The sequence below is a fragment of the Curtobacterium sp. Csp2 genome (assembly GCF_013347165.1).
On record NZ_CP054593.1, the window covers coordinates 2,952,440 to 3,008,255 of the forward strand.

The window sequence follows — 55,816 nt, forward strand, 5'->3', positions numbered from 1 at the left end:
CTCGATCGCCCGCGCGCGGGCCTCCTGCTTCGATCCGCCGCGGTGCACGAGCACGGTCTCCGCGATCTGGTCGCCGATCGTGTACACCGGCGTGAAGGCCGACAGCGGGTCCTGGAAGACCATCGCGACCTTCGCACCGCGGAGCTTGCTCATCTGCCGGTCGCTCCGGCCGACGAGCTCCTGCCCCTCGAACTCGATCGAGCCGGAGACCTTCGTCGTGTCGGGGAGCAACCCGAGGATCGCCATGCTCGTCACCGACTTGCCGGACCCCGACTCGCCGACGATCCCGAGCACCTCGCCCCGGCGGAGTTCCAGGTCCACACCGCGGACGGCGTGCACCTCGCCCCGCGGGGTGGGGAACCGGACGTCGAGGTCGCGGACGCGGAGCACGAGGTCGTCGACCGTGGCGGTGCCGGCGGTCCGGTCGGTCGTGGTGTGTCGTCTCGTGGTCATGCGCCGGCCCCTGCCTGCGTGGTGATCGTGGCCGCGTCGACGGCCGCCTGTCCCTGGTCACGCTTCCGGCCCGGGCGCTTCTGGCGCTTGCCGGTGGCGGACGTCGGGTCGAGTGCGTCGCGCAGGCCGTCGCCGAGCAGGTTCGCCGCGATCGCGAACACCACGAGGGCGCCCGCCGCGAAGTAGAACAGCCACGGGTAGGTCAGCGCGGCGTCCTGGTTCTGCGCGATGAGGGTGCCGAGCGACACGTCGGGCGGCTGCACGCCGAAGCCGAAGTAGCTGAGGCTCGTCTCGGACAACACCGCGGCGCCGACCTGGATCGTGCCGTCGATGACCAGGAACGAGGCCACGTTCGGCAGGATGTGCCGAACGATGATCCGGAACGGACCGATGCCCATGTAGCGCGCGGCCCGGACGAACTCGCGCTCCTTGACGGAGAGGGTCATCGAGCGGACAACGCGCGCGGTCACCATCCACCCGAAGGCGGCGATGAGCACCACGAGCAGGATCCACCCCGCGTCGTGGATGCGCGGGCTGATGATCGCGATCACCAGGAACGACGGCAGGACGAGCAGCACGTCGACGAAGAACATCACGATCCGGTCGACCCAACCGCCGAAGTACCCGGCGGCCGCGCCGGCGAGTGCGGCCAGCGCGGTCGAGAAGACCGCGACGAGCAGGCCGATGAGCAGGCTCTTCTGCATCGCGCGGGCGGTCTGTGCGAAGACGTCCTGCCCGATGCCGTTCGTGCCGAACCAGTGGGCGGCGCTCGGCGGCGTCGTGAACGCGGTGTAGTCGATCTGCGAGTACTGCCACGGGCTGACGAGCGGACCGATGAACGCGAACGCGAACAGCACGAGGATCACGACGAGCCCGACGCCGGCGCCGCGGTTCATGAAGACGCGGACGACGGTCTGGATGAACCGGTTGCGCTGACGTCGACCGGGGGCCGGCGTCCCCGGCAGCGGTGTGTCGGCCCGCGCGATCGTGTCGCCGTCGACGGGTTCGATGCGGGTGTCGGTCATGTCAGGCCCTCCTGACGCGCGGGTCGAGGACCGCCGTCATGGTGTCGGCGAGGAAGCCCGCCAGCAGCACGACGACGGCCGCGAACAGGGTGTAGGCGGTCACGGCGTTGACGTCGTTGTTCTGCACGGCGTCGATGAACCACGCGCCGAGGCCGTTCCAGCCGAAGATCTTCTCGGTGAAGGTCGCACCCGTCAGGATGCCGAGGAACCCGTACGCGAACAGGGTCGTCATCGGAATGAGCGCGGTCCGGAGCCCGTGCTTGAACGTCGCCCGCCCCCGCGTCAGGCCCTTCGCTCTAGCCGTCCGCAGGAAGTCCGACCCCAGCACGTCGAGCATCGTCGCTCGCTGGTACCGGCTGTAGATCGCGATCAGGCCGAGGGCGATCGAGATGGTCGGCAGCAGGAGGTGCACCCCGCGGTCGACGAACATGTCCCACGGCGTCCCGGTCAGGCCGGGCGTCGCCTCACCGGTGAAGTTGATGAGCTGGCTCCCGGTGTCCTGGTTGAGCTTCGTCGCTCCGATCTTCAGGAACACCGCGGTCAGGAACACCGGCGTCGAGATGAGGAAGATCGAGACGATCGCGCTCACTCGGTCCGACAACCGGTACTGCCGGATGGCGTTCCACACCCCGAGCAGGACGCCGAGCACGATGCCGATCACGGACCCGACCAGCAGCAGCCGCAGGCTCACACCGAGCCGCGGCCAGAACGCATCGTTGACGCTCTTGTCCTGGATGGTCCGACCGAGGTTGCCCTGCACGGCGTCGCCGAGCCAGTGCGTGTACCGGATGACGATCGGTGTCTTGTCGTTCACGCCGATGTGGTCGAGCTTCGCATCGATCACGGCGGTTGGCGGGGCGGGGTTCCGGGCTGCGTAGACGGATCGTGGGCTGAAGGACGCTGACGCGAGGAAGTACGTCAGCGACGTGGCGAGGAACACGAGCACGACGTAGTACACGAGTCGACGCGCCAAGAAGCGGATCATGCGGAACACCATACGTCCGCTTTTGTTTCCGGCAGATGACACGCTCGGTCGCGCCGCGTAACGAATTGGCGTTTGCAACAGACTTGCTCGTCTGCCCCTGCCGGGGGGACATAGGGTGTTCCCAACTTCACGGAGGGAACAACATGAAGCACAGGAAAGTCCTGGCGTTGACGGCGGCCCTCGCCGGCTTCGCCCTGGTCGCCACCGGCTGCTCCAGCGGCGGGTCCGGCGGATCAGGTGGCTCCGGTGACTCGGGTAAGCAGACACTGCCGTCCAGCGCCCAGATCAACGAGAAGCCCGTCTCCGACCTCCAGCAGGGCGGCACGCTGCGGTTGCCGATCTCGCAGTGGATCTCGCAGTGGAACTACTTCGAGCTCGACGGCACCCTGCAGGACGCGGCGGACATCGAGGCGGCGACGATGCCGGCCACGTTCGTCATCGACGCCGACGGCAAGCCCCAGCTCGACAAGGACACGTTGCAGTCCGCCGAGGTGACGAGCGAAGATCCGCTCACGATTACCTACACGCTCAACCCGAAGGCCCAGTGGAACGACGGTTCGCCGATCACCTGGAAGGACTTCGAGGCGCTCTGGAAGGCCAACAACGGCACGGACCCGAGCTACCAGATCGGTGACAGCACCGGCTGGAAGGACATCGAGTCCGTGACCCAGGGCACCGACGAGCGCCAGGCGGTCGTCAAGTACTCGACCCCGTTCTCAGACTGGAAGTCGCTGTTCAGCCCGCTCTACCCGGCGAGCGTCATCGGGACGCCGGACGGCTTCAACAACGGGTACAAGGACAAGGTCCCGGTGTCGGCCGGCCCATACAAGGTCTCGGGGCTCGACGAGACCGCCGGCACGGTCACCCTCGTCCCGGACGAGAAGTGGTGGGGCGACAAGCCGAAGCTCGACAAGGTGATCTTCCGGAACCTGGACGGCAACGCCGACATCGACGCGTACCTCAACAAGGAGCTCGACTCGGTGGCCGCGGGTACCTCGGACCGCTACGCGCGGGTCAAGGACGCGAAGGACACGAAGATCTACGCGTCCCAGTCGGCGTCGTACACGCACATCGACTTCTCGTCGCAGGGCACCCTGAAGGACAAGCAGCTCCGACTGGCGCTGCAGCACGCCATCAACCGTGACTCCCTCGCATCGGTCATCGGCGGCACGCTGCCGTACAAGCTCCCAGTGCTGAACAACCACGTGTTCCTGGCGACCGACAACGGGTACCAGGACAACTCGAGCCCGAACGGCACCTTCGACGTCGAGAAGGCGAAGAAGCTGCTGGACGACGACGGGTGGAAGACCGACGGCACGTACCGCAAGAAGGACGGCAAGACCCTCTCGATCTCGATCACGATCCCGTCCGGGGCGACGAGCTCGCAGAAGATCGCCGAGGTCGTGCAGGCCCAGCTCAAGGACGTCGGCGTGAAGCTGTCGATCAAGACGGTGTCGAGCGACGACTTCTTCCCGCAGTACGTCACGCCGGGCAACTACGACATGACGCTGTTCCTCTGGGGTGGCACCGGGTACCACGCCAGCGGCGCGAGCATCTTCATCACCGGTGACACGGGCCAGAACTACGGCCGCGTCGGTGACTCCGCCATCGACAAGCTGGTGAATCAGGCGATCTCGGAGACCGACGCCACCAAGGCGAACAAGCTGTGGAACCAGGTGGACGAGGACGTCTGGGGCATCGGGCACTCGCTGCCGATCGTCCAGTCGCCGCGGGTCATTGCGCAGAACCCGAAGCTCGCCAACTACGGCGCGCGCTCCGGTGCGATGGTCTACGACTGGACCAAGGTCGGCTTCACCAAGTAGCAGACCGACACGGACGGCCCCGGGCGCACACGCGTCCGGGGCCGTCCGCGCGTGCGAGGCCGTCGATGTCCGGTGGATGACGGTTGCCTGAGCGTTCGACCGTCGGGTGTTGACACCCGATCGGGGGGCCGAGGACCATGGTCCCTACGAGAGGTCCACCTGGATCTGCCTCCTCGGGGAATCGGGTCGTCCGGAGATACGCGCCGGTGTGTCACACCCGCTCCCCGGACGTCCCCGAGGAGGCGCTCTCGGTACCCTGTCACCGTGACCACCATCGTCGCGCCCGGGATGCGCACCCTCGCCGTCGTGCTCTGGGTGGTCTCGGTCGCCCTGGTCCCCCTCGCACTCCTGACCGCGGACCGACCCTGGCTCGCTCCGGTCCCGAGCATCTTCATCGCGTTCGTCGCGTGGGCCGTCCTCTGGCGTCCGCGGTACGAGCTGACGGCTGAGCACCTCGTGGTGGTCGACGTCCGCCGGCGGAGCACCTACGCCTGGCCGCGCATCGTCGAGGTTCGGACGAAGTACGGGATCGAGATCGTCACGAGCGAAGGCGTCCGGCGGACGTGGCTGGCGACCCGCCCGACGGCGCCCCTCGGCGTCCTGGACGCCGACCGACCGACGGTCACGGAGCGCCTCGACGTGCCGGCCGCGGCCGAGGTGATGCGGGCGCACCTCCCCGCGCCGGTCACCCCCGTCGGGCCGCCGCCCGCGACCGTGGTCCCGCAGATCGTCGCCCACCGCACGCACGGGTGGACGGTCACTGCCCTGATCGTCCTCGGGATCGCCGCCTCGATGGCGGCAGCTCAGCTCTGAGCCGGGTCCCCGCCGCTGCCTGAGCGGCGCCCGGCCCGGGCCACCAGCTGGTCCCCCACCGGACCCGTCCCGACGGCCGGAGGTGATCCGTGCCTCCCGTCCGCCCTGCCGCGCCCCGACCGCGAGCGGGCGGTATCCGCGCGTCCGCGCCGCGTGCGTGTCCGCGTCCGCGCCCGCGAGCGCGAGCGGGCGGAACCCGCACGCTTCACCCGCGCACCCGCGCAGCATCCGTCCACTCGCGCACGCGCCCACTCGCGCACACGTCCGGCCCCGCGCCCGCGAGCGGGCGGAATCCGCACGCCCCACCCGCGCACCCGCGCAGCATCCGCCCACTCGCGCACGCGTCCGGCCCCGCGCCCGCGAGCGGGCGGAATCCGCACGCCCCACCCGGGCACCCGCGCAGCATCCGCCCACTCGCGCACGCGCCCGTTTCGCGAGCGGGCGGATCCTGCGGCTACGAGGCGCGCCGTCCCACGGATTCCGCCCGCTCGCGGGAGCACGGCGGGCAGGCGGACAGGCGGGAGCCGCACACGCGGTGCGGACGTGCCGGACGGAAGGCGCGGTGCGGACGGGTGCACCGCCTCCAGGGCGGCGGGCTGGCCGAGCACGGCCGCCCGGCCGGCAGCCGCCGCTCAGCGCAGGACGGCGCTCGACAGCGAGACCGCGAGCAGCAGCGCGGCGACCGCACCGGTGACCAGCGCGGGCCGGTCCCAGCCACGCTGCACGGCGCCGCCGCCGGCGGTCGCGGCGGCACGACGCTCGGCCCACCGATCGAGCAGCACCGACATCTGCGCCGGCTGCTGCTGCGTCCCGCGCCGCGTCGTCGCCGGACGCGGCGCGGACGGGCCGCCCCAACAGGGGATCCTGCGGCCCTCGGTGGTCTCGACCACGATCTGCCAGCGGAGGCGGACGTCGGCCACCGCGCCCCAGGGCACGCGGGTCTCGCGGAGGGGGTTCACGACCGTCAGCGCGTCGTCGTCGAGGCGGATCGACGGACGGTAGGTGAGCACCCAGAGCGCCCAGACGAGCACGGCGAGTGGGCCGAGGGCGGTGAGCACGACGTCCCAGCTCCCCCGGACCGCAGCGTCGCCGAGCAGGAAGAGGCCCAGCAACGCGACGAGGCCGGACGCCACCGCTCCCCCGCGCCCAGCGCGGAGGACGACGGTGCGTCCGGCCTCGGTACCGCTCAGGATCAGCGCCCGAACTCGAACCCGGCGCCCGGGATCGCGGCGAGCAGGTCCTTGGTGTACTGCTCCTTCGGCGCGGCGAAGACCTCGTCGGTCGTCGCCTTCTCGACGATCTGCCCCTTGCGCATGACGCAGACGTTGTCCGCGACGAGGCGGACGACCGCGAGGTCGTGCGTGATGAAGAGGTAGGTCAGGCCGAGCTCGGTCTGCAGCTCGGTGAGCAGGTCCAGGATCTGGCCCTGGACGAGCACGTCGAGCGCGGAGACCGCCTCGTCGAGCACGATGACCTCGGGCTTGAGCGCGAGGGCACGGGCCACGGCGATGCGCTGGCGCTGACCACCGGAGAGCTCGTTCGGGTAGCGGTTCACCATCGACTTCGGCAGGGCGACCTGGTCGAGCAGCTCGAGCACGCGGGCCCGGCGGCTGGCCTTGTCGCCGACCTTGTGCGTGGCGAGCGGCTCCGCGATCGTGTTCCCGACGTTGTACATCGGGTCCAGCGAGCCGTACGGGTCCTGGAACACCGGCTGCACGCGACGGCGGAAGTCGAAGAGCTCCTTGCCCTTCAGCGCACCGATGTCGATGCCGTCGAACTGCACCGTGCCGCTCGTGATCGACTCGAGCTGCAGGACGAGCTTCGCCACGGTGGACTTACCCGAACCGGACTCGCCGACGAGCGCCGTGGTGGTGCCCTTCGGGATCGCGAAGGACACGTCGTCGACGGCCTTCAGCTCCCGGGTCTGCAGGTTCTTGCCGCGCAGCTTGTAGACCTTCTCGAGGTTCTTCACCACGATGAGGTCCTTCGCCGGCTGGTGCTCGCGCTCCTGGGCGCGGGCGATCAGCTCGTCGTCCTCACTGCCGGCGTCCGCGATGTCGACGTGCTGGTGCTGCACCTTCGACTGGATGCGGCGGCTCGCGAGCGACGGCGCCGCGGCGACGAGGCGCTGCGTGTACGGGTGCTGCGGGTCGGCGAGGATCTCCTTCGAGGGCCCCGACTCGACGACCTGGCCCTTGTACATCACGACGAGCTTCTCGGCGCGCTCCGCGGCGAGCCCGAGGTCGTGGGTGATGAACAGGACGGAGGTGCCGAAGTCACGCGTCAGCGTCTCGAGGTGGTCGAGGATGACGCGCTGCACGGTCACGTCGAGGGCCGAGGTCGGCTCGTCGGCGATGAGCAGCTTCGGGCGGCTCGACAGGCCGATGCCGATGAGCACGCGCTGGCGCATGCCGCCGGAGAACTCGTGCGGGTACTGCTTCAGGCGGGTCGCGGCATCACCGAGACCGGCCTCCTGCAGCACCTCGACCGCGCGGGCACGGATGGCGTGCTTGCCGGTCGCCATGCCGTTGGCCTTGATCGCCTCTTCGACCTGGAAGCCGATCGACCACAGCGGGTTGAGGTTCGACATCGGGTCCTGGGGGACGTAGCCGATCTCCTTCCCGCGGATCTCCGACATCTCCTTGTCGGACAGCCCGACGAGCTCACGCCCGTTGAACTTGATCGAGCCACCCGTGACCTCGCCGGTGCCGGCGAGGAGCTTGATGACCGCCTGCGCGCTGGTCGACTTGCCCGAACCGGACTCGCCGACGATCGCCAGGCGCTCGCCCTGCTCGAGGGTGAAGTTGACACCGCGGACGGCCTGGACGAACCCGCTCTGCGTCTTGAACCCGACCTGCAGGTCCGTGATCTCGAGGAGCGGCGTCCCCGGGTTCGTCGGACGGCTGGTCGTGGGGTCGGTGAGCGTCTCGGTCATCGGCGGGCCCTCGCCTTCGGGTCGAGCGCGTCGCGGACCACGTCACCGAGGAGGAGGAACGCGAGCACGGTGATGGACAGGGCGGCGGACGGCCAGAAGATCGTCGACGGGTTGGTGCGGATCGACGTCTGGGCGGTGCCGATGTCGAGACCCCAGCTGAGCGCCGACGGCGGCAGACCGATGCCGAGGAACGACAGGGTCGCCTCGGCCACGATGAACGAACCGAGGGACACCGTCGCGACGACGATGACCGGAGCGAGCGCGTTCGGGATGACGTGACGGACCAGCGTCGTGAAGCGGCTGACGCCGAGGGCGGCCGAGGCCATCACGTAGTCGGACTGCTTCGCGCTGAGGACCGCACCGCGCATGATGCGGGCGATCTGGGGCCACGCGAAGGCCGCGAGCACGAGGGCCACGGTCAGGGCGTTGCGCGCCGGGATGACGGACATGATCACGATCGCGCCGAGGATGGTCGGGATCGAGAAGAAGATGTCACCGATGCGGGACACGATCGTGTCGAGCCAGCCGCCGTAGAAGCCGGCGAGGGCGCCGATCACGATGCCGACGACGGACACGAGGATCGTGGCGACGAGGCCGACGATGACGGAGTTCCGGGCACCCCAGATCACACGCGCGTAGACGTCGTAGCCCTGGCGGGTGTACCCGAGCGGGTGGCCCGGGCGCGGGCCCTCGTCACTGAAGTCGAGGTTCGCCGCGCGGGGGTCGACGTGGGTGAACAGGCCGGGGAAGATCGCGACGACGAGCACGAGCAGGATGAGGACGGACGAGATCCAGAACGTCGGGCGGGTGCGCATGGAGTCCCACGCGTCCGTCCAGATGGAACGGGTCTTCTCGTCCTCGTTGACCTGGTCGACCGCCTGCAGCGGCGTCTCCTCGATCGGCGCGACGTAGTGCGTCGCGGAACGGGACTCGGCGTTACTTGGCATAGCGGATCCTCGGGTCCAGGACGGCGTAGAGCAGGTCGACCAGGAGGTTGGCGAGCATGAAGATGATGACCATCACGGCGACGAAGGACACGACCGTGGGGCCTTCGCCGAGCTTGACGGCGCGGAACACCGTGCCACCGACACCGTTGATGTTGAAGATGCCCTCGGTGACGACCGCTCCGACCATCAGGTTGCCGATGTCGACACCGAGGTAGGTCACCACGGGGATGAGCGAGTTGCGGAAGATGTGCACGCCGACGACCCGGCGACGGGGCAGGCCCTTCGCGGTGGCGGTGCGCACGAAGTCGGCGCTCATGTTCTCCGCCACGCTCGCGCGGGTCAGGCGGACGATGTACGCGAACGACACGGAGGCGAGCACGATCGCCGGCAGCACGAGCTCCGACCACGGCGCCTGACCGGACACCGTCACGCGGAAGAGTCCGAGCTGGATCCCGAAGACGTACTGCAGCAGGAAGCCCACGACGAAGGTCGGCACCGAGATGAGCAGCAGCGACACGACGAGCGCGGTGGCGTCGAACCACTTGCCCTTCTTCAGACCCGCGATGACGCCGACGACGATGCCGGCGACGGCCTCGAACACGAGCGCGAGGATCGCGAGGCGAGCGGTGATCGGGAACGCCGATGCGAGCTGCTGCGCGACCGGGAGGCCCGAGTAGGTGACACCGAGGTCACCCTTGAACACGCCGCCGATCCAGAGCAGGTACTGGACGATGAACGGCTTGTCGAGGTTGTACTGCTGCCGGAGCTGCTCGATCACCTGCGGCGACGGCTGGCGGTCGCCGAACAGCGCGGCGATCGGGTCGCCGGGCAGCGAGAAGACCATGAAGTAGATGAGGAACGTGGCCCCGAAGAAGACGGGGATGAGTTGCAGGAGGCGCTTGCCGAGGTACCAGAGCATCAGATCGCCCGGTCCTGCGCGGCGCGCATGTCGTTCAGGTTCATGTCGTGAGGGGTGGACGGTCCGCGGGTCGGCACGGGAGTCCGGTGCGGGCGGCGGCGCCCGCTGTGGTGGGGGAAGGTGTTGCCGCCGTGGTACGGGGGCCCAGGGACCGTTCGGTCCCCGGACCCCCGTCCGGTGGTCGCGGAGCAGGATACCTGCTCGCGGTGTGTCTCCGAGGAGACGGGTGCTACTTCTTCTTGACCTCGATGTCGTAGTACAGCGGCACCGAGTCCCAGCCGAACTTGACGTTGGTCACGTTGTCGTTCGACCACACGCCGGTCACGTTGGCGTACCAGAGCGGGATCTCCGGCAGGTCCTGGAACAGCAGCTCCTGGGCCTGGTCGAAGTACTTGTTGCCCTCTTCGACGGACGAGGCCGAGCGGCCCTTCGCGAGGAGGTCGTTGTACTCGGTGGAGTCGTAGCGCGAGTAGTTGCTGGACGAGCCCTTGCCCATGGTCGGGCCGAGGAAGTTGTACAGCGACGGGTAGTCGGCCTGCCAACCGGTGCGGCTGCCGCCCGTGAGCTTGTCGTTCTTCTGGGTGTCCAGGGCTTCCTGGAACGTCGGGATCGCGTTGCCCTGCGCCTTGATGCCCAGCGTGCTGGAGATCGAGTTGGTGACCGCGGTCACCCATGCCTCGTGGCCGCCGTCGGCGTTGTACGAGATGGTGAGCGTCTCGTTGTAGGGCGAGATCTTGTCGGCCTCGGCCCACAGCTCCTTGGCCTTCGACTTGTTGTAGTCGAGGACGTCCGAGCCCTTGAGGTCGCCGTTCCAGCCGGAGATCACCGGGGAGGTGAAGTCCTTGGCCGGGGTTCGGGTGCCGTCGAAGATCTTCTCGGTGATCTGCTTGCGGTTGATCGCCATCGAGATCGCCTCGCGACGGAGCTTGCCCTCTTCACCCTTCCAGTGGTCGAGGTAGTAGGGCAGGTAGATCGCCTGGAAGATGGCGGCGGCCTGGTTGACGTTCGAGTCGGGGAAGTCCGACTTGTAGGTCTGGAAGGCGCTGTCCGGGATCGCGTCGAGGACGTCGAGGTTGCCGCCCTGCACATCCGCGTACGCGGTGTCCGGGGTCGTGTAGAACGTGATCGTCAGACCGCCGTTCTTCGGCTTGCGCTTGCCCTCGTAGTCCTTGTTGGTGACGAGCTTGATGGACTGGTTGTGCGTCCAGGCCTTGTCACCGTCGAGCTTGTACGGGCCGTTGCCGATCGGGTTCTCACCGAAGGCCTTGGTGTCCTTGTAGAACTCCGAGGGCAGCGGCATGAAGGCCGAGTAGCCGAGCGACAGCGGGAAGTCCGACTGCGCGGAGTTGAGCGTGACGGTGAACTCGTCGTCGCTCTTGACCTTGAGGCCGGTGAGCTCCGAGTCCTTCTCGGCGTCGTAGCCCTGGATGTTCTCGAAGAAGTAGCTCGCGCCCTGCGCGTTCGAGAACTGGGCAGCCCAGTTCCACGCCTTCGTGAACGACTCAGCCGTGACCTTCTCGCCGTTGGTGAAGGTGTAGTTGGTGTTCAGCTTGATGTCGTAGGTCTTGGAGTCATCGGTGGTGATGCTCTTCGCGACCTCGTTGACCGGCTTGCCCTTCGCGTCGTACGAGACGAGGCCCTCGAAGATCGACGAGACGATCTTGCCGCCACCGGTCTCGGTGGAGTTCGAGGGGATGAGCGGGTTCTGCGGTTCGCTGCCGTTCGTCGTGACGATGCCGGACGCGTTCGTCGAGCCCGAGTCACCACCGTTGCTGCTGCTGCCGTTGGACGAGCAGGCGGTCAGGGCGAGTGCTGTGGCCCCGAGCACGGCGAGGGCGGAGAGCCCAGCGCGCTTCTTGATCAAGGTTCCTCCTGGTGCATGGGACGCGCCAGGCACAGAGGTGCTGCCGGGCGCGCGTGTCATTGCACTGTAGGCAGTGCTGAGACCACCGACCAAACCCTGCGGAGATCGGTTACAAATCGGAAACCAAGTCGCAGGATCGTTGCGAGAGGATGCAAGTTTCGCGCGCTCGTGCGGGGTCGGTGCCGGATTGTTGCTTCTGCAACGAAGTTGTTGCACGAGCGCACAACGGTGTGCAAACGAACACGCGCTCGGTCGAACGTGGAGCGCTCCGACCTTTCCGCCCGCCGGGGCAGACCCGGACGCACGTGTACCCCGCCCGGCCGGACCGGACGGGGCACACGCTACCCGCTCTGCTGGATCGGGGGAACGGTCAGGCGAACGCCTCGATCGGCGGGCACGCGCACACCAGGTTGCGGTCCCCGTACGCCTGGTCGATGCGACGCACCGGCGGCCAGTACTTCCGCGCGCTGATGCCGGGCAGCGGGTAGACCGCCTGCTCCCGGGTGTAGGCGTGCGCCCACTCCCCCGAGATCACCGACGAGGCCGTGTGCGGAGCGTGCACGAGCGGGTTGTCGTCCGCCGGCCACTCCCCCCGCTCGACGGCCGCCGCCTCGGCCCGGATCGCGAGCATGGCGTCCACGAACCGGTCGAGCTCGGCGAGGTCTTCGCTCTCGGTCGGCTCGACCATGAGCGTCCCGGCGACCGGGAACGACATCGTCGGCGCGTGGAACCCGTAGTCGACGAGCCGCTTCGCGACGTCGTCCACCGTGATGCCCGTGGCCTCGCGCAGCGGCCGCAGGTCGAGGATGCACTCGTGCGCCACGAGCCCGTCGGCGCCCGTGTAGAGCACCGGGAACGCGTCCCGCAGCCGTGCCGCGACGTAGTTCGCGCCGAGCACGGCCGCCTCGGTCGCGCGGGTCAGCCCCTCGAGCCCCATCATCCGGACGTAGGTCCACGTGATGGGCAGGATGCTCGGGCTGCCGTACGGCGCCGACGACACCGGACCGCCGGCGTGCGCGAGGCGCCCGTCGGCCGCCTCCGTCGTCGTGCCGGTGCGACGGTCGTTCTGCTGGGCCATCGGGTGGCCGGGCAGGAACGGTGCGAGATGCGCCTTCGCCGCGACCGGGCCGACACCGGGGCCGCCGCCGCCGTGCGGGATGCAGAAGGTCTTGTGCAGGTTCAGGTGCGACACGTCGCCGCCGAAGTCGCCGAACCGCGCGTGCCCGAGCAGGGCGTTGAGGTTCGCGCCGTCGACGTAGACCTGGCCGCCGGCGTCGTGCACGGCGTCGCAGACCTCGCGGATGTCGTGCTCGTAGACGCCGTGGGTGGACGGGTAGGTGATCATCAGCGCCGCGAGCGTGTCGGCGTGCTGCGCCGTCTTGGCGCGGAGGTCGTCGAGGTCGACGTTGCCGTCGTCGTCGCACGCCACCACGACCACGCGCATCCCGGCGAGCACCGCGGACGCCGCGTTGGTGCCGTGGGCACTCGACGGGATCAGGCAGACGGTCCGCTCGGTGTCACCGTTCGACCGGTGGTACCCGCGGATGGCCAGCAGGCCCGCGAGTTCGCCCTGGCTGCCCGCGTTGGGCTGCAGCGAGACGGTGTCGTAGCCGGTGACCTCGGCGAGCCAGGTCTCGAGGTCACCGATCATCTCGAGGTACCCCGCGACGTCCTCGCGCGGGGCGAACGGGTGCACGTTCGCGAACTCCGGCCAGGTCACCGCCGCCATCTCGGTCGCCGCGTTGAGCTTCATCGTGCAGCTGCCGAGCGGGATCATGCCGCGGTCGAGCGCGTAGTCCTTGTCGGACAGGTGCTTCAGGTACCGCATCATCCGGGTCTCGCTGCGGTGCGCGCTGAAGACGGGGTGCGTCAGGTACTCGCTGCTGCGCAGCAGGGCGGACGGGAGGCCCGTGGCTGCGTCCCGGACGGCGGTCTCCGTCCCGGGGACGGTCGCGTCCGCGGCACCGAACACGACGGCGAGGGCCGTCACGTCGTCCGGGGTGGTCGTCTCGTCGACGGACACCTGGAGGGTGTCGGCGTCGACGCGGTGCAGCAGGTACGAGGCGCTGCGGGCGGCGTCGACGATCGCACCGGCCCGACCCGGCGCGCGGAGGGTGAGGGTGTCGAAGAACGCCTCGTGCACCACCTGGAGTCCGGCACCGCGTGCCGCGTCGGCGAGCGCCGTCGTCGTCCGGGCGACCCGGTCGGCGATGAAGCGCAGCCCCTCGGGCCCGTGGTAGACGGCGTACATCGAGGCCATCACGGCGAGCAGCACCTGCGCGGTGCAGATGTTGCTCGTCGCCTTCTCGCGGCGGATGTGCTGCTCGCGGGTCTGCAGGCTGAGGCGGTAGGCCATCTGTCCGTCGGCGTCGAAGGACACCCCGACGAGTCGGCCCGGCAGCTGGCGCTCGAGCCCGGCACGGACGGCGAGGTAGCCGGCGTGCGGGCCGCCGAAGCCGAGCGGGACGCCGAAGCGCTGGCTCGTGCCCACGGCGACGTCGGCGCCGAGGTCCCCCGGGCTGGCGAGCAGCGTCATGGCGAGCAGGTCCGCGGCGACGACCGCGATGCCGCCGCCCGCGCGGACGCGCCCGATGGTGGTGGTCGGGTCGACGATGCGCCCGGAGGCACCGGGGTACTGCAGGACGACGCCGAACGCGCCGTCGAGCTGCTCGTCGGTGGGGCCGTCGACCGCGTCGAAGGTGCGCAGGGCGATCCCCACGGCGTCTGCACGGTGGTCGAGGAGCGCACGGGTCTGCGGCAGCAGGTCGGCGTCCACGAGGAACGCGTCCCCCTTGACCTTCGACGCGCGGCGGGCGAGGAGCATGCCCTCGACCACGGCGGTGCCCTCGTCGAGCATCGACGCGCCCGCGGTCGCCATGCCCGTCAGGTCGGACACCATCGTCTGGAAGTTGATGAGCGCCTCGAGCCGGCCCTGCGAGATCTCCGGCTGGTACGGCGTGTAGGCCGTGTACCAGCTCGGGTTCTCGAGCACGTTCCGCTGGATCACCGCGGGTGTGTGCGTGCCGTGGTAGCCGAGGCCGATCATCGCGCGGCGGACGGTGTTGCGCCCGGCCTTCGCACGGAGTTCCGCGAGGGCCTCGGTCTCGCCGACCGCAGCGGGGATCGCGGAGTGCGTGACCGGGACGGCGTGGATCGACTCGGGGATCGCGGTGCGGACGAGCGCGTCGAGCGACGGCTGCCCGACGGTCTCGAGCATGGTGCGCTGGTCGGCGGCCGTCGTGCCGATGTGACGGTCGGCGAAGGACGTCTGCAGGTTCTGGTCGGTGGTCGTCATGCGATGGAGGCCCGGTACGCGTCGTGGTCCATGAGGTCCTCGGGGAAGGAGGTCCCGTCGACCTTGAGCTTGACGAGCCAGCCCGCGCCGAAGGGGTCCTGGTTCACGGTGTCGGGGGCGTCGACGACGGCGTCGTTCACCGCGATGACCTGTCCCTCGATCGGCGCGAAGAGCTCGCCGACGCTCTTGGTGGACTCGATCTCGCCGATCTGCTCACCCGCGGTCGTGGTGGTGCCCACGGCGGGGAGCTCGACGTAGACGACGTCTCCGAGCTGCTCGGCGGCGTGGTCGGTGATGCCCACGGTGACGGTGTCGCCCTCGACGAGGATCCACTCGTGGTCGGCGGTGTACTGGAGTGCGGTCTGGTCGGTCACGGGCTCAGCCTCTCGGAGTGCGGCGGTAGAAGGGGAACGGGGTGACGGTGCTGGGGACGGCGGTCCCGCGGACGTCGATGTGGAGGATGGTGCCCTCGGCGGCGAGGGACGGGTCGACGAAGGCCATCGCGACCGGGTGCCCGAGCGTCGGGGAGAGCGCCCCTGAGGTGACGGTCCCGACGACGGTGCCGTCGTGCAGCACGTCGTACCCGGCGCGGGGAGCACGACGGCCCTCGGTCACGAGTCCGACGAGCACCCGGGCGTCGTCGGCGGGCTGCACACCGGCGTCCCCGACGAACGAGCCCGAGGTCGCGACGACCCGGCCGAGTCCGGCCTGGGCGGGACGCACGGTGGTGTCGAGCTCGTGCCCGTACAGCGGCATGCCGGCCTCGAGCCGGAGCGTGTCGCGCGCGGCGAGCCCCGCCGGGACGACGCCGCGGTCGGCGCCGGCGTCCAGGAGCGCGTCCCAGATCGCCGTCGCGACGTCGGTGTCGCTGTAGATCTCGAAGCCGTCCTCGCCCGTGTAGCCCGTGCGGGCGACGAGGACCTCGGCGCCGTCGAACAGCGCGTGGAGCACCCGGTAGTACCGGAGCTCGTCGAGCGGCGTCTCCGGCTGCAGGCGGTCGGCAACGACGAGCGCGTCGAGCGTCCCGGCGGCGGCGGGCCCCTGGATCGCGACGAGCGCGGTGCTGTCCGAGTCGTCGGAGACCGCGACGTCGAACCCGGCGGCGCGGGCGGTGAGCGCGTCCACGGCGACGGCTCGGTTCGCGGCGTTCGCGACGACGAGGAACACGTCCTCGCCGGTGCGGTAGACGACGAGGTCGTCGAGGATGCCGCCGTCCTCGGCGAGCAGGAGCGAGTACTTCGCCCGGCCGACCGGCATCGCGCCGAAGGAGCCGGCGAGCGCGTGGTCGAGGAAGGCCACCGCCTGCGGACCGGTGACCCCGACCTCGGCCATGTGCGAGAGGTCGAAGACCCCCGCGGCCGTGCGGACGGCGTGGTGCTCGGCGAGGTCGGAGGAGTAGCGCACGGGCATCCGGTACCCGGCGAAGTCGGTGAAGGAGGCGCCCGCGGCTTCGTGGGCGGACTCGAGTGGCGAGGAACGCATGAGGGAGTTCTCCTGGCATCGGCAGGACCCGACGGCCATCGTCGGGCGGAACTCCCCCTCTGTCATGGGCCTGAGAGTTTCACCGCGGCCCGTGAGGTCCGGCGGCTTTCACCGTGGGCGAGGCGGCGGACCACCCGGCGGGGGCACGTCGTCTGCTTTTCAGAGTGGCCTGTCCGCTGCGGTGTGGGACCTGAGAGATTGGCGGGGGGATTGCTCCTTCGGTGTCGCGCGTGCCCGTGGGCACCGCACGACGTCTCCCGCGACGGATGAGCGGCCGGTGTTCAGTTGTCCGGTGCCGAGTGTACCGACACCGCGTTTCCGGCATGTGTCGCAGCCGGGGCTTCGACGTCTCGTAGAATGCACCGGTGGCAGGACAGCGATCGCGCCCCCGCGGGCAGCTCGAACAGGCGGTGCTCGAGGCGCTGTGGGCCGCTGACGACGACAGGGCCGCCGACGCGGACGCCGGGCTCACCGCCCGCCAGGTCCTCGACGCGTTCCCCGAGCCGCGGCCAGCGCTGACCACGGTCCTCACCGTGCTCGACCGGCTCGGCCGCAAGGGCCAGGTGGACCGGCAGGAGCACGACGACGCGCCCCTGACCTTCCGCGCCGCGCACAGCCGCGAGCAGCAGACCGCCTCGCTGATGTCGAACGCGCTCGCCGCCGCCTCCGACCGCGAGGCCGCCCTGCTGCAGTTCACGGGCTCGCTCGCCTCGGACGACCTCGACGTCCTCCGCCGCGCCCTCGACGCCCGAGCCCGCTCCTGATCCCGAGCCGCCCGTGGTCGTCGCCGGAGTCGCCCTCATCGCCCTCGCGCTCGTCGTGGTGATCGTCGCGCCGCGGGTCCTGACCCGCTCGGCCTGGACCATCGACCACCCCCGGACCGCCCTGGTCTCGTGGTCGGTCGCCGTCCTGCTCGGCGTGGTCGGCTTCGTGGTCGGCATCGCCCTCGTCGTCCTGACCGACCGCCCGCTCACGGACCCGCTGCGCCTCGGCGACTCTCCCACGCACGGCCTGAACCTCGGGGTCGCCCTGCTCGGCGTGCTCGCGTTCGTCGTCGCGGTGCGGGTCCGTCCCGGGGCGGAGCACGAGGCCGTCCGCGACGCCATGCAGTCCGGCGCGGCACCGCAGCGCGAGATCGTCGGCACGCGCGTCGCGCTCGTCGAGGCCGACCACGCACTGGCGTGCGCGGTCCCCGGCAGGTCCGGCGGGGTGCTGGTGAGCACCGGGCTCGCGGACCTGCTGCGGACGGACGAACTGGAGGCGGTGGTCGCCCACGAACGCGCCCACCTGACCCAGCACCACGCGTGGGCGGTCGCGGTCGCCGAGTCGATCGAGCGTGCGGTCCCGTGGGTGCCCGGGGCGCGCGCCATGGCGCGCTCGACGCGCGTGCTCGTCGAGTTCGCGGCGGACGACGCAGCGGCACGTCGCGTCGGACGCGACGCGCTGCGCCGGGCGGTGCTCGTGGCGGACGGGACGAGCGCGCTCGGGGCGATCCGTGCCTCCAGGCTGGGGTGACGGCGTCTGTCGGGGGCGAGGCATAGGGTGACAAGCACCGTGAAGCCACTGACCGAAGCAGACATCCGTTCGTCGTTCGTCAACGCCACCCCGGACGAGCTCGAGCAGCTCCCGATCCCGGGGCTGCACGAGATGCTCTGGGACGACCGCGAGTTCCTCGGCTGGCGCGACCCGCAGGCCGCGCGCCGGGGGTACATCGTGTCCTGGATCGACGACCGCCCCGTCGGGATCGTCGTGCGCTCCGCCGGCGGCTCCCTCCGACCCGGCATCGCGGCCATGTGCTCGTTCTGCCACTCCCCGCAGCCCGCGACCCAGGTCCGCCTGTTCTCGGCGGCGCGCGCCGGCGAGTCCGGCCGCAACGGGAACACCATCGGGTCGTACATCTGCGAGGACCTCGGGTGCTCGATGCTCATCCGCACCGCGCCGCCGCACCTCAATCCGCCGGCCACGATCGCGATGCGCGGCGAAGCGCTGCAGCAGCGCGTGCGGAACTTCACCGAGGACGTCGCGAAGACCGCGTGAGCCGCTTCGACACCGCTCGCTGGGCCGTCGTCGAGGAGCTCGGTGACGGCCGCTGGCGCCTGAGCCTGCGCGACGAGGCCGACGACGAGCTCGGGGCGTTCGGCCTCGGGGTCGAGGGCGCCTGGGACCCGGACGTCGAACCGCACGTGGGGTTCGTGCTCGTGCAGCTCGGGCTCACGCTCCGTGGTGCCCGGCCCTGGCGGGAGGACGAGCTCGGCGACCAGCGGGCGGCGGTGCTGCCACCAGGCTGACCGACCCTGTGTCCCCGGGCACAGTGCGGGGCGACGATCCGCTGGCGGCCGCGCGCTGTTCCTAGGGTCGGTCCGTGACCACCATCCGGCCGACCGTCCTCGCCGCCCTGCTCGCCCTGGTGACGGTGCTGCTGCTCGGTGGGTGCACCCGGGGGTTCCTCGAGACGCCGTCGCCGAAGGGGTCCGAGGACGCCCTCGCCGCACTGCTCGACGACCTCCGTGCGCTGCCCGAGGTCGCCCGTGCCGAGGGCGACGTCGACCAGGTCGACGCGAAGGACGACCCGACGCACTGGCTCGCCCGTGTCGACGTGCGTGCCCGGACCAGCGACCTCGACGTGGCCGCTGCCGTGCGCGGCGTGGTGTCGGACCGAGGGCGGTCACCCGTGCCCGGCACGACGCTCGTCGTCGGGCTCGCCGTCCCTGCCGGTGTCGGTCGTGCAGCGGTCGTCGTCGACCCGGTCGACCCGGACCTGGTCGACACGGCGGCTCGACTCCGCGCCGAGTCGTTCGTCCGGACCGTCGACGCGGACCGGTACGGCACCCGGGTCGAGGCGGACGCCCTGCCCTCGTGGACCGAGACCGTCCGCCGGGTCCGGACCGACGCCGGGGCCCGTACCGTGACGGTGGAGGCCGGCGACTCCTCGGTCGAGGTCGACGCGCTGCACCCCGGAGCCGCCCTGCTCGCAGCGCTCGACCAGGCCGGAGCCCGCGACGTCCGGTCGGAGGTCGGCACTCGGTACGACCGGACCGACCGCGGGACGCCCTCTCGTCCCTTCCTGCGCGCGACCGTCCCGGATCCGCGCGGCACCGCGATCGTGCTCGCCGGCACCCGGGACGAGGCGGCCGAGGACGGGGCGACCCCGCGCACCGTGTTCTCGCTGGCGGGGCCGGACGGCACCGGTGCGACGATCGTGGGACTGCTCGGACTCCCCCTCGACTCCGCCGAGCCGCAGGACCTCGACGGTCCGGCGCTGCCGTGGGTGCCGGCGGACGTCAGCGCCGAGACGGAGGCCGTCCGGTCCCTCGCGGCGGAGTCCGTGGCGCGGACCGGGGTCGACGCCACGGTGACGACGACCGTCGAGCCCTGCGCGGTGGGTCGGGAGGCACTGGGGAACGAGCAGGGCACGCGGGCCGTGGCGACCGTCCTCGTGCCGGTCTACAGCCGGTACCCGGACGCGCAGGTGCCGTTCGACCGGGTCACGGCGACCTGGACCGCCGCGGGACTGACGATGAGCGGTCGGGCGATGGGACTCGACGAGTGGACCGCCGACGACCCGGCACCGCACGGCGTCGCGAGCGCGGACATCCGCGGGACCGCGGAGGGGTTGTCGCTGCACGTCCGGTCCGTCTGCGTGGGCTGACGGCGCGTGGTCGGGGGCGTGCGGGTGCGGTGCTGTGCGAGTCCGGCCGCACCGCGTGGCTCAGGGCTCCGTCGCGGCGATGAAGTTGCGGAGGATCTCGCGGTCGTCGTCGGCCCGGACGGCCCAAACCAGTTCGCTCCGGTGTGGATCGTCCCGCAGCGGGAGCAGCACGACCGTGTCCGGCGCGGCGAGCGTGGCGCTCTCCGGCGCGACCGTGACCCCGAGCCCCGCGCCGACCAGGTGGAGCACGGTCGCCCAGGTCGTCGCCTCCTGCACGACCCGCGGCCGGCGCCCCTCGACGACGACGGGGGCGAGGTTCCGCTCGGTCGCGACCGAACCGGCGACGGCCGGGAAGAAGACGAACGGGTCGTCCACGAGCTCCGCGCCGTGGATCGCCTTCCGGTCCGCAAGCCGGTGTCCGCGCGGGACCGCGGCCACGAAGGGTTCGGACCGGAAGGGCCGGAAGCGAACGGCGGGCGTCGGGTCGGGATCCCGCAGGACGGCGAGGTCCAGCTCGCCGCGGACGATCCGGGCGAGGAGCGTCGACGAGTAGCCCTCGGACAGCTCGACGCGGACGAGCGGGTACCGCTGCCGGAACGCCTGGACTCGCTCGATCGGCCCGAGGGGCAGCGCCGAGACGACGAACCCGACGTCGAGCCGACCGGCCTCACCCCGACCGACCCGGACGACCTCGTCCAGGTCGCGCTCCACCTGGTCGAGGAGCGACCTCGCCCGACCCTGCAGCACGTGACCCGCCGGCGTCAGCGCCACACTACGCGAGGTCCGGACGAACAGGTCGACACCGAGGTCGCGTTCGGTACGCCGGATCTGCTGCGACAGCGCGGGCTGCGCGATCCGCAGTCGGGACGCCGCCCGACCGAAGTGCAGTTCGTCCGCGACTGCCAGAAAGGCGCGCAGCTGACGGAGGTCGACATCCATGCGGTCAGATTATCGATGTGCACGAACGAGTATTGGACGTGACTGGATCGTCCGTCGAGGATGGAGGCATGCCCGAAGCGACGCCCACCCTGACCATCGCCGAACTCGACTCCCCCGCCGACGCCACCGCGTTCCGGACCCTCAACGAAGCGTGGATCGAGCGGTACTTCACGCTCGAGGACGAGGACCGCGCGATCCTCGGCGACCCGGTCGGCCGCATCGTCGAACCCGGCGGTGCGGTGTTCGTCGCCCGCCTGGACGACGAGGTGATCGGCTGCGTCGGCCTGATGCCCGTCGGCGAGCGCGTGTACGAGCTCGTCAAGATGGCGGTGTCACCCGAGCACCAGGGGCACGGCACCGGCCGGAAGCTCATCGCCGCAGCCCTGGACCGCGCGCGGACCCTGGGCGCCCAGCACGTCGCACTCGAGAGCGCCAGCCGCCTGGCGAGCGCGGTGCACCTGTACGAGGCGTTCGGCTTCCGACACCTCGAGCACGACGAGATCGCCCCGAGCCCCTACGCCCGCGCCGACGTGCACATGGTGCTCGACCTGGTGTGATCCCCGGCCCGGTAGCGTCGCGGTCGTGCACATCCGACCGCGACGCGACGACGACCTGGAGCACCTGGTCGAGGTGCTCCGGCGCACGCACCGGGAGGACGGCTACCCGGCGCGCTGGCCTGACGACCCCGCGTCGTGGCTGACGCCGCCCGGGCACCTCGCCGCTTGGACCGCGTGGTCGTCCGGCAGCGTGGTCGGGCACGTCGGGCTGGCCGCTCCCGACCCGGACGCGGCCCCGCTGGTCACCCGGCTCGTCGTCCACCGGGACCACCGCGGGCTCGGGATCGCCGACGCCCTCCTCACGACCGCCGAAGCGGCCGCCGAAGCAGCAGCTGCCACCGCCGCAGCCGCAGCCGCAGCCGCACCCAAGGCGACCGCCGAGCCCGCCGCCGACGCCGCCGCCGCCGCCCCTGACGTGCCGACCCTCCGGCTCGACGTGACCGAGGAGACCCCGGGCGCGTGGCGGCTGTACGAACGCCGCGGCTGGCGGTTGACCCACCGGTCCCCTGCGGACTGGGCGAAGCCGGACGGCACCGTCCCGACCATGCGGTGGTACGAGAAGCGCCTGCGGTGAGCCGGTACGCTCGCGGCATGGCGACGTACGAGGTGCAGGCCGTCCGCGAGCGCGGCGTGTGGCAGGTGTTCATCGAGGGGACCCCGATCACCGAGGTCCTGCGCTGGTCGTCCGTCGGGCCGGTCGCACGGGAGTTCCTCGCCATGGACCGCACTGACGACCTGCGCATCCGCGTCGTCGGGCGCAACCAGTACGTCGACGACTGAGCCCGCCGCGCGAGCCCGTGCCCGAGACTCGGCCCCGGCGACGAGACTCGAGCGCCGGCCCGCGGGACTCGTCGCTCAGCCCGAGACTCGGCCCAGGCCGCCGGCACTCACGCCACGTGCCAGACCAACCCCTCCTGCGCACTCGACGGGTACGCCGCCGCGATGCGGAACACCGCCTCGCGCAGGGTCTCCGGTGAGCACGCCAGGTTGAGCCGTGCGAACCCCCGGCCCTGCGAGCCGAACCCGAGGCCCGAGTTCAGCGCCACGTAGGCGTTCTCGCGCAGCGGCACCGCCGGGTCGTCGCCCAGGCCGATCCCCCGGAAGTCCAGCCACGCCAGGTACCCGGCCCGCGGACGCGTGTAGACCACCCCGGGCAGGTGCTCGGCGAGCAGCGAGCCGAGCAGCCGCTCGTTCGCCACGATCCGCGCGACGACGTCGTCGAGCCAGTCCGTGGCGAGCGTGAACGCAGCGAGGTTCGCGTGCAGCCCCAGGATGCTCGTCCGGCAGGCCACCTCCTCCCACAGCGTGTCGAGGAGCGCCTCGGTCCGGTCGTCCCCCGCCACGATCACCGAGCACTTCACCCCCGCGAGGTTCCACCCCTTGCTCGCGCTCGTCACGCAGACGCTGCGGGCACCGGCGGCCTCGGCGACCATCGCGAACGGGGTGAAGCGGACGCCGGGGTGCGTCAGCGGCGCGTGGATCTCGTCGCTGATGACGAGCACGTCGTACCGCGCGGCGAGTTCGGCGAGCGCCACCAGGTCGGCCCGGTCGTGCACCAGGCCCATCGGGTTGTGCGGGTTGCAGAGCAGGAAGACGCGGACCCCGTCGGCGAACGCCCGCTCGAGCCCCTCGAGGTCGAGCCGGTAGACGCCCCACTGCTCGGCGAGCGGCACCTCCTCGACCTGACATCGCGCTTCTTCGACGAGCTCGAAGAACGGCGGGTACACCGGCGGCGTGATGGCGACGCGCCCACCGTCGGGCAGCGCGAGACGCAGCGACTCGACGATCCCGACGCTGACGTCCGTCGCCAGGTGCACGCGTGCCGGGTCGACGTCCCAGCCCCACCGCTCGCGGGCGAACTGCGCGAACGCGGGCGCGAGCGGCCCCGGTCCGTCCAGGTACCCCAGGTCGGACTGCTGCACGCGCTCGATCAGCGCTTGCCGGATCGCCGGCGCGACGTCGTGGTCCATCTCCGCGACGAACAGGGGCAGCACGTCGGGCGCGTACCGCGTCCACTTGATGCTCGTGCGGACCCCGCGGAGCGAGCCGACCGGGTCCTGTTCGTCGTCAGCCATGCGTCCCAGCATGCATCGGAGAGGAGGCACGGTGCGAGTCCGATCGTCATCCCGCGTCGTCTGCGGTGCCGTTCCCGGCCCCGCCAGGCGTCCGCCCGTAGGTTCGGGTCATGAGCACGAGCACCGCCGACAAGGCGATCACCCTCAAGCAGCTGCACGAAGCCCCCGAGATCCTCCGCGTCGTGAACGTCTGGGACGCGATCAGCGCGAAGGTCGTCAGCGACCTGCCGGAGACGAAGGCGATCGCGACCGCCGGGCACTCGATCGCCGCGAGCCACGGCTACGACGACGGCGGGATGCCCCTCGACGTCGCCCTCGCCGGCGCCGCGACGATCGCGAGCGCGACCGACCTGCCGGTGACCGCAGACCTCGACGACGGCTACGAGGACCCGGCCGAGACGATCCGGCGGGCGATCGGCGCGGGCATCGTCGGCGCGAACGTCGAGGACCGGCTCCGCCCCTTCGACGAGGCCGTGGCCCGCGTCGCCGCGATCACCGCCGCCGCCCAGGCCGAGGGCATCGACTTCCAGCTCAACGCCCGCACGGACGCGATCGCCCGCGGTGGAGACCGCCCGATCGACGAGAGCATCGAGGACGCGATCGCCCGCGGCAAGGCCTTCCTGGACAACGGCGCCGCGCTCGTGTTCGTCCCCGGCGCGATCCAGCGCGACGTGGTCGAGCGACTCGTCGCGGGCCTCGGACGCGGCAAACTCTCGGTCATCGGCCTGCCGGGCGCCCTGCCCGCCGCCGAGTACCAGGAACTCGGCGTCGCACGCATCTCCTACGGCCCGCTCACGCAGCGCGTCGCGCTGCGCGCGCTCCGCGACCTGGCGACCGACCTCTACGGCGGCGGCGTGGTCCCCGAGGACACCCCCGTCCTCAACTGACGGTCACCACCCGGCCACGTGACGGACGGGAGGCGCGACACCAGCTGGTGCCGCGCCTCCCGTCCGGTGTGGGGTCGCGTCGCGACCGACCGACGGCCGCTCCCGGTCAGCCGACCGGCCCGTAGAGGGCCGGTGTGGTGCGCGCGTGCGTCGCCTGCTCGAAGGCGTAGCCGAGTCCGATGACCGTGGCCTCGTCGAACGAACGGCCGAGGAACTCGAGGTTCACGCCGCCGCCGGTGACGGTGCCGTCCGCTGCCGTGGCCTGGCCCATCGGGACGGTGATCGCCGGCATGCCGGTGTTCGGGCTGAGCCGCATGTTCGTCGACTGGGTGCCGTACGGCGTCCCGGACGGGTACACGAGGGCGTCGAGGTCCTGGTCCTGCAGCATCTGCGCCCGCCCAGCGCGGGCGTGGGATCTTGCTGGACGTTCCCCACGACCTGACGTATAGTGTTTGATTGGTGCACTGCAGCGAACCCATCTGACTCGCGCACACCGAACCGTCTCGACACCGATCCGCCGGATCGCATTCCACCGAGACCACCGCTCGATCTCAACGGTCGAGCTGCACGTCGAGACACGACGTGCGCGCCACGCCCCGATGCGTCGGCCCGGACTGGGACGTCCGCGCCGACACCGGGAGCCCCTGGCGCCGAACGACCAGGAAGTACCACCACCATGACCAGCACCATCGATCGCATCAGCATCTCCGGGACCGCACTCGCGGCGCCCGTGATCACCCCCGACCGCATCGCCGAGTTCCCGGTGCGCGAGGACCGCTCGCAGCGCGAGTACCTCGTCCGCATCCCGGCCGACGACCTCCGGACCTTCGTCACCAGTGACGCCCGCGTGGCCGTCGACGGCGAGGCCGGCTGGACCGTCCCCGGACGCTCCTGGCGGGGCGAGGCGAGCCGGACCATCCTGCTCGCCGGGTCCGTCCACCAGGGCGAACTGGCCCTCGCGGCCTGACCGCACCCGCTCCACACCGAACGCCGCCGGCTCCGTGCCGGCGGCGTTCGTCGTGTCGGGCGTCGGTGCCTTTTCCGTCAGACTGCCTGCTCGCCTGCTCGCCTGCCCGCCTGCCCGTCGATGGAGCAGCAACCGTCGAGTCCTGGCGGGACGCCCGACGTCTTCTGCTCCATCGAGTGGGCTGCGCGTCTCTGGCCTCCGGGTCAGCGGTCGTCGGCGCCGCGGAAGTGCGCGCGGTCGTCGGCGTTCACCGGGCCCGCGGGGCCGGCGCGCCGAGCGGCGTCACGGAGCCGTCGGATGAATGCCGGGTCCTCGGGCTCGAGTTCGTCGTCCGGCGCCACGGTGACCGTGAGCTCGCTCGCCGGTCCGATGAGCACGAGGGCAGAGGAGACCGAACCATCGTCGCCGACGATCGGCACCGTGATCGCGTCCGTCCGGGCGTTGGCCCCCAGCACCGCGGCGTAGTCGACGACCGCGTCGGCGATCAGGTCCCCCGTCAGGATCAGGTTGGCGTCGTAGTGGATGTACTTCACGTGCCCTCCCGCTCTGTCCCCGTCGACGCTAGGTGGGCGGTGTGCGAGGCCGTTCGGACTCTGCGTTCCCTGGCCAGGCAGGACCGGTATAGTCCGGGTCCATGGGGACGGACCATGCGCATCGATCGGGCCGCTGACCTCCTGCGTGCCGCGCGCGAGGACGTCGGCATGTCGCAGAGCGCGCTCGCCTCGGCTGCCGGGATGCAGCAGCCGACCATCTCCGCGTACGAGAGTGGCCGCAAGCAACCCCGCGGTGAGACGCTGGCACGACTGCTGCGCGCCGCCCGCGTCCGTCCGAGCATCCCGCTCGCGTTGTACGCGGACGACATCCTGCGCGCCGCTGAACGGCACCACCTCACGAACGTCCGCGTGTTCGGCTCTGCTGTGCGCGGTCAGGACCACGAGGACAGCGACATCGACCTGCTCGTGTCCCTGACCCCGGACGCCTCGTTGTTCGATCTCGGTGGGTTCGCCCACGAGGTCGAGACGATCACCGGATTCACGACCGACCTGCTCACCGACGACCTCGACGGTGACGACGCGTTCCGGCACGTGCTCGACGAGGCGGTGCCGTTGTGAGCGACGAACGGTTCCGTCCGCGTCCGCGAGATCCGCACACGGCGGACCTGGATCGCTGGCCCGCCGTCCGCGACGGCCTGTTGGACCTGCTCGCAGAGTGTTCCATGATCGTCGACCGCGGCCGCTCGGAGTTCGACGAAGCACGCAGCCTGACCTACCGCGCCGCCGAAGCCGTCGTCATCCACTTCGATGATCTGCTGGGACGCCTTCCAGACGACCGGCTCGCGATGCTCCCGGCAGATCTCTCGCTGGCAGCGGTGCGCCGGACTCGGAACATCTTGTCGCACGACTACCGACGCGCGAGGAAAGAGATCGTCTGGGACGTCGTGGAGCACCGAATCCCGGCCGTCATCCTGGCGGTCGTCGGCTGACGCCGGGTCAGTACTCGTTCTTGATGACGAAGTACGAGCCGCGGATCGTCCCGGCGAGCTTCGACCGCTGCCGCGCGAACTTGAACGCGCTCAATTCCTCGGGCTCGTCCATGCCGTCGGAGAGCTTGAAGCCGACCGCCCGTTTCCCGCCGGGCTCGAGAGCGTAGAGGACGTTGATCGACAGGCCCGACTCGTGGAACACGTAGGTCCACCGGAGTCCCTCGACCTCGAACTGCGTCGCCTCGAGCACCGGCGACGAGATCTCGATGCCCCGCTCCTCGCGCAGGATCCGGGCGACGTACTCGACGAGCTCGGGAACGTCTGCCGCCGGCTCCGTCGTGAAGACGTGGTCGTACTTGTTCCGGAAGTACCGCGCCTCGTTCGCCCGGAGTCCGGCGAGGGCCTCGGCGTGCGGTGAGGACTCCAGGCCCTCGGTGGAGACGGTGACGAAGTCGACGACGTACGACATGGCGACACCGTAGCGGAACGGCGCCCGCCGGGGCAGGTCAGGGGGTGGGCGGCTGCGTGCGGAGCTTCCGCGCCTCGGGCTCGTCGGAGTGCGACGAGGCGGCGTCGGCGAAGCGTCCCCCACCGACCGCAGCCGTACGACGGACCAGCTCGTTGACCAGGTCCTCGTCCTCCGGCTCGAGCTCGTCGTCGGGTGCGTCCTCGACCATGATCTGCGACGCCGGGCCGAGCAGGACCTCGGCGGTCGTGCTGAACCCCTCGGCGTCGGCACTCGGGATCTCGACGATGTCCGTCGTCCCGTTCTCACCGAGCGCAGCGGCGTAGGCGAGCACCGCTTCGGCGATCGCAGTGCCGGTCATCACCCGGTTGTCTCCGTAGACCACGTACTTCATGCCACCATCCAACGCCCCCGGTTCCGGGCGTCCCCAGGTTCGTCCCCCACTCGGGCACGGCCTGTTCTGGGGGTGGCTCCCCGGACGGACACCGGGTGGACTGGTGACATGCTCCCCGTCGCCCCCGCCGATGCTGCCGCGCGCCTCCGAGTCGAGGTGGTCGGGGCGATGATCCGCGTGCTCCGCGTCCGCGCCCTGCACGAGGTCGCGTTCGAGCACGTCGCGACGGAGTCCGGTCACCCGATCGACATCGTGACCGAGGTGTTCCCCACGTGGGACGGGCTCCTGCTCGCGACGATCGATCAGTGGAACGAGCAGCGGACCCTGCCGCTCATGCCGATCGCGGAGCGCAGCGGCACCGTCGTGTTCCTGCGCGCGATCGTCGGAGCGAACGTGGCCGATCCGTCGCTCATGCGCTTCCTGACGTCCACGCTCAACATCGCCGCGACGCCGCACCACCCGCTCGCACCGATGCTGTACGTGCGGTGGCGGCGCTTCCACGCGTTCGTGCAGCAGGCGCTGCAGCACGACGTCGAGGTCGGGCGCGAGCCGGACACCATGGAGCCGGCGCGGGGCGCCGAGCAGCTGCTCGCGACCTACGAGGGACTGCAGCTGCAGTCGATGGTCCGGCCGGAGATGGACCTGCTCGAGTCGTTCGACCGGGCGGTCACCCGGCTGCGCGAGGGGTGGTCACGCGCGTACGTGCCGCCGGTGTGGGACCTGGACGCGCTCGAGACGGTCTGAACCCGCGCAACCGCACCCAGGTCGCCCGCTCGATCAGTTGTTGAAGCGGAACTCCACCACGTCGCCGTCCTGCATGACGTAGTCCTTGCCCTCGATCCGGGCCTTGCCGGCAGCGCGCGCCTCGGCGATCGAGCCGGTCGCCATGAGGTCCTCGAACGAGATGACCTCGGCCTTGATGAAGCCCTTCTCGAAGTCGGTGTGGATCACGCCGGCAGCCTGGGGCGCCTTCCACCCCTTGCCGATCGTCCACGCCCGCGACTCCTTCGGCCCGGCCGTCAGGTAGGTCTGCAGCCCGAGGGTGTCGAAGCCGATGCGCGCGAGCTGGTCGAGCCCGGACTCGGTCTGCCCGGTGGACTCCAGCAGCTCCGCGGCGTCGGCGGGGTCGAGGTCGATCAGCTCCGACTCGACCTGGGCGTCGAGGAACACGGCCTGCGCGGGGGCGACGAGCGCGGCGAGCTCGGCCTTGCGGGACTCGTCCGTCAGGATCGCCTCGTCGACGTTGAAGACGAAGATGAAGGGCTTGGCCGACAGCAGCCCGAGCTCGGCGATCGGCGCGAGGTCGATCGTCGCGGCGGACAGCAGCGTGCCCTGCTCGAGGATCTCCTTCGCGGCGCGCGCGGTCTCGAGCACGATCGGCTCGGCCTGCTTGAGCTTGACAGTCTTCTCGTACCGGGGCAGCGCCTTCTCGATGGTCTCGAGGTCGGCGAGGATCAGCTCGGTGTTGATGACCTCGAGGTCGTCCTTCGGCGAGACCTTGTTCGCCACGTGCACGACGTCGTCGTCGGTGAAGCCGCGGACGACCTGCGCGATGGCGTCGGCTTCGCGGATGTTCGCGAGGAACTTGTTGCCGAGCCCCTCCCCCTCGCTGGCGCCCTTGACGATGCCGGCGATGTCGACGAACGACACCGGCGCGGGCACGGTCTTCTCGGACCCGAAGAGCGTCGCGAGCTGGTCGAGCCGCGGGTCGGGCAGGTTCACCACGCCGACGTTCGGTTCGATCGTCGCGAAGGGGTAGTTCGCGGCGAGGACCTGGTTCTTGGTCAGGGCGTTGAACAGGGTCGACTTGCCGACGTTCGGGAGACCGACGATTCCGATGGTGAGAGCCACGGGAGGACAGCCTACCGGCGGCCGCCCGCCGGAGCCGACCCCGATCCTCCAGGCCGGTCGGTCAGGACGGCCAAGCGGACATGAGGAGCCCCCAGAAGGTGATCCAGAGTCCGTACGCCGTCCCCGAGACGATCACCGCGATGGTGACCCCGCTCGCGACGAGCGCCGTCCCGAGACCCACCGCGCGTCGCGCGGTCCGCGGTTCCGCCTCGACGCGTCGGGCGCGCGCCAGCAGCTCGTCGATGCCGTCAGACTCCCCCATGCGCTGAATCTACGACGGGTCGCCTCCGGACGCCAGGGTGCGGATCCGGCGGTCCACGAGTTCCAGGACGTCGGACTGGAGGCGCTGCGAGCGTCGCCAGTCACCGGTCACCTCGAGCGCGTGGTCGGCCCCGTCGACGGTGTGCAGCCCGGCCCGGGTCGTGCCGACCGCGGACGGCACCCAGAGCGGGTCGGCGGAGCCGCCGACCGCGAGGGTTCCAGAGCCGCATCCGGCGAGGGCGGCGGCCACCGTGCCGTCGGTGAGGACAGGGGTCAGCCAGACGCCGTCGACGCCGTGGCGGACCGCCCACGGGAGCGCGTACGAGCCGAAGGACTTCGCGACGACCAGGTCGGGCGTGCGGCAGTCGAGCGCGGCGGCGACGGCGCGCTCGACGAACGCGACCGGGTCGGCCTTCGCGGCGGCGTCGACCGTCCAGGTGGGCGCGACGACCTCGGCGCCGTACCCGGCGGCGATCGCGTGCGACCACCACAGCAGCGGCGCCTGACGGCCGTAGCCGGCGCCGGGCAGCAGCAGGACGAGCGGGGGCGTGGTGGTCGCGGTCACGCTCCGGACGCTACCGCCCGGTGGCCGCAACGCCGAGGGCACGACGGGGGGATGTCGGAACCCCGTGCGACGATCGGGCCCGTGCCGTTGAACTTCACCGCGATCGACTTCGAGACCGCGAACAGCTCGCCCGCCAGCGCCTGCTCCGTCGGACTCGTCAAGGTCCGCGGCGGCCGGGTCGTCGATCGGGCGTCGTGGTTCATCCAGCCGCCGACCGGGCACGACGCCTTCCTGGAGTGGAACACGCGCATCCACGGCATCGTCGCGTCGGACGTCGTCGGCGCGAAGGGCTGGGCGGAGCAGTACGCGGACATCGTGGCCTTCGCCGAGGGGGACGTCCTCGTCGCGCACAACGCCCGCTTCGACATGGGCGTGATCGCCGGCGGGTGCTCCGCCACGGGCACCGAGCTGGCCGAGCACCACTCGCTGTGCTCCCTGCAGGTGGCCCGCAAGACCTACGCGCTCGAGTCCTACCGCCTGCCGATGGCCGCCCGTGCCGCGGGGTACGTCGGCTTCCAGCACCACGACGCGGCCGCGGACGCCGAGGCCTGCGCCGCCATCGTCGTGCACGCCGCCGGCCAGCACGGGTGCGACACGGTCGAGGCGCTCGGAGCGGCGACGCGCGTGCACATCGCGCCGGTCCGACCGCGTGCCGAGCAGCCCAGGGCGACGACGCAGCCGCGGCAGCCGCGCCTGTCGAACCGCCCGATGATCTTCGCCGACTGACGCCAGCGGGCCGCCGGGGAGCCGCACAGCGCGGTGGTATTGTCACGACAATCCGTCCGGCGCTGTCGCCGACCCCGTCTTCCCGAAGGACCGCGATGACCAACGAGGGCCAGCTGCCGTCCGACCTGTTCCTGGACCTGGACCGGTCGGGTCCGATGCCCCTGTACTTCCAGGTCGCCTCGCGCATCGAGGAGACGATCCGCTCGGGTGTCCTGCCCCCCGGTGCCCGGCTCGAGAACGAGATCGCCCTCGGGGAACGCCTGGGCCTGTCGCGGCCGACGATCCGCCGGGCGATCCAGGACCTCGTCGACAAGGGACTGCTCGTCCGACGGCGCGGCATCGGCACGCAGGTCGTGCACGGCCCGGTCACGCGGAAGGTCGAGCTGACCAGCCTGTACGACGACCTGGCGCAGGGGTCGCAGGTGCCGACGACGAAGCTGCTGGAACGGAACGACGTGCCGGCCTCGGACGTCGTGGCCGAGGCCCTCGGCGTCGCCCCCGGCACGGTCGTCGCCCACATCCGCCGGGTGCGGTTCGCCGAGGACGTGCCGATGGCGGTGCTCGAGAACTACCTGCCGCCGGAGTTCACCGACATCACCGACACCGACCTGCAGGCGCACGGCCTGTACCAGCTGCTGCGCGGCCGGGGCGTGACGATGCGGGTCGCGAAGCAGCGGATCGGTGCCCGTGCGGCGACCGGCGACGAGGCCGACCTGCTCGAGATCGAGGACGGCGACCCGGTGCTCACGATGAGCCGGACGGCGTACGACGCGTCGGGCCGGGCGGTGGAGTACGGCGTGCACTGCTACCGCCCGGACCGCTACTCGTTCGAGGTCACCCTCGTCGACAAGTAGGTCGCGCAGCCGCCACGACCCGGCCGGGATGCGTCAGCTCGCGGAGGGGACGCCGAGCTCGCCGGTGACGTACTGGGCGCGGCCGAACCCGAACGACCAGTCCTGCGGGCCGTTCTCGACGTAGCCGATGAAGACGTCCTCGCTCGCGACGCCGGCCTCGGTGAGCCGGTCGTGAACGGCACGGTAGAGGCCCTGCTTCGCCTCGTCGCTGCGGCCGCGCTGCGTGAAGACCTGGATGATGACGACGCCCTCGGTCCGCTCGAAGCCGAGGCCGGCGTCCTGCGCGATGATCTGCTGTGCGGGGTGCTCGGTGATCACCTGGAAGCGGTCGCGCTCCGGGATGCCGTACTCCGAGACGATGGCGGTGTGGATCGCGTCGGCGATCGCGCGGACCTGCTCGGGGGTGCGGCCGGTGGCGAGGTCGATACGGACGAGCGGCATGGTGCCTCCTGGTTCGGGACTTTGTCATTACATACTAACAAGCGCCGGTCCAGAAGTCTCCCCGAGACGGACGGGAGGCGCGGTGCCAGCCTGCACCACGCCTTCAGTCCGCTTCCCGGTGCGTCTACAGCACCGGTGTCGCCGCCCGGTAGGTGAGCGGCCCGTCGACGCGCGCCACGTCGTGCCACGCCCCGTCGGCGAGCGAGGCCTCCGCCGCCTCCACGATCGACGCGGCCGCCAGGCCGTCGGCGACCGACGGTGCGAGCTGCTCCCCGCGGCGGACGCTCGCGACGAACTGCGCGGCCTCGATCGTCTTGAGGTCGTCGTACCCCATCGCGGTCCCGGCGCCCGGCTGGAAGCGGGCGAACTCGCCGTCCCCCGGAGCGACGAGGTGCGTCGTGTAGCCCGCCACCTCCTGCCCGTCGAGGAAGACGTCGAGCTCGTTCAGGCGTTGGAAGTCCCAGCGGACGGACCCCTTCGTCCCGTACACCTCGAGTGCGTACTCGGCGTGCGGCCCGCGCATCACCCGGCTCGAGTCCATCGTGCCGACCGCGCCGTCCTCGAAGCGGAACAGCAGGGCGGCGTAGTCCTCGTTCTCGACCGGGCCGTGCTCACCCGTCGCCGCCGCCGTCCGGTCGACGATCCCCCGCCCGGGGCGCGGACGGGTCTCGATGAACGTCTCGGCGAGGGCGGTCACGCTCGCGATCCGACCGACGACGTACTGCGCCAGGTCGAGGCCGTGCGACAGCAGGTCGCCGAGGACCCCGGAGCCGGCCCGTTCACGCTCGAAGCGCCAGGTGAGCGGCGCTGCGGGGTCGGACGAGTAGTCGGCCAGGAACGCCCCGCGGACGTTCGTGATCCGTCCGAGCCGACCGCTCCGGACGAGCTCGCGGGCCCGTTGGATCGCGGGGGCGTGCCGGTAGTTGAAGCCGACGCTCGTGATCACGCCCGCGCGTTGGACGGCCTCGTGGATCTGCCGCGAGTCGCTCGCGTACCGGCCCATCGGCTTCTCGATCCAGAACGGCTTGTCCGCCTCCGCCGCGGCGACGGCCACCTCGCGGTGCAGGAAGTTCGGCGAGCAGATCGACACCACGTCGACCTCGGGGTTGGCGAGGACCTCACGCCAGTCGGCGACCGCGCGCTCGTACCCCAGCCGCTCGAGCGCCTGGTCGCGGGCGGCCTCGACGGGATCCGCCGCGACGACGAGCCGCGGCTGCACACCGAGCTCTGGGAAGTGGTCGGGCAGGGCGCGGTAGGCGCGGGAGTGCAACCGCCCCATCCACCCGACCGAGACCAGGCCGACGCCGATCGTGTCCGCGGTCATGCCGCCGGGACCACGATGTCGCGCACCAGGGCGTCGAGCTTCGCGTCGGCGTCCAGGAACTGCCGCAGCGTCGTGACGGTCGCGCCGAAGCGGTCGAACTCGTCGATCGTCATGCCGTCGACGTCGTACCCGCGGGCGAACTCCGGCGTGGCCGCACGGAGGGCCGCGACGACGTCCGCGGGGACCTCGTCGTCGATCGCGTCCGGACGCCAGGGGAACGCGTTGTCGTTGATGTCCTTCGTCCACTGGAACGGCGGCGAGACGACGAGGTCCCCGCCCTGGAACTCAGACCACTGCAGGGCGTTCCGGAAGGCCGCGACGAGCACCCGCGACCGGAACCCGCGCTCGCGGAACACCCGGTACGCCTGCTTGACGGCGGCGACCCCGGCCCACTCGAGGATCCCCGGGTCGACGAGCACGTGGTCGCGCCCCACGACGGTCTTCAGCCAGTCGTCGAAGCGGCCGGCCATGAGCGTCACGACGTGCCCGAACTCCTGCTCCGGCAGTCCGTCGGCGGCCCGGCGGTCCAGGGCGCGCTCGATCGCCTCGCCGACGGCGACCACCTGCGGCACCGTGAACGACACGGTCGCGTTGATCGAGACCCCGCGGTACGCGGCCTCCTCGATCGCGGCGATCCCGACCTTCGTCGCGGGGATCTTCACGATGATGTTCGGCGCGAGCCCGGAGAACCAGACGGCCTGCTCCACCAGCGCCTCACGGTCGCGGTGCAGTCGCGGGTCGGTCTGCATGCTGAGCCGACCGTTGCGGCCGCCGGAGGCCTCGAACGCCGGGAGCAGCTGCTCCGCGGCCGCGATCGAGAGCTCCTCGACCGCCTTCCAGCCGATCCAGGATTCCCCCGCGGTCGGGTGCTCCGCGGCGATCTCGCGGATGCGGGGCACCCACCGGTCGGGGGCCTGCTGGATGCAGGTGAACGCGATGACCGGGTTGCAGGTGGCGCCGACCGCGCCGTACTCGTGGATCGCGGTCGACAGTTCGCGCGGGTCGGCGGAGTCGTTCCAGAGCGCCGTCGGCGTGGCGGTCGCGGCCTGCAGGGTGACCGGACGGGGGTCCGCGGCGGCCCGGTCGGCTGCCGTCTCGAGCGTGCTGGTCATCGGGTGAGTCCCTTCGTGATCGCGTCGAGCTGGGAGCGGGACACCGCGTCGGCGTTCTCGTCCTCGGCGAAGACGCTCGACACGGCGACGGTGTCGTAGAACGCGGGCTTCGTCAGCGCGTACTCGACCGTCTCGAGCGCGCCCGACTGCTGGGCGCGCACGGCGACCTCGGCCACGACGGACGCCGTGTACCCGTCCCAGGCGCTCGGCCCGTCGATGCCGCCGTTCCGCGCGGCGTCCACCCAGCGCTGCACCTCTTCGTCGTAGGCGGCACCGAAGCGCTCCTTGTACGACGGCGTGACGCCCTGCGACGACTGGCCGGCGGACACGATGGTCTGCGAGGTGTCCCGGCCGATGTACGCGACCCCGGACTCGAAGACCGCGTCGGTCGTGACCTGGTAGCCGAACTGGGCGTTGACGTTGATCTCGACGATCGCCATCGTCCCCGACTCGGTGGTGAACAGCACGAACTGCGGCTCGGGAAGGTCCGCCGGCGCGAGCGAGTTCTTCCGCGGCTTCTTGACCTCGACGCTCGTGATCGCCTCGCCGGTCAGGAAGGGGATGATGTCGATCTCGTGGATCACCGAGTCGTGGATGAGCATCGACTCGCTGAAGTTCGGCGGGGTCGTCGGGTTGCGGTGGGCGTGGTGCAGGGCCAGCAGGGCGCCGTTCGCCCCGGACTCCCGGAGCGCCCGGAGCTCCTGGTAGCCGGCGTCGAACCGGCGCATGAAGCCGACCTGGATGACCGGGTGGTCGGCGTGCTGCTGCTCGAGCTCGACGATGCGCAGCGAGTCCTCGGCGCTCGTCGTCAGGGGCTTCTCGCACAGCACGGTGAGCCCGCGCTCGAGCGCGGTCACCAGGATCGGCTCGTGCAGGAAGCCCGGCGTCGCGATCACGACGGCGTCGATCTCGGTCGCGGCGAGCGCCTCGTCGAAGGACGCGGCCGTGACCGCGCCGGGGGCGAGGGCGGCGGCGGCCTGCGCGCGTACCTGGTCGGGCTCGACGACGGCGACGACGTCGGCGTTCGAGATCTTCGCGGTGATCCGACGGACGTGGTCGGCGCCCATCATGCCGGCGCCGACGACGGCGACGCGGAGGTTCTGGTTGCTGCTCATGGGGTGCTCCTGGAGGGGTTGGACGCGGTGCTGGCGGTGCGTCAGGAGACGCGGGCGGCGGCGGTCGAGCCGAAGATGTGCCGGAAGGTGCGCTCGGCAATCGGGCCGGGGGCGTCGACCGAGCAGCCGTACATGTCCTGCTCGACGATCCCGAAGATCTGCGGGTTGATCGCGGCGACGGCCTCGATGATCGGTGCCAGCTCGGGGGTGCCGTGCGGGGGCTCGGTCATGATCCCCTGCGCGACGGCGTCGCCGAACGGGACGTCGTTCTTCAGGACGTCGAACAGCAGGTCGGTGTCGACCTGCTTGAGGTGCAGGTAGCCGATGCGCTCGGGGTGTTCGGCGATGAGCTTGAGGTTGTCGCCGCCGTAGTAGGCGAAGTGGCCCGTGTCCAGGCAGAGGTTCGTGTACGCGGGGTCCGTCTCCGACAGGAACCGCACGGTCTCACGGTAGGTCCCGACGTGGCTGTCGGCGTGGGTGTGGAACTGCTGGTGGACGCCGTACTCCTCGAGCAGCGCCTTGCCGAGCTGGTCGTGCCCCTTGCCGAGCCGCTGCCACTGCTCGTCGGTCAGCGTGCGGGACTCGAGCACCTCGGCGGTGGCGTCCGAGCGCCACAGGTCGGGGATCGTGACCAGGTGCTCGGCACCGAGCGCGGCGGCGAGCCCGGCGACCTTGACCGCCTGGTCCCACGCGCGCTGGAACTGGTCCTCGCCCTTGTGGAAGCCCGTGAACACGGTGCCGGCGGACAGGCGGAGTCCGCGGGACTCGAGCTCGTCGGAGAGCTGCGCGGGGTCGGTCGGCAGGTAGCCGTAGGGGCCGAGCTCGATCCACTGGTACCCGGCGGCGGCGGCTTCGTCCAGGAAGCGCTGCCACGGCACCTGGTTCGGGTCGTCCGCGAACCACACGCCCCACGAGTCGGGAGCGGTGCCGATGCGGATCGAGGCGGCAGGGGTTTCGGTCATGGCGGGTGGTGTCTCTCTGCAGGGGTGGGCGGGTGTCTCAGCCGAGCAGCGGGCGCTGCGCGGCGACCTGCTGCTCGTACTCGGTGCGGGCCTGCCGGGTGCTCGGCAGGGTCGAGGTCTGGGCGACCGGGACGTCCCACCAGCCGTGGCCGTCCGGGGCGTAGGAGAGCGGGTCGGAGTCGACGTGCACGAGCGTGGTGTGGTCGTTCGCCTTGGCCTGGCGGACGGCGGCCTCGAGGTCGGCGATCACGTCCGGCCCCGGCTGCACCTCGATCACGTCGACGCCGTACGAGCGGGCGTTCGCGGCGAGGTCGACGGGCAGCGGGTCGCCGTTCTCGAACGACTGCGTCTCGTCCAGGTAGCGGTACTTCGTGCCGTACCGCTCGGACCCGACGGTCTCGGACAGGTGCCCGATCGACGCGTACCCGTGGTTCTGGATGAGGACGACGACGATCTTGATGCCCTCGGCCACGGCGGTGACGAGCTCGGTGTGCAGCATCAGGTACGAGCCGTCGCCGACCATCACGATCGCGTCGCGGTCGGGGGCGGCACGTCGGACACCGATCCCGCCGGCGATCTCGTAGCCCATGCACGAGAACGCGTACTCGACGTGGTAGCCGAGCTCGTCGCGCACCCGCCACAGCTTGTGCAGGTCGCCCGGGAGCGACCCGGCCGCCTGGATGACGACGTCCCGCGGGTCGGACGCGCGCTGGACGGCGCCGATGATCTCGGCCTGCCCGGGCAGCGCGTTGCCGGACGGTGCGAGTGCGGCGTCGACGACCGCGTCCCACTCGGCCTTGCGCGTCGCGATCTCGTCGGCGTACCCGGCGTCCACCGAGTACGACGCGAGCTCGGCCGTCAGGGCGGTCAGGGTCTCGCGGGCGTCGGCGATCACCGGCAGCTGCGACCCGTGCTTGTAGGCGTCGAAGGACGCCACGTTCACGTTGACGAAGGTGACGTCGGGGTCCTGGAACGCGGTCCGGGACGCGGTCGTGAAGTCGCTGTACCGCGTGCCGATCCCGATCACGACGTCGGCCTGCGCCGCGACGGCGTTGGCCGCGGCCGTGCCCGTCGCGCCGATGCCGCCGAGGTACTGCGGGTGGGCCCACGCGAGGGCACCACCGCCGGCCTGGGACGTGCCGACCGGGATGCCCGTCGCCTCGACGAACTCCCGCAGCGCGTCGGCCGCGTCGGCGTAGAGCACGCCGCCGCCGGCGACGACCACGGGGCGCTCCGCCGCCCGGATGGCCGCGACCGCGCGGGCGAGCGGCCCGCGCTCGGGCAGCGGCCGCCGGATGTGCCACTCGCGGGGCTGCAGGAACGCGACCGGGACGTCGAGCGCCTCGGCCTGGACGTCCTCGGGCAGCGCGATGGTCACGGCGCCGGTCTCGGCCGGGTCGGTCAGCACGCGCATCGCCGCGAGGGCGATCGAGAACAGCTGCTCGGGTCGCTCCACCCGGTCGAAGTAGCGCGACAGCGGGCGGAACGCGTCCGTCACCTGGAGCGAGGTGTCGTGCGGCAGCTCGATCTGCTGCAGCACGGGGTCGGTGGTGCGCGTGGCGAAGGTGTCCGACGGCAGCAGCAGCGCCGGGAGCCGGTTCGTCGTGGCGAGCGCCGCGGCGGTCAGCATGTTCGCCGCTCCGGGGCCGACCGAGGCCGTCGCGGCGAAGGTCGCGCGGCGGCGGTGCATGCGGGCGAAGCCGACGGCCTGGTGCACCATCGCCTGCTCGTTGCGCGCCTGGTGGTACGGCAGCAGACCGGGCTGCTCGACGTGCAGCTGCTTGATCGCCTGCCCGAGCCCGGCGACGTTGCCGTGCCCGAAGATCCCGAAGATCCCGGGGACGGTCCGCTCGCGGTGGTCGCCGTCGACGGTCCACTGGTTCGCCAGGAACTCGACCAGGGCCTGGCCGACGGTCATCCGACGGGTGTTCATCGGGCGGTGTCCTCTCCGTAGGGCAGGCGCGGGTCGATCGTCTCGGTGTCCCACACCTGGCGGACCCAGCCGTGCGCGGGGTCGTCGGTGATGTTCCAGACGCGCTCCGGGTCGGGCCCGGCCATCACGTTCAGGTAGTACATGTCGTAGCCCGGTGCGGCGACCGCGGGTCCGTGCCAGCCGTACGGCACCAGGGCGACGTCGCCGGTGCGGACCTGACGGAACTCGTCGATGGGCCGGTCGTCCGACGCGTACGTGCGGTGCAGCGCGAAGGGCTCGGCGCCGGCGGGGGCGTCCACACCGCGGGCCACGTCGACCTCGTAGTAGTAGATCTCCTCGAGGTTCGACTCCTCGCCGCCGCGGTGCGTGTCGTGCTTGTGCGGCGGGTACGACGACCAGTTCCCTGCCGGCGTGATCACCTCGCACGCCAGGAGCTTCACCGCGTCGAGCCCGGCCGGGGTGCCGAAGTTGTGCACCTGCCGCGACGACTGTCCGGCCCCGCGGAGCTCGACGGGGACGTCGGCCTTCGCGATGTACGCGACCGGCTTGACGACGTCGGTGGGCGCCTCGGCCACCGCGACCCGTCCGGATCCGGTGATCTGCGCCTGCAGGCCGGACCCCAGGTACAGGACGTCGGTCGGTCCCTCGAAGACCCCGCCACGTCCCTCCAGGCCCTGCTCGCCGTTCTCGGCACCGGACCAGGTGACGTGGAAGCTCCCCGAGAGCGGCACGACCATGCGCTCCACAGCAGCGGCCGGGAGGCGCAGCTCGCCTCCGTCGGTCAGCGCACCCGTGCGGATGCCGGTGTGGGTCCAGCCGTCGACGCGGCCGTCGACCACGTCGGTCCAGCCGTCCTCGGGGCGACTGCCCTTCGGGTTGAACCAGTTGTCGTTCGTCATGCGTCGGCTCAGCCGTTCGACGGGAAGCCGAGGTTGATGCCGCCGTGCGACGGGTCCAGCCAACGGCTCGTGATCGCCTTCTGCCGCGTGAAGAAGCTCACGCCGTCGGCGCCGTACGCCTTGTGGTCGCCGAACAGCGAGTTCTTCCAGCCGCCGAACGAGTAGTACGCGACCGGCACGGGGATCGGGACGTTGATGCCGATCATGCCGACCTGCACGTCGCGCTGGAACCGTCGGGCGGCGCCCCCGTCGTTCGTGAAGATCGCCGTGCCGTTGCCGTACGCGCCGGAGTTGATGAGCTCGAGGCCCTCCTCGTAGGACCGCACGCGGACGACCGACAGCACCGGGCCGAAGATCTCCTCGGTGTAGACGCGACTGGTCGTCGGCACCCGGTCGATCAGCGTCGGGCCGAGCCAGAAGCCGTTCTCGTCGCCGTCGGGTCGGACGGTGCGGCCGTCCACCACGACCACCGCACCGTCCTGCTCGGCGACCTCGATGTACGAGGCGACCTTGTCGCGGTGCTGCTCGGTGACGAGCGGGCCCATGTCGCAGCCCCGGCGACCGTCCCCGATGCGCAGCGTGGCCGCGCGCTCCGTGATCTTCGCGATGAGCTCGTCGGCGACCGGCTCGACGGCGACGACGACCGAGATCGCCATGCAGCGCTCGCCCGCGGAGCCGAAGCCCGCGTTGATCGCGTTGTCCGCGACGAGGTCGAGGTCGGCGTCCGGCAGCACGAGCATGTGGTTCTTCGCGCCGCCGAGGGCCTGCACGCGCTTGCCGTGCTTCGTGCCCGTCTCGTAGACGTACTGCGCGATGGGGGTCGAGCCGACGAACGAGATCGACTCGACGTCGGGGCTCGTGAGCAGGCCGTCGACCGACTCCTTGTCGCCGTTCAGCACGGTGAAGACACCGTCGGGCAGCCCGGCCTCCTGGAACTTCCGCGCGAGCCAGATCGCCGCGGACGGGTCCTTCTCGCTCGGCTTCAGCACGACGGTGTTGCCGGCTGCGATCGCGATCGGCAGGAACCAGAGCGGGACCATCGCCGGGAAGTTGAACGGCGAGATGATGCCGACGACGCCGAGCGGCTGCCGGATCGAGTAGACGTCGATCCCGGTCGAGACCTGGTCGGAGAACTCGCCCTTCATGAGCGACGGGATGTTCGTCGCGAGCTCCACGACCTCCTGTCCGCGGGCGATCTCGCCGAGCGCGTCCGAGACGACCTTGCCGTGCTCGCTGGTGATGATCTCGGCCAGCTCGGCCTTGTCGCGGTTCAGGATCTCGCGGAAGGCGAAGAGGACCTGCTGGCGCTTGGTGAGCGACAGGTCGGCCCACGCCGGGAAGGCCGCCTTGGCGCTGGCGATCGCGCGCTGGATCTCGGCCTGGTCGGCGAAGGCGACCTGCTTCGTCACGACGCCGAGCGCCGGGTCGTACACGGGCGCCGTCCGACCGGAGGTCGAGGTGACGTGCTCCCCGTCGATCCAGTGGCCGACGGTCGTGGTGCCGGACCGCTGGTCGGTCGACTCGGTGGTGGTCATGCGTTGCTTCCTTCCGGGACGGACAGGGGCGGGATCTGCTGGGCGGGTGCCGGGGTCGAGGAGTGCGGGACGTGCGCCGGTGCGGCGGACCGGCCCCGGTCCTCCAGGCCGTGGACGAGGGACGCGGCGACGTCGACGGCCGCGGCCACGTCGCCGTCCCGGGGGTAGAGGAGGGTGCGCCCGACGACCAGTCCGCGGACCCCGGGGAGCGCGAGGGCGTCGGCCCACGTCGCGTACGTCTCGTCCGGGCTGCCGGAGGGGTCGCCGCCGAGCAGCAGCGTCGGCAGCGTGGTCGCCGCCATCACGCGCGCCATGTCGTCGACCACCGGGATCTTCAGCCAGCTGTAGGCACTCGACTCGCCGAGTCCGGCGGCGATGGCCATCGACGTGATCACCGCGTCGGCCGACAGGTCGTTGACGACCCTGCCGTCACGCCACGAGGACATGAACGGCTCGAGCATGATCGGCAGCTGCAGCGCGGCGGCCTCGCTGACCGCCTTCGCCGTCGCCTCGAGCGTCGCGACGGTGCCGGCGTCCTCGAGGGCCACGCGGACCAGCAGCTTCGCGAAGTCGAGCCCGGCGTCCTTGATCGCCTGCGCGGAGTACGCGGTGTAGCGGTCGTCGAGCTCGAACGTCGCGCCGCGGAGTCCGCCGCGGTTCATCGACCCGACGACGACCTTGCCGTCGAGTGCGCCGAGGAGCGCGAGGTCCTCGAGGACGTCCGGCGTCCCGAGCACCCCGTCGACGCCCGGCCGGCCGAGGGCGACGACGAGCCGCTCGAGCAGGTCGTAGCGGTCGGCCATGGCCGTGGCGTCCGACCCGACCGCCAGGGCGCCGCGCGCCGGATGGTCAGCGGCGACGATGAAGAGCTTGCCGTCGTCGGCGAGCAGCGGGCGACGGGTGCGGGTGCGGAGCACGTCCGCGACCCGCTCCGGTGCACCGGCCCGCAGGTCGCGCAGGCGGGCGAAGTCGGCGGAGCTGATCTCAGGCATCGACGTCCTCCTTGGTGGGCTGCACGGGGTTCTCCTGCAGGAACTGCTCGATCTCGTCGCTCGTCGGCATCGCCGTCGAGCACTCGAAGCGGGTGGCGACGATGGCCCCGGCGGCGTTCGCGAACGCGAGGGTGCGGTCGAGCGACCACCCCTGCAGCAGTCCGTGCACGAGCGCGCCGCCGAACCCGTCGCCCGACCCCAGGCCGTTGACGACGTCGATGGTGTGCGGGCGGAACTCGACCACCTCGTCGCGGGTCTTGGCGAGCACGCCCTTCGGGCCCTGCTTCACGATCGCGGCCTCGACCCCGCGGTCGAGCAGGGCGTCGGCGGCACGGACCGGGTCGGTCTCCCCCACCGCGACCTCGCACTCCTCGCGGTTGCCGACGGCGACGGTCGCGTGCTCCAGGGCGACGGCGACCTCGCGCGTCGCCGACGCGGGGTTCGACCAGAACATCGCCCGGTAGTCCAGGTCGAGCACGGTGTGCGCCTTCGTGGCGGCCGTCGAGGCGGTCCGCGCCGCGTAGGCCGCGTGGTGGGCGCTGCGGCTCGGCTCCTCGCTGAGGCCCGTGACCGTGGTCCAGAAGACCCGCGCGCGCTCGATCTCGTGCAGCGGCAGGGACTTCGTCGTGATCATCAGGTCCGGCGCCTTCGGGGCCCGGTAGAAGTACAGCGGGAAGTCGTCCGGCGGGAACACCTCGCAGAACGCGACGGGGGTGTTGAGCCCCGCGACGGTCTCCACGAACGTGTTCGCGACGCCGAACTCGGGCAGTGTCCGAGCGATGTAGCGACCGAACGGGTCGTCGCCCGTGCGGGTGATCACCGCGGCGTCGGCACCGTGCCGTGCGGCCGCGATGGCGACGTTCGTGGCGCTGCCGCCGACGGACTTCGAGAAGGTCGTGACGTCCTCGAGCGGGCCGGTCTGCTGCGGGTAGATGTCGACGGACACGCGGCCCATGGTGATCACGTCGTGTGCGTGGAGAGCTTCATCGGTCATGCGACGCGGGGACCTTCCGTGCGGCTTCATCGTCGGACGGTCACGACTGTACACCGCGTTTGGCCGAATGTCATTACATGGATCGGCTCAGGTTGGTGACGCCACACCGCCGGCCTGGAGGCACGGTGTCGGTGGGCACTGCCACGGTTGCGTCATGCAGATCCTCGCGCTGGTCATCGGTCTCGTGCTCGGCGTCGCCGTCGGCGCCGTCGTCGCCTGGTCGCTCGCCCGCTCCCGGGCCGGCGTCGACGCGGCCGCCGCACATGCGACGGCCGACGCGCTGCGCGCGCAGCTCGACACGGTCCGCTCCGACGCCGAGGAGCGGCTCGACGCGCAGGACGCCCAGTACCGGCGGCAGGTCGACTCGCTCGAACGCCGGGCCGCCGAACTCGAGCACCTGCTGCAGCGGATGCACGGGGTGGACGCGGCGCGCCAGCAGGGCGAGTCGAAGGTGCTCTCGGCGCTGAGCCCCGTCGCGCAGACCCTCGACGTGATGCGCGCCAAGATCGCCGAGCTCGAGCAGTCCCGCAGCGAGCAGTACGGCGCGCTCTCCGCACAGCTCCGGTCCGCCGCCGAGTCCGAGGAACGGCTGCGCGCCACCGCCGACACGCTCGCGAGCGCCCTGTCCTCGAACAGCACGCGGGGCGTCTGGGGCGAGACCCAGCTGCGGAACGTGGTCGAGGCGGCCGGGCTGCTCGAACGCGTGGACTTCGACGTGCAGTCCGCCGTCACCACGTCGGCCGGCGCCGCTCGACCCGACATGGTCGTGCACCTGCCCGGCGGCAAGACGATCGCCGTCGACGCCAAGGTGCCCTTCAGCGCCTACCTGCAGGCGGCGGAGATCCCGGCGGGAGCCACCGGCGCCGAGGGCGCACGGCGCGACCAGCTCGTCGCACAGCACGTCAAGGCGCTCCGGGCGCACGTCGACGCCCTCGCGGCGCGCGAGTACTGGTCCGGGTACGACGCCTCCCCCGAGCTCACCATCGCGTTCATCCCGTCCGAGTCGCTCATCTCGAGCGCCCTCGCCGCCGACCCCGGGCTGCTCGACCACGCCTTCCGGAAGCGGATCGCCCTCGCCTCGCCCGTCACGCTCTGGTCGGTCCTGAAGACCGTGGCGTTCTCGTGGCAGCAGGACGTCGTCACGGCCGAGGCGCGCGAGCTCCTCACGGTGTCGCGCGAACTGTACGGCCGGCTCGCGACCCTCGGTGGGCACGTGGACAAGCTCGGCCGGGCCATCCGGGGGTCCGTGGTCGACTACAACCGGTTCGTGGGGTCGCTCGAGCGCCAGGTGCTGCCGAGTGCCCGGCGGCTGTCGCTGCTCGACGAGTCGAAGGTCATCGCCGACCCCGTGTCGATCGAGGACGAGCCGCGGTTGCTCACGGCGCCGGAGCTGGTCGGGGCGCTCGACGAGGACTGACGGGCCGCTACACTCCCCCATCGTGGGGGAAGTACTGCAGAACCATCCTGGGGACCGCGAGTTCCCGGTCCGAGGTCGGTGGCGTCACCGCGCGATGGTCGCGAAGGCCCGCCGCCAGACCGGGCGGCGACGCGATCGGGCAGCCGCGTGGATCATCATGGCGCTCGCGATCGTCGCGTTCTTCGTCGCCCTGGTCGCATCGACGGCCGGCCCGTACGACGTCAGGCAGCACTTCGGCTACGGGTTCCAGGCCGTGTGGCGGTGCTTCCTCATCGCGTTCGTCGTCTGGTTCGTCCTGACCTTCGTCACGTCGCTCCGTGACCTGACACTGCCGGTCCGGGAACAACGGCGCTACCGGGCCCTCGCCCGGACACCGGAGCTCCCCGAACACCGGCTCCAGCAACTCGCACTCGCGTCGTTCGGCGACTTCTCCGACGGCTGGTGGCCGGCGTCGCTCGCCCCGTACGGTTCACGCACGGAGCTCGGAGGCCAGTGGCTGGACGACACCACGCCGTCACCCTTCGTCACGATCCCGCTCCCCGCACGGCCGTTCCTGCGTCAGGAGCTGGACCAGACGTACAAGGTCGCCAGTGGTCGGGACGCGCAGACCTTCGCGCTCGACCTGATCGGGCCGAAGAGCATCTCGTGGCAGTTCGCCGCGCTCGCTCGTTCCCCGGAGGGTGACGAGCGCCTGTCCAGGATGTCCTCGCTGCTCGGCGAGGACCCGTGGGCGGCCAGGAACCTCCTCGAAGCACGCGACATGCGCCCGGCCAAGCTCCTCTGGGCGATGGACGTCAAGAACGCCGTCTCGATGATCAGGGGCGCGTACTGCGCAGGCCTGCTCACCAGCGACGAGGCATGGGCGACGATCGACATCGTCTCGACCGTCGCGTTCACGGTGTTCGACTCGTGGGACGACTTCTTCGACGATCTCCGCGCCGGGTACGCCCTCGTGTACGACGACCTCAAGACCATCCAGGAGTTCGACCGTCTACGCGCCGAACTCGCACGGTCGAACTGGCCCGTGACCCGTCTCCCCTTCCCGGCAACGCCGCATGCGCCGCTCCCGCGCACCGTGGTCGAGCCGCTCGCGGCCGCCGAGGACGACACGGGCCGGAGCTGACCGCCGTCAGGAACCGCGGTGACGCGCGTCGACGAGGTCGGCTGGGTAGAACGGGGACGACCGCAGCGCTGTGTCATCGAGTCCTCGGGCCACCACGAGACCAGCCGCCTCCCACGCCCAGTACCCGAAGTACTTGGCAAACCGATCGCCCTGCACGGCCTGGAGCGCCGGCGCCCACCAGATGAACGAGATGTTCTTCTGCCACGCCTGCAGGTAACGGTCCAACGCCGCTACAGCACGATCCGGCTTCGCGGTCGACGCCGTCGCGAGGTTCTGGAACGGCCGCTTGTGCCAGACCGTGTCCCGCACCGGCTCGATCCCCAACAGCTGCGCGAGCACCGGATCCGCACCGCCACCGGCGTTCACGATGCCGACGAGGCGCTCCGTCAACGCCGGTCCGACCCCGACACACCGCGCCACCGACGACAACCACAACGCGTAGTAGTACGCCGACTTGTTGTCGAACGTGAGCGGGTCGAATGTGAGATCAGCGTTCGGCGCAGCCGCGTACCGGTTCCAGACTTCCCAAACGGTCACCGTCGATTCGAGGTCGTCGGCGAGCGCCGCGACCGGGTACCCGGCCGAGTAGCGAGCTCCCAGCAGGAAGAGCGTGGTCTCGAAGTTCGTCTGGGTCCCGATGATCCCGCCCCGGAGGTCATCGGCCCGGAACCGGTGGCTGAACGGCCGGAACTCCTCGACGCTCCGTGTCAAGACCTCGATTGCGCCGGTCCAGTACGCAGGGCTCACCCGATCATCACGCGGGGTACAGGCGTTCTGCACGACACGTCGTCGCAGAATCACCGGCGAGTCCTATCGTCCAACAAGTCGACCGGCACGACCGGCGATCGAACGGCAGCGGCGGCACGCTCGCCCTCAGCGTTCAGTGCAGCCAGCTCAAAGGCCCAGTACCCGAAGAAGCCCTGACCGTAGCTGTCTCCCGGAGCCACGCGCTCGAGGGACCCCATCCAGTCGGTTGCCTGCATCCGGAGGTGCCAGTCCGCGAGGTAGGTCGAGACGTGATCCGCTGCTGCCCCGGGGCGTTCGAGGACACGTAGCAGCGGCCGAGCGAATCGAGGTGTCGGTGGGACGGCAGCACCGGTCTCGAGGACTGGAGCGCAGTGCATCACCGCCAGTGCCGAGATGAGAGCTTCAGGTTCATGACCGCCAGCGTGCGACAGGACCAGCTGTGCGCTCTCCACCCGACCCGTTCCCATCGCGAGCCCGACCAGTCGGAGAACGCTGATCAGGTACTCGTTGCTCTTGGCGAAGCTCGGAGTAGCCGCGCCAGCCTCGGGCATGCATGCCGTCCACTCCGCATACGAGGACGCGACGTCAGCGACGACGGTGCCGACCTCGTCAAGCGTCCTGCCAGCCGAGTACTGCGCGCCGAGGTAGCGAAGCCCCTGATGCCACGATCCGCGCAGAGCACTTCGTCGATCGTGCGGACCTGTCGCCCGCCTGACCGCCTCGCGGCGACCTTCCCAGTTAGTGCGGGTGACGTCGAGCGCGCTCTGCCAGTAGCTGGTGTCGAACTGCACCGCGCGCGGCTGCAACGATTCGTGGGAACTTCCGCCACGCCTCATCCTCGCGAGTGAGAACCACTTCGCGGTGACGCTCCAGTCGAGCCCGAGGCCTTTCATCCGCGGTGACGCGCGTCGACGAGGTCGGCTGGGTAGAACGGGGACGACCGCAGGCTCGTGTCGTCGAAGCCTCGGGCCACCACGAGACCAGCCGCCTCCCACGCCCAGTACCCGAAGTACTTGGCAAACCGATCGCCCTGCACGGCCTGGAGCGCCGGCGCCCACCAGATGAACGAGATGTTCTTCTGCCACGCCTGCAGGTAACGGTCCAACGCCGCTACAGCACGATCCGGCTTCGCGGTCGACGCCGTCGCGAGGTTCTGGAACGGCCGCTTGTGCCAGACCGTGTCCCGCACCGGCTCGATCCCCAACAGCTGCGCGAGCACCGGATCCGCACCGCCACCGGCGTTCACGATGCCGACGAGGCGCTCCGTCAACGCCGGTCCGACCCCGACACACCGCGCCACCGACGACAACCACAACGCGTAGTAGTACGCCGACTTGTTGTCGAACGTGAGAGTCTCCAACGGAAAGCCGCCGTCCGGAACGGCCGCGTAGCGATTCCGGTTTTCCCACACGGTCACGACCGATTCAAGATCGTCCGCAAGCGCTGCCACCGAATATCCCGCGGAGTACCTAGCACCCAGCAGGAACAAGGTACTTTCCAAATTCGCTTTCGTCCGGACGATCCCTGCCCGCGTGTCATCCGGCCGGAAGACGTGGCTGAACGGCCGGAACTCCTCGATACTGCGCTCAAGGACTGCGATCGCATCGGCCCAGTACGCGGGGCTCACCCGATCATCACGTGGCGTCATGTCGATCAGCGTAGACGGGCCGCCGTGTTGAGCAGCTGCGGGAGACACGAGCCGTCGGGGCTGATCTTGACGACCGCACGCTCAAGAGTTCCATCCAGGAAGGCGTTCAAAACCGAGTTGCGGTGGCTGAATTCGGTGCCGACCTCAAGACGCGACCCTGCTTGCCCCGGCAGATCGCCCTCCAGCCAAGTGTCCGACATCTGCCGGCCGTGTTTCTTCGTAGTACCCAGGAGATCGACGCCGGACTTCCCCGCGTTGGAGGAGAACTTCGACTCCACGACGACGTAGTGGCCGGTGTCCGGGTGGTGGAACACGTGGTCGATGCCGTTCTTGAAGACGTGCTTCGGCACCGTGACGTCGACGTAGCCCTGCGCCTCGAACAGCGCCTTGGTCTGCGCCTCACCGAACGCGGCCTTGGCCTTGTTGGTGGCGAGACGAGAGATCGACCGGCCAGTGGGGTTCACCGCTTCGGTCATCCTCCGAACCGGCGGCAGCGCCTTCGCGGTGACGTTCGCGACACCAGCGAGCGGGCGCTGGACCCGCGTCAGGAGCGCGCGCGCAGTCCGCGTTCCCATGCTGAAGGCCCCGGAAGTGCGTCCGACGACCTCGACCCCCTTCATGCTGATCGAACCGACACGGGCGACCTGCGTCGCGATCCGAGTGCTCTTCAGCAGCGTGCCCACGGCGCCGCCGGCGGGGACGCAGTCGATGAGGGCGAAGGCGAGGTCCCACCCGTCGGCCCTGCCCTGGCTCATCTTGTACAACGTGTCCGCGAGGACCACGAGCGCGATCGCGGCGATGACCAGTGTCCAGGGGCCGGGGATGATCATCGCGATGATCCCACCGACCGCGACGACGACCTTCGCGACCGACACGATCGTCTCCCACGCCTCGGACCCGAAGACCTGATCCCAGAAGGACTGCTTCCCCAGGCCCGCGTCGGCGGCCTCACCGATCTTCGTCGCGGTACGCCGCTCCCCGTCCTCCCAGTCACCCTTCGCGTCGGCGACGAGTCGTTTCGCGGCGTCGATGCGGGACTGCGCCGCGGCGATGTCGCCCTGCGCACTCGAGACGGAACCCTGCGCGACGGCGGTGTTGTCCGACGCGGCCCGCACCTGCGCCGGCGTCGGCACCTCCACCCCGGCAGGCACCTCCGACCCGGCCGGGTACTGGTCGGCAACCTGCGACAGGCTCCGGGCCGCGGACTGGTAGTGCGACAAGGTCGACTGCGCGTCGCTCAACCGGCTCTGTGCGGCGGTGAGGTCCCCGGCGGCGTCCTTCGCGTCCGCGAGGGCACCATCAGCCCGGTACTGGGTGTCATCGACCACGTCCGCCCACCCCGACAACGCCGACGCAGCGAGCGCGTACGAGTCGACGAGCTTGGACAGGTCCGACGGGGTGTCCTGGATCGCGTCGACGAACACGTCGGCGGCTGCACCCTCCCAGTCGGTCAGCCACCCGGAGCCCTTCACCGAGTTCAGGCGAGTGGAGGCATCGGACGCGGCGTCGGAGATGCGCTGGTACTCCCGACCCATCATCCGGATCGTCGCCGGATCACCCTTGACCGGATCATCACCCTGATCGACGACATCCCACCCCGACGGCCGCGCCATCATTCCTCCCCAAGTCGTTCTGCTGGCTACGTTCTCCACAGAAGTACGGGTGTGACCATATCAGGGGACACGGAAACCACCAGGTCGTCGCCCCTCGGGGTCAGAGCGCTTCGCGGAGCGACGCGACGTCCGGGAAGCCGCGGAGTCGGTAGCGGGTCGGGCGGACGGCGAGCTCCTCGACGAGCTCGGGCACGAGCGCCTGCAGACGGCCGAACGGAACCGGCAGCGTCTGTCCGTCGAGGGTCACGAGCACGACGGTGTCCACGGCCGCGACGACGGTCTCGACGTCCTTGGTCCACGCGGAGTACGAGAACGCCGGGTCACCCTCGTCGAGCCGAGCGACCGACACCGGCGCGACGTGGACGTCCTCACCGGCGCGGTCGAGGACCGCCTGGAGTGCCTCCTGCTGCAGGTTCGCTGCCGTCGACGTCCAGAGTGCTCGGATGGTCCGGAGGTCCGCGTCGAGGTCGGCGTGCTCGAACGGCCGCCACCCCTCCGAACCGAGCACGACGGGTGGTCCGCTCAGGACGTCGCCGTCCTCGTCAGCGAGGATCTGCTGCGCCAGGCCGGCGGCGGTCTCGAGCCCGACCGGGTCGGTGTCGCCGGTCAGGATGAAGGTCGTCGGCCCGACCGGGAAGAGCACCGGCGCGCCGTCGAGGTCGATGCCCTGCAGGCTCGACGGAGCTGCCACCACGAGCACCGCCAGGTCCGGGTCCTGCACCACCACCGTCCCCGGCCGGACGACGGCGATCTCGCCTGCTGCCTGCTGCTGCGCGACCTCGACTGCGGCCTGCAGGACGTCGGCGTCCGTCCACCCCAGTTCCTGCAGCGCAGCCGCGCTGAGCACGGTCCCGCCGTCGTCCGCGAGGATCATGCCGAGGTCGGGTGCGACGGGAACGATGTGCGGCAAGCGCTCCGTCGTCCCCTCGACCTCCGCCCTGGTGCGGCGGATGCCCGCGGTGTCCAGTCCGACGATCCGTGCGGTGGCGATGCTCATGCTCCGACCCTACGCAACGAGGCGACGCCGACCCGCGGCGCCGCCTCGGCGTGGTCAGACCGAAGTGGTCAGACCGAACTGATCAGAACCACTTCTCCGCGCGGTGGTCCGCCTGGATCCGGCGGATGGTGTTCGAGCGGGACCGCAGCACGAGCGAGTCTGTGTGGATGACACCGCGCGAACGGCGGACGCCGTCGACGAGGACACCGTCGGTGACACCGGTCGCGACGAAGAACGTGTTGTCGCCCGTGACGAGGTCGTCCTGGTCGAGGACCTTGTCAAGGTCGTGCCCGGCGTCGATCGCCTTCTGCCGTTCCTCGTCGTCCTTGGGCTGGAGCTTGCCGAGGATCACACCGCCGAGCGCCTTGATCGCGCACGCCGTGATGATGCCCTCCGGGGTCCCGCCGACACCGACGCACATGTCGATCTTCGACCCGGGCAGCGCCGCCGAGATCCCGCCCGCGACGTCACCGTCGAGCAGCAGCCGGGTGCCGGCACCGGTCGCACGGATCGCGCGGATCAGCTCGTCGTGACGGGGCCGGTCGAGGACGGCGATCTGCATGTCCTCGATGTCCTTGTGCTTCGCCTTCGCGAGCGCGCGGATGTTCTCGCCGATCGGCTTCTCCAGGTCGAGGACCCCCCGACCCTCGGGTCCGGCGGCGATCTTGTCCATGTAGAACACGGCCGACGGGTCGTACATCGAGCCGCGGTCCGAGACGGCCATCACCGAGATCGCGTTCTGACGGCCGGCGGCGGTCAGCGAGGTGCCGTCGATCGGGTCGACCGCGATGTCGCAGGCCGGGCCGTGGCCGTTGCCGACGTGCTCGCCGTTGTAGAGCATCGGGGCGTTGTCCTTCTCGCCCTCACCGATGACGACCACGCCGTCGAAGTTCACGGTCCCCAGGAACTTGCGCATCGCGTCGACGGCGGCACCGTCCGCGAGGTTCTTCTCACCCCGACCCACCCACGGCTGCGCACGGATCGCGGCGGCCTCCGTCGCACGCACGAGCTCGAGCGCCAGGTTGCGGTCGGGCTGGAGGAACAGGGAACCGGTCTCAGTGCTGGGAGTCACGACCAGAGCCTACCCACCGCCCTCACAGGAGCCACACCGGGTGCACGGACGTGCACCCGTAACGCCTCCAGTCCGCCTGACTAGGCTCGGCGTGGACACCACCACGTCGAAGGAGATCGCAGTGCCCATCGCAACGCCGGAACAGTACGCCGAGATGCTCGAACGAGCGAAGGCCGGCAAGTTCGCCTACCCCGCGGTGAACGTGTCCTCCTCGCAGACGATCAACGCCGTCCTCCAGGGACTTCAGGAAGCCGGCTCGGACGGCATCCTCCAGGTGACGACGGGCGGCGCCGACTACTTCGCCGGCCACACCGTGAAGAACCGTGCTGCCGGCGCCCTCGCGATGGCGCGCTTCGCCCACGAGGTCGCGAAGAACTACGACATCACCGTCGCACTGCACACCGACCACTGCCCGAAGGACGCCCTCGACGGCTTCGTCCTGCCGCTCATCGCCGCGAGCGAGGAAGAGGTCCGCCAGGGCCGCAACCCGATCTTCCAGTCCCACATGTGGGACGGTTCCGCGGTGCCGCTCGACGAGAACATCGAGATCGCGAAGACCATGATCGAGAAGACGCGCAACATCAACGCGATCCTCGAGGTCGAGATCGGCGTCGTCGGCGGCGAGGAGGACGGCGTCCAGCACGAGGGCACCAACGACGCGCTCTACACGACCCCGAACGACGTCGAGAAGGTCGTCGACGCGCTCGGTCTCGGTGACCAGGGCCGCTGGATCGCGGCGCTCACCTTCGGCAACGTGCACGGCGTGTACAAGCCGGGCAACGTCAAGCTGCGTCCGGAGCTCCTCGGCGAGATCCAGCGTTCCGTCGCCGAGAAGCACGGCACCGGCGAGAACCCGCTCGACCTCGTCTTCCACGGCGGCTCCGGCTCGACCGACGACGAGATCCACGAGGCCGTCCGCAACGGCGTCATCAAGATGAACATCGACACGGACACGCAGTACGCGTTCACGCGCTCGATCGCCGACTCGATGTTCCGGAACTACGAGGGCGTGCTGAAGGTCGACGGCGAGGTCGGCAACAAGAAGCAGTACGACCCCCGCGCCTGGGGCAAGGTGGCCGAGACGGCCATGGCGGCCCGCGTCGGCGAGGCGGCGAAGGTCCTCGGCTCGGCCGGGCACACCAAGGGCTAGTCCACACCGGACGGGAGGCACGGGGCGCGTCCGACGGACGCGCCCCGTCCTGCGTCCGGTCACCACTGGGCGTCGTGCACCGCGGGCCGTGCCACGATGGTCGGGTGACCGCCGACGCCATCGCCTCCGAGTTCGCCCAGTACGTCACCGAGTCCCCCACCGCGTTCCACGCGGCAGCGGCGGCCCGCGACCGACTCGTCGCGGCGGGCTTCACCGAGCTGTCCGAGCTCGACGCGTGGCCGACCGAGGCCGGCGCCTACGTCGTCGTCCGTGACGGCGCACTCATCGCCTGGCGACTGCCGGAGGGCGCGACCGCGACGACCCCGTTCCGCATCCTCGGCGCGCACACCGACTCCCCCACGTTCCGCGTCAAGCCGAACCCCGCCGTGCGGACCCTCGGGTGGGAGCAGCTCAACGTCGAGGTCTACGGCGGAGCGCTCCTGTCGACGTGGTTCGACCGCGACCTGCAGATCGCCGGCCGGGTGGTCGACGCCGACGGCAGCGTGCGGCTCGTGTCCACCGGGCCCGTCGCGCGCATCCCGAACCTCGCGATCCACCTCGACCGCGGGGTGAACGACGGCAAGGAGATCGACCGGCAGCGCCACACGATCCCGATCGTCGGCGTGGGCGGCGACGACGGCGGCACGGACGTCACCGCGTGGCTGCGTGCCCGGGTGGGCGACGCGGTGTCGTGGGACCTCTTCCTGGCCGACACGCAGGCCCCGGCGCGGATCGGCATCGAGCGGGAGTTCCTGGCGTCCGGACGGATGGACAACCTGACGAGCGTGCACGCGGGACTCCGCGGGATCGTCGACGCCCCCGCGGACGGCGCGCACATCCCCGTGTTCGCCGCGTTCGACCACGAGGAGATCGGCTCCTCGACGCCGTCCGGTGCCGGTGGTCCGTTCCTCGAGGACGTGCTCGGACGCGTGCAGGAGGGCCTCGGCGCCTCGCGGTCCGAGGCTGCCCGGGCGTTCCGTGCCTCGTGGCTGCTGTCGAGCGACGCCGGGCACCTCGTGCACCCGAACCAGCCGGAGAAGCACGACCCGACGAACCGCCCGCGTCCCGGCGGCGGTCCGCTCCTGAAGATCAGCGCGAACCAGCGCTACATGACCGAGGCGAAGGGCGAGGCGGTCTGGGCTGCCGCGTGCGACACCGCCGGCGTGCCGTGGCAGCCGTTCGTCAACGTGAACACGATCCCGGGCGGCTCGACGATCGGCCCGATCGCGGCGACGCGGCTCGGCATCCCGACGATCGACATCGGCGTCGGCCTGCTGTCGATGCACTCGGTCCGTGAGCTCGTCCACGTCGACGACCTCGCGGCACTGCACGGCGCGGTCGCCGCCTTCCTGGCCGGGTAGGGCTCGTCGGGCGCACTCGTCGGGCGGGCTCAGCCGCCGGAGTGCTGCATCACGGCCTGCAGGAACCTGGGGTCCTGCAGCACGACCACGATGAACGCGGTGACGCTGATCGCCGTGGCGACGACCCCGCCGAGGAGCGGCACCCAGAAGGTCCGTCGACGTGCCCGGAGGCGACGGATCGACCACCACGTCACCAGCGCGAACACGACGACGCTGCCGATCGCACCGACCACGGCCGCGGTGGACAGGGCTGCTGGGTCCGCGAAGGTCGTGTACTGCTGCTCGAAGGTCTCGCGCACCGAGGACGCGACCTGCGTCACCGAGAGCGACTGCACGGTCGAGAACAGCCCGGTGACGAGCAGTCCGACCGTCAGCACGAAGTCGAGCGGGGACGCGCCGAACCGGCTGCGCGGTACCTGCTGGGCGGCCGCCGCGGACTTCGCCGTCGCGATCGGCTGCTCCTCGCGGCGCTCCTGGGCTCGACGCTCGTCCTCGCGGCGCTGGGCCTCCAGGACCGGGTTCACCCACCCCTCCGGGGCATACTCGCCGTACTCCGGTGCCGGACGGCCGTGGACCCGGCCGACCGCGGGACCGGCGGCCGACCCGGCGGAGGCGGGGCGTGCCTCCCGGCCGAGCGCCGTCTCGTCGACGTGACCCGGCTCGCGGGCCGGTGCCGCGGACCAATCCCCGCCGCTCACCGGCGACGCCCGCCGAGCGCACGCGTCGGGTTGCCCGACGCGTCGGTGCGGAGCTCCTTCGGGAGCGAGAACATGAGGTCCTCGTGCGCGGTGACGATCTCCTCGACGGTGCCGTAGCCGGCGTCCGCGAGCTGCTCGAGCACCTCGGCGACGAGTTCCTCGGGCACCGAGGCGCCGCTCGTCACGCCGACCGTGGCGACGCCGTCGAGCCACTCCTGGCGGATCTCCTCGGCGTAGTCGACCCGGTGTGCGGCCTTCGCGCCGTGCTCGAGCGCGACCTCGACCAACCGGACGCTGTTCGAGGAGTTCGCCGAGCCGACCACGATGACCAGGTCGGCGGCGGGGGCGACCTTCTTCACCGCGACCTGGCGGTTCTGGGTGGCGTAGCAGATGTCGTCCGACGGCGGGTTCTCGATGGACGGGAACTTCTCGCGGAGCCGGCGGACGGTCTCCATGGTCTCGTCGACG

Annotated in this window: 59 protein-coding genes and 1 riboswitch (2 of these 60 cut by a window edge); of the genes, 21 read left to right on the top strand and 38 right to left on the bottom strand. The window is 70.8% G+C overall.

Translation table 11 applies throughout. From position 1 onward, the window contains the following. The 3 genes in view from HUN59_RS14240 to HUN59_RS14250 are tightly spaced (at most 1 nt apart) and all read right to left on the bottom strand, a layout consistent with a single transcriptional unit that may run on beyond the window. On the bottom strand, positions 1-453 hold the 5' end (the start) of the coding sequence (locus HUN59_RS14240; protein ID WP_174778707.1) for a dipeptide ABC transporter ATP-binding protein. Its footprint begins 1,710 nt before the window's first position; the window shows 453 of its 2,163 coding nt (coding positions 1-453); its start codon is at positions 451-453; the stop codon falls past the left edge of the window. Then, complete coding sequence (locus tag HUN59_RS14245; protein ID WP_217483561.1) at positions 450-1,478, bottom strand: ABC transporter permease; 1,029 nt, start codon at positions 1,476-1,478, stop codon at positions 450-452. The genes HUN59_RS14240 and HUN59_RS14245 overlap by 4 nt, the downstream gene beginning before the upstream one ends. 1 nt (position 1,479) lies before the next feature. After that, positions 1,480-2,463, bottom strand: a complete 984-nt coding sequence (locus tag HUN59_RS14250; protein ID WP_174778708.1) for an ABC transporter permease — start codon at positions 2,461-2,463, stop codon at positions 1,480-1,482. Between the two features lie 143 nt (positions 2,464-2,606). Here HUN59_RS14250 and HUN59_RS14255 point away from each other — a divergent pair, with 143 nt between their 5' ends. Then, positions 2,607-4,286 carry an ABC transporter family substrate-binding protein gene (locus HUN59_RS14255; protein WP_174778709.1) on the top strand — a complete coding sequence of 560 codons (1,680 nt, stop codon included), beginning with the start codon at positions 2,607-2,609 and terminating at the stop codon, positions 4,284-4,286. Between the two features lie 264 nt (positions 4,287-4,550). Beyond that, positions 4,551-5,099: a hypothetical protein gene (locus HUN59_RS14260; RefSeq protein WP_174778710.1), complete on the top strand. Its 549-nt coding sequence runs from the start codon at positions 4,551-4,553 to the stop codon at positions 5,097-5,099. Positions 5,100-5,731: 632 nt separating this feature from the next. Here HUN59_RS14260 and HUN59_RS14265 read toward each other — a convergent pair. The 8 genes from HUN59_RS14265 to gcvT form a co-directional block, all read right to left on the bottom strand. Then, complete coding sequence (locus tag HUN59_RS14265; protein WP_174778711.1) at positions 5,732-6,232, bottom strand: PH domain-containing protein; 501 nt, start codon at positions 6,230-6,232, stop codon at positions 5,732-5,734. 59 nt (positions 6,233-6,291) lie between these two features. After that, entirely contained in the window at positions 6,292-8,034 is a 1,743-nt protein-coding gene (locus HUN59_RS14270) for a dipeptide ABC transporter ATP-binding protein (RefSeq protein ID WP_174778712.1), read from the bottom strand. Beyond that, the gene (locus HUN59_RS14275) at positions 8,031-8,981 is read right to left on the bottom strand and encodes an ABC transporter permease (RefSeq protein ID WP_114848954.1); all 951 of its coding nucleotides are present in this window, start codon (positions 8,979-8,981) and stop codon (positions 8,031-8,033) included. The genes HUN59_RS14270 and HUN59_RS14275 overlap by 4 nt, the downstream gene beginning before the upstream one ends. Further along, positions 8,971-9,900, bottom strand: coding sequence for an ABC transporter permease (locus HUN59_RS14280; protein ID WP_174778713.1), 930 nt, complete (start codon positions 9,898-9,900; stop codon positions 8,971-8,973). The genes HUN59_RS14275 and HUN59_RS14280 overlap by 11 nt, the downstream gene beginning before the upstream one ends. A gap of 229 nt (positions 9,901-10,129) precedes the next feature. Beyond that, positions 10,130-11,764: a peptide ABC transporter substrate-binding protein gene (locus HUN59_RS14285; RefSeq protein WP_174778714.1), complete on the bottom strand. Its 1,635-nt coding sequence runs from the start codon at positions 11,762-11,764 to the stop codon at positions 10,130-10,132. Between the two features lie 370 nt (positions 11,765-12,134). Next, on the bottom strand, positions 12,135-15,059 hold the full coding sequence (gene gcvP / locus HUN59_RS14290) for an aminomethyl-transferring glycine dehydrogenase (RefSeq protein WP_174778715.1): 2,925 nt from the start codon (positions 15,057-15,059) through the stop codon (positions 12,135-12,137). Next, the gene (gene gcvH / locus HUN59_RS14295; RefSeq protein WP_114848950.1) at positions 15,056-15,433 is read right to left on the bottom strand and encodes a glycine cleavage system protein GcvH; all 378 of its coding nucleotides are present in this window, start codon (positions 15,431-15,433) and stop codon (positions 15,056-15,058) included. Before gcvH ends, gcvP begins: the two co-directional genes overlap by 4 nt. Positions 15,434-15,437: 4 nt before the next feature. Beyond that, positions 15,438-16,541, bottom strand: coding sequence for a glycine cleavage system aminomethyltransferase GcvT (gcvT, locus tag HUN59_RS14300; protein ID WP_254629895.1), 1,104 nt, complete (start codon positions 16,539-16,541; stop codon positions 15,438-15,440). A gap of 169 nt (positions 16,542-16,710) precedes the next feature. After that, positions 16,711-16,811, bottom strand: a riboswitch (glycine riboswitch). Positions 16,812-16,906: 95 nt separating this feature from the next. Between gcvT and HUN59_RS14305 the strand changes: the two genes are divergently transcribed. From HUN59_RS14305 to HUN59_RS14325, 5 genes are all read left to right on the top strand, one after another. After that, positions 16,907-17,305 carry a BlaI/MecI/CopY family transcriptional regulator gene (locus HUN59_RS14305; RefSeq protein WP_058741973.1) on the top strand — a complete coding sequence of 133 codons (399 nt, stop codon included), beginning with the start codon at positions 16,907-16,909 and terminating at the stop codon, positions 17,303-17,305. 13 nt (positions 17,306-17,318) lie between these two features. Next, positions 17,319-18,056 (top strand): M56 family metallopeptidase, encoded by a 738-nt coding sequence (locus HUN59_RS14310; protein ID WP_174778716.1) that lies wholly within the window; start codon positions 17,319-17,321, stop codon positions 18,054-18,056. Between the two features lie 39 nt (positions 18,057-18,095). Further along, positions 18,096-18,578 (top strand): FBP domain-containing protein, encoded by a 483-nt coding sequence (locus HUN59_RS14315; protein WP_058741971.1) that lies wholly within the window; start codon positions 18,096-18,098, stop codon positions 18,576-18,578. Further along, positions 18,575-18,829 (top strand): hypothetical protein, encoded by a 255-nt coding sequence (locus tag HUN59_RS14320; protein WP_058741970.1) that lies wholly within the window; start codon positions 18,575-18,577, stop codon positions 18,827-18,829. Before HUN59_RS14315 ends, HUN59_RS14320 begins: the two co-directional genes overlap by 4 nt. Before the next feature lie 74 nt (positions 18,830-18,903). After that, on the top strand, positions 18,904-20,190 hold the full coding sequence (locus HUN59_RS14325) for a hypothetical protein (protein WP_174778717.1): 1,287 nt from the start codon (positions 18,904-18,906) through the stop codon (positions 20,188-20,190). A 60-nt stretch (positions 20,191-20,250) separates the two neighbouring features. On the opposite strand, the gene HUN59_RS14330 is transcribed toward HUN59_RS14325, so the two are convergent. Continuing rightward, the gene (locus tag HUN59_RS14330; protein ID WP_174778718.1) at positions 20,251-21,129 is read right to left on the bottom strand and encodes a LysR substrate-binding domain-containing protein; all 879 of its coding nucleotides are present in this window, start codon (positions 21,127-21,129) and stop codon (positions 20,251-20,253) included. A gap of 68 nt (positions 21,130-21,197) precedes the next feature. Between HUN59_RS14330 and HUN59_RS14335 the strand changes: the two genes are divergently transcribed. The 3 genes from HUN59_RS14335 to HUN59_RS14345 are packed head-to-tail and all read left to right on the top strand — an operon-like array spanning position 21,198 to position 22,466. Next, positions 21,198-21,686 (top strand): GNAT family N-acetyltransferase, encoded by a 489-nt coding sequence (locus HUN59_RS14335; protein WP_174778719.1) that lies wholly within the window; start codon positions 21,198-21,200, stop codon positions 21,684-21,686. Between the two features lie 25 nt (positions 21,687-21,711). After that, positions 21,712-22,260, top strand: coding sequence for a GNAT family N-acetyltransferase (locus HUN59_RS14340; RefSeq protein WP_174778720.1), 549 nt, complete (start codon positions 21,712-21,714; stop codon positions 22,258-22,260). Positions 22,261-22,277: 17 nt separating this feature from the next. Continuing rightward, positions 22,278-22,466 carry a hypothetical protein gene (locus HUN59_RS14345; protein ID WP_114848943.1) on the top strand — a complete coding sequence of 63 codons (189 nt, stop codon included), beginning with the start codon at positions 22,278-22,280 and terminating at the stop codon, positions 22,464-22,466. 107 nt (positions 22,467-22,573) lie between these two features. Here the strand turns inward: HUN59_RS14345 and HUN59_RS14350 are convergent, their stop codons facing one another. Beyond that, positions 22,574-23,761, bottom strand: coding sequence for a MalY/PatB family protein (locus HUN59_RS14350; RefSeq protein ID WP_229666756.1), 1,188 nt, complete (start codon positions 23,759-23,761; stop codon positions 22,574-22,576). A 110-nt stretch (positions 23,762-23,871) separates the two neighbouring features. Between HUN59_RS14350 and HUN59_RS14355 the strand changes: the two genes are divergently transcribed. Then, entirely contained in the window at positions 23,872-24,648 is a 777-nt protein-coding gene (locus HUN59_RS14355) for an isocitrate lyase/PEP mutase family protein (RefSeq protein WP_174778722.1), read from the top strand. 106 nt (positions 24,649-24,754) lie between these two features. Here the strand turns inward: HUN59_RS14355 and HUN59_RS14360 are convergent, their stop codons facing one another. Then, positions 24,755-25,036 carry a hypothetical protein gene (locus tag HUN59_RS14360; protein WP_254629896.1) on the bottom strand — a complete coding sequence of 94 codons (282 nt, stop codon included), beginning with the start codon at positions 25,034-25,036 and terminating at the stop codon, positions 24,755-24,757. 288 nt (positions 25,037-25,324) lie between these two features. On the opposite strand from HUN59_RS14360, the gene HUN59_RS14365 reads away from it, so the two are divergent. Next, positions 25,325-25,615 (top strand): hypothetical protein, encoded by a 291-nt coding sequence (locus HUN59_RS14365; RefSeq protein WP_174777127.1) that lies wholly within the window; start codon positions 25,325-25,327, stop codon positions 25,613-25,615. Between the two features lie 203 nt (positions 25,616-25,818). Here HUN59_RS14365 and HUN59_RS14370 read toward each other — a convergent pair whose 3' ends face one another. Continuing rightward, entirely contained in the window at positions 25,819-26,148 is a 330-nt protein-coding gene (locus tag HUN59_RS14370) for a hypothetical protein (RefSeq protein ID WP_174778723.1), read from the bottom strand. A gap of 114 nt (positions 26,149-26,262) precedes the next feature. On the opposite strand from HUN59_RS14370, the gene HUN59_RS14375 reads away from it, so the two are divergent. Further along, positions 26,263-26,727: a helix-turn-helix domain-containing protein gene (locus tag HUN59_RS14375; RefSeq protein WP_058742756.1), complete on the top strand. Its 465-nt coding sequence runs from the start codon at positions 26,263-26,265 to the stop codon at positions 26,725-26,727. After that, positions 26,724-27,098: a HepT-like ribonuclease domain-containing protein gene (locus HUN59_RS14380; protein ID WP_058742757.1), complete on the top strand. Its 375-nt coding sequence runs from the start codon at positions 26,724-26,726 to the stop codon at positions 27,096-27,098. Before HUN59_RS14375 ends, HUN59_RS14380 begins: the two co-directional genes overlap by 4 nt. Before the next feature lie 7 nt (positions 27,099-27,105). On the opposite strand, the gene HUN59_RS14385 is transcribed toward HUN59_RS14380, so the two are convergent. Together HUN59_RS14385 and HUN59_RS14390 are read right to left on the bottom strand one after the other, a co-directional pair. Beyond that, positions 27,106-27,567, bottom strand: a complete 462-nt coding sequence (locus tag HUN59_RS14385; protein WP_174778724.1) for a phage tail protein — start codon at positions 27,565-27,567, stop codon at positions 27,106-27,108. A gap of 37 nt (positions 27,568-27,604) precedes the next feature. Further along, positions 27,605-27,958: a hypothetical protein gene (locus HUN59_RS14390; protein WP_058742759.1), complete on the bottom strand. Its 354-nt coding sequence runs from the start codon at positions 27,956-27,958 to the stop codon at positions 27,605-27,607. Positions 27,959-28,066: 108 nt separating this feature from the next. On the opposite strand from HUN59_RS14390, the gene HUN59_RS14395 reads away from it, so the two are divergent. Then, positions 28,067-28,702, top strand: coding sequence for a TetR family transcriptional regulator C-terminal domain-containing protein (locus HUN59_RS14395; RefSeq protein WP_058742760.1), 636 nt, complete (start codon positions 28,067-28,069; stop codon positions 28,700-28,702). Positions 28,703-28,735: 33 nt separating this feature from the next. Here HUN59_RS14395 and ychF read toward each other — a convergent pair whose 3' ends face one another. The 3 genes from ychF to HUN59_RS14410 all read right to left on the bottom strand — a co-directional run bounded on the left by ychF (position 28,736) and on the right by HUN59_RS14410 (position 30,635). Beyond that, positions 28,736-29,809 carry a redox-regulated ATPase YchF gene (gene ychF / locus HUN59_RS14400; protein ID WP_144802492.1) on the bottom strand — a complete coding sequence of 358 codons (1,074 nt, stop codon included), beginning with the start codon at positions 29,807-29,809 and terminating at the stop codon, positions 28,736-28,738. Between the two features lie 61 nt (positions 29,810-29,870). Continuing rightward, positions 29,871-30,071: a hypothetical protein gene (locus HUN59_RS14405; protein ID WP_058741738.1), complete on the bottom strand. Its 201-nt coding sequence runs from the start codon at positions 30,069-30,071 to the stop codon at positions 29,871-29,873. Positions 30,072-30,080: 9 nt separating this feature from the next. Next, entirely contained in the window at positions 30,081-30,635 is a 555-nt protein-coding gene (locus HUN59_RS14410) for a hypothetical protein (protein ID WP_174778725.1), read from the bottom strand. 51 nt (positions 30,636-30,686) lie between these two features. Here HUN59_RS14410 and HUN59_RS14415 point away from each other — a divergent pair, with 51 nt between their 5' ends. Together HUN59_RS14415 and HUN59_RS14420 are read left to right on the top strand one after the other, a co-directional pair. Continuing rightward, positions 30,687-31,361, top strand: coding sequence for an exonuclease domain-containing protein (locus tag HUN59_RS14415; RefSeq protein WP_058741739.1), 675 nt, complete (start codon positions 30,687-30,689; stop codon positions 31,359-31,361). 95 nt (positions 31,362-31,456) lie between these two features. Then, complete coding sequence (locus HUN59_RS14420; protein ID WP_058741740.1) at positions 31,457-32,215, top strand: GntR family transcriptional regulator; 759 nt, start codon at positions 31,457-31,459, stop codon at positions 32,213-32,215. A gap of 33 nt (positions 32,216-32,248) precedes the next feature. Here the strand turns inward: HUN59_RS14420 and HUN59_RS14425 are convergent, their stop codons facing one another. The 10 genes from HUN59_RS14425 to iolC form a co-directional block, all read right to left on the bottom strand. Continuing rightward, positions 32,249-32,656 (bottom strand): tautomerase family protein, encoded by a 408-nt coding sequence (locus tag HUN59_RS14425; RefSeq protein WP_058741741.1) that lies wholly within the window; start codon positions 32,654-32,656, stop codon positions 32,249-32,251. Positions 32,657-32,780: 124 nt separating this feature from the next. Further along, positions 32,781-33,980, bottom strand: a complete 1,200-nt coding sequence (locus HUN59_RS14430; protein ID WP_174778726.1) for a Gfo/Idh/MocA family protein — start codon at positions 33,978-33,980, stop codon at positions 32,781-32,783. Continuing rightward, positions 33,977-35,092, bottom strand: a complete 1,116-nt coding sequence (locus HUN59_RS14435) for a transaldolase family protein (RefSeq protein ID WP_174778727.1) — start codon at positions 35,090-35,092, stop codon at positions 33,977-33,979. Before HUN59_RS14435 ends, HUN59_RS14430 begins: the two co-directional genes overlap by 4 nt. Further along, complete coding sequence (locus HUN59_RS14440) at positions 35,089-36,207, bottom strand: Gfo/Idh/MocA family protein (RefSeq protein ID WP_254629897.1); 1,119 nt, start codon at positions 36,205-36,207, stop codon at positions 35,089-35,091. The genes HUN59_RS14435 and HUN59_RS14440 overlap by 4 nt, the downstream gene beginning before the upstream one ends. Before the next feature lie 41 nt (positions 36,208-36,248). Next, positions 36,249-37,169: a sugar phosphate isomerase/epimerase family protein gene (locus HUN59_RS14445; protein ID WP_174778728.1), complete on the bottom strand. Its 921-nt coding sequence runs from the start codon at positions 37,167-37,169 to the stop codon at positions 36,249-36,251. Positions 37,170-37,206: 37 nt separating this feature from the next. Further along, the gene (gene iolD / locus HUN59_RS14450; RefSeq protein WP_174778729.1) at positions 37,207-39,102 is read right to left on the bottom strand and encodes a 3D-(3,5/4)-trihydroxycyclohexane-1,2-dione acylhydrolase (decyclizing); all 1,896 of its coding nucleotides are present in this window, start codon (positions 39,100-39,102) and stop codon (positions 37,207-37,209) included. Further along, positions 39,099-40,001 carry a 5-deoxy-glucuronate isomerase gene (gene iolB, locus HUN59_RS14455; RefSeq protein ID WP_174778730.1) on the bottom strand — a complete coding sequence of 301 codons (903 nt, stop codon included), beginning with the start codon at positions 39,999-40,001 and terminating at the stop codon, positions 39,099-39,101. The genes iolD and iolB overlap by 4 nt, the downstream gene beginning before the upstream one ends. An 8-nt stretch (positions 40,002-40,009) precedes the next feature. After that, positions 40,010-41,536, bottom strand: a complete 1,527-nt coding sequence (locus tag HUN59_RS14460) for a CoA-acylating methylmalonate-semialdehyde dehydrogenase (protein ID WP_174778731.1) — start codon at positions 41,534-41,536, stop codon at positions 40,010-40,012. Continuing rightward, positions 41,533-42,528 (bottom strand): class I fructose-bisphosphate aldolase, encoded by a 996-nt coding sequence (locus HUN59_RS14465; protein WP_254629898.1) that lies wholly within the window; start codon positions 42,526-42,528, stop codon positions 41,533-41,535. Before HUN59_RS14465 ends, HUN59_RS14460 begins: the two co-directional genes overlap by 4 nt. After that, positions 42,521-43,522 (bottom strand): 5-dehydro-2-deoxygluconokinase, encoded by a 1,002-nt coding sequence (iolC, locus tag HUN59_RS14470; protein WP_174778732.1) that lies wholly within the window; start codon positions 43,520-43,522, stop codon positions 42,521-42,523. The genes HUN59_RS14465 and iolC overlap by 8 nt, the downstream gene beginning before the upstream one ends. A gap of 154 nt (positions 43,523-43,676) precedes the next feature. Here iolC and HUN59_RS14475 point away from each other — a divergent pair, with 154 nt between their 5' ends. Further along, positions 43,677-44,939 carry a DNA recombination protein RmuC gene (locus tag HUN59_RS14475; RefSeq protein ID WP_174778733.1) on the top strand — a complete coding sequence of 421 codons (1,263 nt, stop codon included), beginning with the start codon at positions 43,677-43,679 and terminating at the stop codon, positions 44,937-44,939. A gap of 22 nt (positions 44,940-44,961) precedes the next feature. Then, complete coding sequence (locus HUN59_RS14480) at positions 44,962-46,062, top strand: DUF1266 domain-containing protein (protein ID WP_174778734.1); 1,101 nt, start codon at positions 44,962-44,964, stop codon at positions 46,060-46,062. Between the two features lie 6 nt (positions 46,063-46,068). Here HUN59_RS14480 and HUN59_RS14485 read toward each other — a convergent pair whose 3' ends face one another. The 6 genes from HUN59_RS14485 to glpX form a co-directional block, all read right to left on the bottom strand. Then, complete coding sequence (locus tag HUN59_RS14485) at positions 46,069-46,809, bottom strand: PoNe immunity protein domain-containing protein (RefSeq protein ID WP_174778735.1); 741 nt, start codon at positions 46,807-46,809, stop codon at positions 46,069-46,071. 50 nt (positions 46,810-46,859) lie between these two features. Then, complete coding sequence (locus HUN59_RS14490) at positions 46,860-47,600, bottom strand: hypothetical protein (RefSeq protein ID WP_174778736.1); 741 nt, start codon at positions 47,598-47,600, stop codon at positions 46,860-46,862. Positions 47,601-47,698: 98 nt separating this feature from the next. Then, a complete protein-coding gene (locus tag HUN59_RS14495) occupies positions 47,699-48,457 on the bottom strand; it encodes a PoNe immunity protein domain-containing protein (protein WP_174778737.1) in 759 nt (252 codons plus the stop codon). Between the two features lie 5 nt (positions 48,458-48,462). Next, the gene (locus HUN59_RS14500) at positions 48,463-50,109 is read right to left on the bottom strand and encodes a putative T7SS-secreted protein (protein ID WP_174778738.1); all 1,647 of its coding nucleotides are present in this window, start codon (positions 50,107-50,109) and stop codon (positions 48,463-48,465) included. Positions 50,110-50,170: 61 nt separating this feature from the next. After that, positions 50,171-51,067, bottom strand: a complete 897-nt coding sequence (locus HUN59_RS14505) for a hypothetical protein (protein ID WP_174778739.1) — start codon at positions 51,065-51,067, stop codon at positions 50,171-50,173. A gap of 82 nt (positions 51,068-51,149) precedes the next feature. Next, complete coding sequence (glpX, locus tag HUN59_RS14510; RefSeq protein WP_114848921.1) at positions 51,150-52,139, bottom strand: class II fructose-bisphosphatase; 990 nt, start codon at positions 52,137-52,139, stop codon at positions 51,150-51,152. A gap of 121 nt (positions 52,140-52,260) precedes the next feature. Between glpX and fbaA the strand changes: the two genes are divergently transcribed. After that, positions 52,261-53,289, top strand: a complete 1,029-nt coding sequence (gene fbaA, locus HUN59_RS14515) for a class II fructose-bisphosphate aldolase (RefSeq protein WP_144802520.1) — start codon at positions 52,261-52,263, stop codon at positions 53,287-53,289. Between the two features lie 104 nt (positions 53,290-53,393). Then, positions 53,394-54,650 carry a M18 family aminopeptidase gene (locus HUN59_RS14520; RefSeq protein WP_174778740.1) on the top strand — a complete coding sequence of 419 codons (1,257 nt, stop codon included), beginning with the start codon at positions 53,394-53,396 and terminating at the stop codon, positions 54,648-54,650. Between the two features lie 29 nt (positions 54,651-54,679). Here the strand turns inward: HUN59_RS14520 and HUN59_RS14525 are convergent, their stop codons facing one another. After that, on the bottom strand, positions 54,680-55,348 hold the full coding sequence (locus HUN59_RS14525; RefSeq protein WP_174778741.1) for a DUF6264 family protein: 669 nt from the start codon (positions 55,346-55,348) through the stop codon (positions 54,680-54,682). Further along, positions 55,345-55,816: the end of a 4-hydroxy-3-methylbut-2-enyl diphosphate reductase gene (locus tag HUN59_RS14530; RefSeq protein WP_254629899.1), read on the bottom strand. 593 nt of this gene lie beyond the right edge of the window; the window shows 472 of its 1,065 coding nt (coding positions 594-1,065); its start codon lies off the right edge, out of view; the stop codon is at positions 55,345-55,347. The genes HUN59_RS14525 and HUN59_RS14530 overlap by 4 nt, the downstream gene beginning before the upstream one ends.

Bases quoted from the DNA above. Each gene is read 5' to 3' on its own strand.
- HUN59_RS14245 (WP_217483561.1), bottom strand. From the start codon at position 1,478: ATGACCGACACCCGCATCGAACCCGTCGACGGCGACACGATCGCGCGG.
- HUN59_RS14250 (WP_174778708.1), bottom strand. From the start codon at position 2,463: ATGATCCGCTTCTTGGCGCGTCGACTCGTGTACTACGTCGTGCTCGTG.
- HUN59_RS14255 (WP_174778709.1), top strand. From the start codon at position 2,607: ATGAAGCACAGGAAAGTCCTGGCGTTGACGGCGGCCCTCGCCGGCTTC.
- HUN59_RS14270 (WP_174778712.1), bottom strand. From the start codon at position 8,034: ATGACCGAGACGCTCACCGACCCCACGACCAGCCGTCCGACGAACCCG.
- HUN59_RS14275 (WP_114848954.1), bottom strand. From the start codon at position 8,981: ATGCCAAGTAACGCCGAGTCCCGTTCCGCGACGCACTACGTCGCGCCG.
- HUN59_RS14280 (WP_174778713.1), bottom strand. From the start codon at position 9,900: ATGCTCTGGTACCTCGGCAAGCGCCTCCTGCAACTCATCCCCGTCTTC.
- gcvP (WP_174778715.1), bottom strand. From the start codon at position 15,059: ATGACGACCACCGACCAGAACCTGCAGACGTCCTTCGCCGACCGTCAC.
- gcvT (WP_254629895.1), bottom strand. From the start codon at position 16,541: ATGCGTTCCTCGCCACTCGAGTCCGCCCACGAAGCCGCGGGCGCCTCC.
- HUN59_RS14330 (WP_174778718.1), bottom strand. From the start codon at position 21,129: ATGGATGTCGACCTCCGTCAGCTGCGCGCCTTTCTGGCAGTCGCGGAC.
- HUN59_RS14335 (WP_174778719.1), top strand. From the start codon at position 21,198: ATGCCCGAAGCGACGCCCACCCTGACCATCGCCGAACTCGACTCCCCC.
- HUN59_RS14345 (WP_114848943.1), top strand. From the start codon at position 22,278: ATGGCGACGTACGAGGTGCAGGCCGTCCGCGAGCGCGGCGTGTGGCAG.
- HUN59_RS14350 (WP_229666756.1), bottom strand. From the start codon at position 23,761: ATGGCTGACGACGAACAGGACCCGGTCGGCTCGCTCCGCGGGGTCCGC.
- HUN59_RS14355 (WP_174778722.1), top strand. From the start codon at position 23,872: ATGAGCACGAGCACCGCCGACAAGGCGATCACCCTCAAGCAGCTGCAC.
- HUN59_RS14360 (WP_254629896.1), bottom strand. From the start codon at position 25,036: ATGCTGCAGGACCAGGACCTCGACGCCCTCGTGTACCCGTCCGGGACG.
- HUN59_RS14365 (WP_174777127.1), top strand. From the start codon at position 25,325: ATGACCAGCACCATCGATCGCATCAGCATCTCCGGGACCGCACTCGCG.
- HUN59_RS14375 (WP_058742756.1), top strand. From the start codon at position 26,263: ATGCGCATCGATCGGGCCGCTGACCTCCTGCGTGCCGCGCGCGAGGAC.
- HUN59_RS14385 (WP_174778724.1), bottom strand. From the start codon at position 27,567: ATGTCGTACGTCGTCGACTTCGTCACCGTCTCCACCGAGGGCCTGGAG.
- HUN59_RS14390 (WP_058742759.1), bottom strand. From the start codon at position 27,958: ATGAAGTACGTGGTCTACGGAGACAACCGGGTGATGACCGGCACTGCG.
- HUN59_RS14395 (WP_058742760.1), top strand. From the start codon at position 28,067: ATGCTCCCCGTCGCCCCCGCCGATGCTGCCGCGCGCCTCCGAGTCGAG.
- HUN59_RS14405 (WP_058741738.1), bottom strand. From the start codon at position 30,071: ATGGGGGAGTCTGACGGCATCGACGAGCTGCTGGCGCGCGCCCGACGC.
- HUN59_RS14415 (WP_058741739.1), top strand. From the start codon at position 30,687: ATGTCGGAACCCCGTGCGACGATCGGGCCCGTGCCGTTGAACTTCACC.
- HUN59_RS14420 (WP_058741740.1), top strand. From the start codon at position 31,457: ATGACCAACGAGGGCCAGCTGCCGTCCGACCTGTTCCTGGACCTGGAC.
- HUN59_RS14425 (WP_058741741.1), bottom strand. From the start codon at position 32,656: ATGCCGCTCGTCCGTATCGACCTCGCCACCGGCCGCACCCCCGAGCAG.
- HUN59_RS14430 (WP_174778726.1), bottom strand. From the start codon at position 33,980: ATGACCGCGGACACGATCGGCGTCGGCCTGGTCTCGGTCGGGTGGATG.
- HUN59_RS14435 (WP_174778727.1), bottom strand. From the start codon at position 35,092: ATGACCAGCACGCTCGAGACGGCAGCCGACCGGGCCGCCGCGGACCCC.
- HUN59_RS14440 (WP_254629897.1), bottom strand. From the start codon at position 36,207: ATGAGCAGCAACCAGAACCTCCGCGTCGCCGTCGTCGGCGCCGGCATG.
- HUN59_RS14445 (WP_174778728.1), bottom strand. From the start codon at position 37,169: ATGACCGAAACCCCTGCCGCCTCGATCCGCATCGGCACCGCTCCCGAC.
- iolD (WP_174778729.1), bottom strand. From the start codon at position 39,102: ATGAACACCCGTCGGATGACCGTCGGCCAGGCCCTGGTCGAGTTCCTG.
- iolB (WP_174778730.1), bottom strand. From the start codon at position 40,001: ATGACGAACGACAACTGGTTCAACCCGAAGGGCAGTCGCCCCGAGGAC.
- HUN59_RS14460 (WP_174778731.1), bottom strand. From the start codon at position 41,536: ATGACCACCACCGAGTCGACCGACCAGCGGTCCGGCACCACGACCGTC.
- HUN59_RS14465 (WP_254629898.1), bottom strand. From the start codon at position 42,528: ATGCCTGAGATCAGCTCCGCCGACTTCGCCCGCCTGCGCGACCTGCGG.
- iolC (WP_174778732.1), bottom strand. From the start codon at position 43,522: ATGACCGATGAAGCTCTCCACGCACACGACGTGATCACCATGGGCCGC.
- HUN59_RS14475 (WP_174778733.1), top strand. From the start codon at position 43,677: ATGCAGATCCTCGCGCTGGTCATCGGTCTCGTGCTCGGCGTCGCCGTC.
- HUN59_RS14495 (WP_174778737.1), bottom strand. From the start codon at position 48,457: ATGACGCCACGTGATGATCGGGTGAGCCCCGCGTACTGGGCCGATGCG.
- HUN59_RS14505 (WP_174778739.1), bottom strand. From the start codon at position 51,067: ATGAGCATCGCCACCGCACGGATCGTCGGACTGGACACCGCGGGCATC.